This window comes from Pedobacter cryoconitis, from assembly GCF_003259615.1.
GTDB classification, from domain to species: Bacteria; Bacteroidota; Bacteroidia; order Sphingobacteriales; family Sphingobacteriaceae; genus Pedobacter; species Pedobacter cryoconitis.
Genome location: NZ_QLLR01000020.1, coordinates 57,672 through 105,356, shown reverse-complemented (window position 1 = coordinate 105,356; position 47,685 = coordinate 57,672). Strand labels below are relative to the sequence as shown.

42 protein-coding genes and 1 pseudogene (1 of these 43 cut by a window edge) are annotated in these 47,685 nt (G+C 38.8%); 22 read left to right on the top strand and 21 right to left on the bottom strand.

Annotation, left to right across the window (positions count from 1 at the left end; genetic code table 11):
• Together LY11_RS26530 and LY11_RS17860 are read right to left on the bottom strand one after the other, a co-directional pair.
• Positions 1-463, bottom strand: a pseudogene (locus LY11_RS26530) (transposase); the annotation flags it as partial.
• Positions 464-690: 227 nt separating this feature from the next.
• Positions 691-1,197, bottom strand: coding sequence for a helix-turn-helix domain-containing protein (locus tag LY11_RS17860; RefSeq protein WP_111635010.1), 507 nt, complete (start codon positions 1,195-1,197; stop codon positions 691-693).
• Between the two features lie 342 nt (positions 1,198-1,539).
• Between LY11_RS17860 and LY11_RS17855 the strand changes: the two genes are divergently transcribed.
• Both LY11_RS17855 and LY11_RS17850 read left to right on the top strand, forming a co-directional pair.
• The gene (locus LY11_RS17855; RefSeq protein WP_111635009.1) at positions 1,540-2,346 is read left to right on the top strand and encodes an RNA polymerase sigma factor; all 807 of its coding nucleotides are present in this window, start codon (positions 1,540-1,542) and stop codon (positions 2,344-2,346) included.
• Between the two features lie 4 nt (positions 2,347-2,350).
• A complete protein-coding gene (locus LY11_RS17850) occupies positions 2,351-3,448 on the top strand; it encodes a hypothetical protein (protein WP_111635008.1) in 1,098 nt (365 codons plus the stop codon).
• Positions 3,449-3,747: 299 nt separating this feature from the next.
• Here LY11_RS17850 and LY11_RS17845 read toward each other — a convergent pair whose 3' ends face one another.
• Positions 3,748-5,241, bottom strand: a complete 1,494-nt coding sequence (locus tag LY11_RS17845) for a serine hydrolase domain-containing protein (RefSeq protein WP_111635007.1) — start codon at positions 5,239-5,241, stop codon at positions 3,748-3,750.
• 466 nt (positions 5,242-5,707) lie between these two features.
• Between LY11_RS17845 and LY11_RS17840 the strand changes: the two genes are divergently transcribed.
• Positions 5,708-6,700 (top strand): hypothetical protein, encoded by a 993-nt coding sequence (locus LY11_RS17840; protein ID WP_111635006.1) that lies wholly within the window; start codon positions 5,708-5,710, stop codon positions 6,698-6,700.
• A gap of 203 nt (positions 6,701-6,903) precedes the next feature.
• Here LY11_RS17840 and LY11_RS17835 read toward each other — a convergent pair whose 3' ends face one another.
• On the bottom strand, positions 6,904-7,410 hold the full coding sequence (locus tag LY11_RS17835; protein WP_111635005.1) for a hypothetical protein: 507 nt from the start codon (positions 7,408-7,410) through the stop codon (positions 6,904-6,906).
• Positions 7,411-7,435: 25 nt separating this feature from the next.
• Complete coding sequence (locus LY11_RS17830) at positions 7,436-8,242, bottom strand: hypothetical protein (RefSeq protein ID WP_111635004.1); 807 nt, start codon at positions 8,240-8,242, stop codon at positions 7,436-7,438.
• 411 nt (positions 8,243-8,653) lie between these two features.
• Here LY11_RS17830 and LY11_RS17825 point away from each other — a divergent pair, with 411 nt between their 5' ends.
• From LY11_RS17825 to LY11_RS17765, 13 genes are all read left to right on the top strand, one after another.
• Positions 8,654-9,766: an acyltransferase family protein gene (locus LY11_RS17825; protein WP_111635003.1), complete on the top strand. Its 1,113-nt coding sequence runs from the start codon at positions 8,654-8,656 to the stop codon at positions 9,764-9,766.
• A gap of 90 nt (positions 9,767-9,856) precedes the next feature.
• Entirely contained in the window at positions 9,857-10,996 is a 1,140-nt protein-coding gene (locus LY11_RS17820; RefSeq protein WP_111635002.1) for a sialidase family protein, read from the top strand.
• Between the two features lie 72 nt (positions 10,997-11,068).
• Positions 11,069-11,764, top strand: coding sequence for a flavin reductase family protein (locus tag LY11_RS17815; RefSeq protein ID WP_111635001.1), 696 nt, complete (start codon positions 11,069-11,071; stop codon positions 11,762-11,764).
• A 176-nt stretch (positions 11,765-11,940) separates the two neighbouring features.
• A complete protein-coding gene (locus LY11_RS17810) occupies positions 11,941-12,660 on the top strand; it encodes a helix-turn-helix transcriptional regulator (RefSeq protein WP_111635000.1) in 720 nt (239 codons plus the stop codon).
• A gap of 54 nt (positions 12,661-12,714) precedes the next feature.
• Positions 12,715-13,110: a VOC family protein gene (locus LY11_RS17805; RefSeq protein ID WP_111634999.1), complete on the top strand. Its 396-nt coding sequence runs from the start codon at positions 12,715-12,717 to the stop codon at positions 13,108-13,110.
• A gap of 98 nt (positions 13,111-13,208) precedes the next feature.
• Positions 13,209-13,565: an HvfA family oxazolone/thioamide-modified RiPP metallophore gene (locus tag LY11_RS17800; protein WP_111634998.1), complete on the top strand. Its 357-nt coding sequence runs from the start codon at positions 13,209-13,211 to the stop codon at positions 13,563-13,565.
• 22 nt (positions 13,566-13,587) lie between these two features.
• Positions 13,588-14,487, top strand: a complete 900-nt coding sequence (locus tag LY11_RS17795) for an HvfB family MNIO-type RiPP peptide maturase (RefSeq protein WP_211321589.1) — start codon at positions 13,588-13,590, stop codon at positions 14,485-14,487.
• Complete coding sequence (locus LY11_RS17790) at positions 14,474-15,229, top strand: HvfC family RiPP maturation protein (RefSeq protein ID WP_111634997.1); 756 nt, start codon at positions 14,474-14,476, stop codon at positions 15,227-15,229. Before LY11_RS17795 ends, LY11_RS17790 begins: the two co-directional genes overlap by 14 nt.
• Before the next feature lies 1 nt (position 15,230).
• Complete coding sequence (locus LY11_RS17785) at positions 15,231-15,662, top strand: HvfX family Cu-binding RiPP maturation protein (protein ID WP_111634996.1); 432 nt, start codon at positions 15,231-15,233, stop codon at positions 15,660-15,662.
• A gap of 81 nt (positions 15,663-15,743) precedes the next feature.
• Complete coding sequence (locus LY11_RS17780) at positions 15,744-16,004, top strand: helix-turn-helix domain-containing protein (protein ID WP_111634995.1); 261 nt, start codon at positions 15,744-15,746, stop codon at positions 16,002-16,004.
• 69 nt (positions 16,005-16,073) lie between these two features.
• On the top strand, positions 16,074-16,658 hold the full coding sequence (locus LY11_RS17775) for a DUF4142 domain-containing protein (RefSeq protein WP_111634994.1): 585 nt from the start codon (positions 16,074-16,076) through the stop codon (positions 16,656-16,658).
• A 177-nt stretch (positions 16,659-16,835) separates the two neighbouring features.
• Complete coding sequence (locus tag LY11_RS17770) at positions 16,836-18,101, top strand: TolC family protein (protein ID WP_111634993.1); 1,266 nt, start codon at positions 16,836-16,838, stop codon at positions 18,099-18,101.
• A 78-nt stretch (positions 18,102-18,179) separates the two neighbouring features.
• Positions 18,180-18,926: an SRPBCC family protein gene (locus LY11_RS17765; RefSeq protein ID WP_111634992.1), complete on the top strand. Its 747-nt coding sequence runs from the start codon at positions 18,180-18,182 to the stop codon at positions 18,924-18,926.
• A gap of 110 nt (positions 18,927-19,036) precedes the next feature.
• Here the strand turns inward: LY11_RS17765 and treY are convergent, their stop codons facing one another.
• Complete coding sequence (gene treY / locus LY11_RS17760) at positions 19,037-22,999, bottom strand: malto-oligosyltrehalose synthase (protein WP_111634991.1); 3,963 nt, start codon at positions 22,997-22,999, stop codon at positions 19,037-19,039.
• Positions 22,992-24,818, bottom strand: a complete 1,827-nt coding sequence (gene treZ / locus LY11_RS17755) for a malto-oligosyltrehalose trehalohydrolase (protein ID WP_111634990.1) — start codon at positions 24,816-24,818, stop codon at positions 22,992-22,994. Before treZ ends, treY begins: the two co-directional genes overlap by 8 nt.
• Before the next feature lie 258 nt (positions 24,819-25,076).
• On the opposite strand from treZ, the gene LY11_RS17750 reads away from it, so the two are divergent.
• Positions 25,077-27,449, top strand: coding sequence for an ABC transporter permease (locus tag LY11_RS17750; RefSeq protein WP_111634989.1), 2,373 nt, complete (start codon positions 25,077-25,079; stop codon positions 27,447-27,449).
• Positions 27,450-27,466: 17 nt separating this feature from the next.
• On the opposite strand, the gene LY11_RS17745 is transcribed toward LY11_RS17750, so the two are convergent.
• The 5 genes from LY11_RS17745 to LY11_RS17725 all read right to left on the bottom strand — a co-directional run bounded on the left by LY11_RS17745 (position 27,467) and on the right by LY11_RS17725 (position 34,048).
• Positions 27,467-29,698 carry a B12-binding domain-containing radical SAM protein gene (locus LY11_RS17745; protein WP_211321588.1) on the bottom strand — a complete coding sequence of 744 codons (2,232 nt, stop codon included), beginning with the start codon at positions 29,696-29,698 and terminating at the stop codon, positions 27,467-27,469.
• A gap of 109 nt (positions 29,699-29,807) precedes the next feature.
• On the bottom strand, positions 29,808-30,056 hold the full coding sequence (locus LY11_RS17740; protein ID WP_111634988.1) for a hypothetical protein: 249 nt from the start codon (positions 30,054-30,056) through the stop codon (positions 29,808-29,810).
• Complete coding sequence (locus tag LY11_RS17735) at positions 30,057-31,352, bottom strand: TolC family protein (protein ID WP_111634987.1); 1,296 nt, start codon at positions 31,350-31,352, stop codon at positions 30,057-30,059.
• 32 nt (positions 31,353-31,384) lie between these two features.
• A complete protein-coding gene (locus LY11_RS17730) occupies positions 31,385-32,965 on the bottom strand; it encodes a DHA2 family efflux MFS transporter permease subunit (protein ID WP_111634986.1) in 1,581 nt (526 codons plus the stop codon).
• A 33-nt stretch (positions 32,966-32,998) separates the two neighbouring features.
• The gene (locus LY11_RS17725) at positions 32,999-34,048 is read right to left on the bottom strand and encodes an HlyD family secretion protein (RefSeq protein WP_111634985.1); all 1,050 of its coding nucleotides are present in this window, start codon (positions 34,046-34,048) and stop codon (positions 32,999-33,001) included.
• A 149-nt stretch (positions 34,049-34,197) separates the two neighbouring features.
• Between LY11_RS17725 and LY11_RS17720 the strand changes: the two genes are divergently transcribed.
• On the top strand, positions 34,198-34,653 hold the full coding sequence (locus tag LY11_RS17720) for a MarR family winged helix-turn-helix transcriptional regulator (RefSeq protein ID WP_111634984.1): 456 nt from the start codon (positions 34,198-34,200) through the stop codon (positions 34,651-34,653).
• Between the two features lie 15 nt (positions 34,654-34,668).
• Here the strand turns inward: LY11_RS17720 and LY11_RS17715 are convergent, their stop codons facing one another.
• A complete protein-coding gene (locus LY11_RS17715; protein ID WP_111634983.1) occupies positions 34,669-35,277 on the bottom strand; it encodes a hypothetical protein in 609 nt (202 codons plus the stop codon).
• Complete coding sequence (locus LY11_RS17710; RefSeq protein ID WP_245952820.1) at positions 35,274-36,215, bottom strand: helix-turn-helix domain-containing protein; 942 nt, start codon at positions 36,213-36,215, stop codon at positions 35,274-35,276. The genes LY11_RS17715 and LY11_RS17710 overlap by 4 nt, the downstream gene beginning before the upstream one ends.
• Before the next feature lie 153 nt (positions 36,216-36,368).
• Between LY11_RS17710 and LY11_RS17705 the strand changes: the two genes are divergently transcribed.
• Positions 36,369-37,757, top strand: coding sequence for an NAD-dependent succinate-semialdehyde dehydrogenase (locus LY11_RS17705; RefSeq protein ID WP_111634981.1), 1,389 nt, complete (start codon positions 36,369-36,371; stop codon positions 37,755-37,757).
• A 79-nt stretch (positions 37,758-37,836) separates the two neighbouring features.
• Here the strand turns inward: LY11_RS17705 and LY11_RS17700 are convergent, their stop codons facing one another.
• Entirely contained in the window at positions 37,837-38,193 is a 357-nt protein-coding gene (locus tag LY11_RS17700) for a winged helix-turn-helix transcriptional regulator (protein ID WP_111635013.1), read from the bottom strand.
• A gap of 109 nt (positions 38,194-38,302) precedes the next feature.
• On the opposite strand from LY11_RS17700, the gene LY11_RS17695 reads away from it, so the two are divergent.
• On the top strand, positions 38,303-39,439 hold the full coding sequence (locus LY11_RS17695) for an MFS transporter (RefSeq protein ID WP_111634980.1): 1,137 nt from the start codon (positions 38,303-38,305) through the stop codon (positions 39,437-39,439).
• Between the two features lie 118 nt (positions 39,440-39,557).
• Here LY11_RS17695 and LY11_RS17690 read toward each other — a convergent pair whose 3' ends face one another.
• Positions 39,558-40,004, bottom strand: a complete 447-nt coding sequence (locus LY11_RS17690; RefSeq protein ID WP_146610868.1) for a hypothetical protein — start codon at positions 40,002-40,004, stop codon at positions 39,558-39,560.
• 255 nt (positions 40,005-40,259) lie between these two features.
• Between LY11_RS17690 and LY11_RS17685 the strand changes: the two genes are divergently transcribed.
• Positions 40,260-41,546, top strand: a complete 1,287-nt coding sequence (locus tag LY11_RS17685; RefSeq protein WP_146610867.1) for an MgtC/SapB family protein — start codon at positions 40,260-40,262, stop codon at positions 41,544-41,546.
• 10 nt (positions 41,547-41,556) lie between these two features.
• On the opposite strand, the gene LY11_RS17680 is transcribed toward LY11_RS17685, so the two are convergent.
• Complete coding sequence (locus tag LY11_RS17680) at positions 41,557-42,528, bottom strand: tetratricopeptide repeat protein (RefSeq protein WP_111634977.1); 972 nt, start codon at positions 42,526-42,528, stop codon at positions 41,557-41,559.
• Positions 42,529-42,660: 132 nt separating this feature from the next.
• Between LY11_RS17680 and LY11_RS17675 the strand changes: the two genes are divergently transcribed.
• Complete coding sequence (locus LY11_RS17675) at positions 42,661-43,797, top strand: DEAD/DEAH box helicase (protein WP_111634976.1); 1,137 nt, start codon at positions 42,661-42,663, stop codon at positions 43,795-43,797.
• A gap of 72 nt (positions 43,798-43,869) precedes the next feature.
• Here LY11_RS17675 and LY11_RS17670 read toward each other — a convergent pair whose 3' ends face one another.
• The 4 genes from LY11_RS17670 to LY11_RS17655 form a co-directional block, all read right to left on the bottom strand.
• Positions 43,870-44,778: a helix-turn-helix domain-containing protein gene (locus LY11_RS17670; protein WP_111634975.1), complete on the bottom strand. Its 909-nt coding sequence runs from the start codon at positions 44,776-44,778 to the stop codon at positions 43,870-43,872.
• 54 nt (positions 44,779-44,832) lie between these two features.
• Positions 44,833-45,597 carry an SDR family NAD(P)-dependent oxidoreductase gene (locus LY11_RS17665; protein ID WP_111634974.1) on the bottom strand — a complete coding sequence of 255 codons (765 nt, stop codon included), beginning with the start codon at positions 45,595-45,597 and terminating at the stop codon, positions 44,833-44,835.
• A 92-nt stretch (positions 45,598-45,689) separates the two neighbouring features.
• Complete coding sequence (gene xylA, locus LY11_RS17660; RefSeq protein ID WP_111634973.1) at positions 45,690-47,021, bottom strand: xylose isomerase; 1,332 nt, start codon at positions 47,019-47,021, stop codon at positions 45,690-45,692.
• Between the two features lie 19 nt (positions 47,022-47,040).
• Positions 47,041-47,685: the 3' portion of a xylulokinase gene (locus tag LY11_RS17655; RefSeq protein WP_111634972.1), read on the bottom strand. 831 nt of this gene lie beyond the right edge of the window; only the last 645 of its 1,476 coding nucleotides appear in the window; its start codon lies beyond the right edge, outside the window — the gene reads right to left on this strand; the stop codon is at positions 47,041-47,043.

The window sequence follows — 47,685 nt, the reverse complement described above, 5'->3', positions numbered from 1 at the left end:
AATATCCTCTCACTGCCATATCTAACCCGAGTTTCAGCAATTTCTTTCATCCGCATTCTAATCACCTGATCATCTCGACCTAGCTTTTTATAGTACCACATGGAACGACAGAATTTAGTGACCTCACAAGCCCGATGCACAGAAACTTTGTAATTGACCACTAAAGCTTCGGCCAGCCCCTTCAATTGGGCTGGCCTTAAAGCTTTTTTTTAAGTACATCCTGCAACATATGTTTGTCCAGACTTAAATCAGCGACCAGTTGTTTGAGTTTGGTATTCTCATCCTCTAACTGACGTAAACGTCTAAGTTCAGTTACCCCCAGACCGCCAAATTTCTTCTTCCAATTGTAAAAAGTAGCCTGATGAATTCCCATCTTCCGGCATACTTCCTCTACTGAGACTCCTGTCTCTGCCTGCTGCAGCGCAAAGGCAATCTGCGCTTCTGTAAACTTGCTTTTTTTCATAACAATTACTGTATGTTTAAATTACGTAATTGCCCTGATTTTTTCGACTTTTCAGCAGTCCGGTTTTTCGGGGGGAGGTCAGAGGAACCTGATCAACCCCTACTGCAAGTTGATACAGGTAGTCAATTGCTATAAGCGATCATATAACAACCCCAGATTGTCGCAGCCTATTTTGATATGTGTGTAGGACAAGCCTGTTGACATTATTCCAAGATAACATAGCTATTCTAAACCTTGCGGTAGACATTAATACGTCCCCGTTTCTCTACGACGTATAAAACTCCGTCTTCAACCCAATTTAGTAATATTCTAGAAATGTCGGTACTTAGTTTGATAGTACGTGTGAGGTCGTTTTGTTTCTCAAAATGGATTATTATATCATCTACAGTTACACTGTTTTTAAAGAAATCATCTTTTATTAAAAGTCCTCTTAATTTCTTTGATAAGAAAATCCTGTTCTTTTTATCCTCCGAAAGCTCGTATTTTGGCTCATATATAACTGAAACGTCAAATAATTCTGGAATCTTAAGATCAATTGCTTTGGCATACCCAATATAATAATCCAGATTAGTAGCAATTCCTTTTTCCAAATTGATTATTGTGGATTTTGAAAAGTCGGTCATATCAGAAATATCACCTAATGAATATTCTAACAATAATCGTTTATTTTTCAATCTGTCACCAATTATTTGCTTTATCCCATCCGCTTCGTAAATTTTACCTCTCTTCGACATCGACCAAAAAGAATAATTATATAAATGTAATTATGAATTCATATAAGAACGATTTGCATATAGTATTTTTAATTTGTATGTTTGATTCATGATATAAGTTAAAAAAAATATATAATTAACAGGTATAAAAAGAGTCTCGAGTTCCCAAGTCTGACAATAAAATAAACTAGAGAGCGATAATTTATGCCCACGGACCACATTGTGCTATATATGCACGATAAGGGAGTGGTCACTATCGTTAAAAATCATGTTTATGGTAGACCCCGGGAACTGATTGGAGGTAGTGTCTCTCCCTTACTTTCTTGGGCGAACATTCCAAAAAGACTCGTATAAACTACGAGTATGAAAAGGAATCAAACATTAACAGAACAGCAGTATTATTTCAGTAAATTTCAAGAAGGTAACGAAAAAGGGTTTGAATTCTTTTACCAGCGTTTATATCCGTCTTTATACCATAAGGGCGTTAGATATATTAAAGACGATGTGAATGCGGACTGCATAGTTAATGAAGCTTTCCTTAGGCTCTGGCTCATCAGAAAAAGGATAAGCGCCCCCGAACATATCGAGACATTTGTCAGAAAGCTGACTGCAGATGGCTGCAAAGCCTATTTTAAAACCTCAAATAACAAATTTCAGCGTAATATGCTACGGATCGATGAAATTGAGGACTATCAGGAATTTATGTGCGGTCACAATCCGGAACTTGAAGATGAAACCGACATTCTTTGCCAACAGGAATTAGACGGAAAACTGAAAAAACAATTGATTCAAGTAGACGCTTTGATTCCCAATCTGACAGAAGATCAGCAATTATATATCCGGCTATGCTTAAAATATTCTTTCAACTATAACAGTATAGCATGGCATATTGGTGGCATATCAGACTATCAGGTAGCCAGGAAAGTTGAAAAGACGCTGGATTGCCTTAAAGCCATCCTAACAAATAGCCAAAAATTAAATGCAATTGGAAAACCCCGCAGGTTTAGGTTTGACGGGGATTTATGCAAAGAACAATCGTCTATTCTACACATGCGCTATGAATTACAGTACAGCTTTGAAGAAATTGCTAAAGCCTTAAACTTAGATCAAGGATACGTTCAAAAAGTATTTGTAAATGCTTGTTCTAAAATTAAAAAAGTAAAAATCTGAGGCAATGGAAAACAATAAGATGATTATCACCCGCAAAATCCAGTTACTCATTGACTCCGATGATAAAGAGGTTATAAAACAGGCAAAAGATCAGCTTTATAATTGGCAATGGATTTGCTTTCGTTCTGCTAATATGATTATGAGCCATCATTTTGTACAGGAACAAGTAAAGGATTTTTTTTACTTAACAGAAGAAATTAAGCTCAAAATTGCTAATGAAAAGAAAGTAGAAAATGGAATCTTAAAATTGTCACGTCAGAGCACCACCTATCGGGTACTTTCCAATCATTTTAAAGGACAAATTCCAACAAATATCCTAAACAATTTGAACCATACCCTTTTTTCCAATTTTAACAAAGAAAAGTCCGCTTATTGGAAAGGCGAAAAGTCATTAAGAAACTACAAGAAAAATATTCCTATGCCCTTTGGTTCAGAAGTCATTTTAAAATTAGCCCGTACGCCCGACAATAAGAATTTTTGTTTTACGCTATTTAAGATTCCGTTCAGAACCTACCTGGGAAAAGACAGGTCAGATAAAAAACTTATGCTGGACAGGATTCTGAACGGCACGTTAAAGCTTTGTGCGAGCACAATTCAACTAGATCAAGGTAAAGTGTTTTTACTTGCGGCTATACAAATTGAAAAAGAACAGCACCAATTAGATACCGCTGTTATTGCGGAAGCTTCACTATCCTTAGAACATCCGATAACTGTTAAAATTGGAGCATCTGAGCATAAGATTGGAAATAAGGAAGAGTTCCTGCACCGCAGATTAGCCATACAAGCAGTAATTCACCGGGTAAAAAAAGCAGTTACCTTTAATCGCGGCGGTCATGGAATTAAACGCAAAAAGAAATGCGTTGAAGATTATCAGCATCAGGAAAAAAGATATGTTGAATATAAGTTACATGTGTACAGTCGAAAGCTGATTGATCTCTGTGTAAAACATGGGGCCGCGACTTTAATCTTGGTTAATCAGGGACAGAAAGAGGAAATAGCGAAGCAAGACCCGTTACTATTGCGGAATTGGAGTTATTATAGTCTGAAAGATAAAATAAACTATAAGGCTGAAAAGGCAGGTATACAGCTTATTGTTGAATAGTTAAGGATAATAGAGGCTGCTTATACAGCCGTAGGGTGAGACAGGATTTGTACTCACTAAATATTTCATAAGGGATATACAATTATTTAAGCCACATAAAAACTTTGAATAAAGTTGTGGCTTGCTCCCATTTGAAAGGTATTTATAACAGGATTACATCAAGAATTTAAACTCTCAACGTTAGGATTTAGGGCAATTTGAAAAGTTATTTAAAAATTAGAGGTTGCTTGTACAGCCATTGTTTATACCAGTTAAATTATGTACCAGGATTTCGCCTGACTATGGTTTTTTGCAGTTTTTTACTCTTTTATTTTTTTTAATATATTTTCATTATTCCAGTTAACAGCCGTAATTTTGCCCAATGAATCTCTTATAAAAAGAAATTCACTATTTTTTTCGGTGACAAAAAAACTATTATCATTTGTAAAATGAATTTTCCACTTACAAGTACCCCAATATTGATTATCATTAATAGTAAGGTAAACATCGTTTTCTTTCTTAATTATTGACCATATAAAATCTCCACTTCCATATTTCCCTAAATAAGGCTTTAAATCTTTGCCTTTAATGTGAACTTCTTTTTTAACATCAGGCGTATAAGAATTTTTCCAATCGTATGTTAATGCAACACTTCTAATAATTTCATCAAATAAATCTGTGTTGTATGTATTCGTCATGACTACAATACCGTTACCACCTTCAAAAGTCCCTATATATTGGCTTACAAAACCTTCATCTACACCACCATGCTCGAAATTTTTAACTCCATTTTTATTAATTATGAATACTCCTAATGCTGATTTACTATCAATGAAAGGCGTAAGCCTTAATTTTGTCATATCTTTTGAGAGAACCTTTTGGGATTCTCCTTTTAAAGAAAGTTGAGTTTCGATTACATATTTCGCTAAGTCAGTCGGATTTGTCCAAAGACCAGCTGCAGCTTGTTCCGGATAAGTATGGTATTTTCCTTCTACGGCTTTTCCATCATTGTAATATCCTGTTGCTAATAAATTCTGTAAGTTTGCTGGTGGAGGTTGTGTGTAAGAACTATTAGTCATACCCATTGGCTTCAGCACATTTTCCCACATATATTCATCATACGGTTTTCCTGTAACATCCTGAATAATTAGTTGCGAAATGGTAGTTCCTCCGCCAGAATATTCATATTTGACAGATGGCTCATACATTGAACGAATAGCTTCTGAATTAGCAGGTTTTTGACCATTTAATATTTGTTTGATAGTGGGTATTTCCTCTCCTCTTTTGTATCCCACAAATCCATGTACGCTGATTCCACCAGTATGGCTCAATAGATTGGCAATTGTGATTTTTTTATCTTTGGATAAGGAATCGTAGGGAAATTTCCATGATTTCAAGTAGTTATTTATATCCGCATTAAGATTCAATTTTCCATCTTGGACCAATTTTAATACTCCAACTGCATTTAGAGATTTACTATTTGAACCTGCTTGAAATAAAGTTTTAGTTGTTACAGGTTTTTTCTCTAAACTGTCAGCCCATCCATAACCTTTTGCCCAATCAATTTTATAGTCTTTAATTACTGCAATGCTAACACCATTGGCCTTGTAAAATTTCATTCTTTCCTCTAATTTCCACATTTGGGGATTATTTTCAATTTGTACCCAACTTGAAAGATTGTTTTCAACTTGTTTAATTTTTGACTGAATTTCTGTGGAATATTTTTTTGAAGATTGTCCGTAGGAAGAACATACTTGAGCAAAGAAAAATAAAAGTATAAGTGTTGATGTATAGTTTTTAATGTCAATATTCATTTTTTATGTTTTAAGTTATTGATTATCGTACAAAATTATTTACAGTATTATACCGAATTTCTTAGTGTTTTTTTTGCTTCATATATTATTATTAATACTATCAAGATTTCTTTCAAACGTTTATTTTGACGGTTTAAAGCTTCGGTCAAATTGTAGATTAGCCGAATTTAATTTTTTAATGATGGATGCAACCTTTGCGTTAAAATCTTAATTAACCACATAAGAAAAGACACTAAAAAACAGGCAAAGTTGCACAGAAGAAAAAATCGCTCCTCGCATTCTTAATTATTATTTGTAAGCAGTGTAAAATATTTATGTTTATACAGACTTTACAGAAATTATTATTAAGAACAACTATTAGTTACCAATAATGGAAATAAGAGTGTTTTATTTATTTTAAAACTGTATTATAAATGGCGTTCAAAAGACTAACAGCAGAGAAATTACCTAGATTAGTATTTATTTTATGAAAAAATACCTATTTGCATTATGCCTTCTCGTTATTTTCATGAGTTGTATTAATGAAAAGCCTAACAAATTAGATGATAAAATCCCCTTAGCGCCTAAACCATATACTATGATCTTAATTCAAGAGCTGTACAAGGATATACTGGTAAAAGTGGATGATAAGATTAATAAGGGCAAATTAGAAATCTCTAAAATTAGCCTGGTTGGGGTGTTTAATCAAAAAGGAGATAGTATTCAGATTTTCAATTACCTAAATAATAATTTACTAAAAGATGGTAGTGAGCAGAAGATACTGTTTACGTGGGGAAAAGTGAGTAATAGTCAACAAAAGCTATTAATTTTTGTTGAGGATAATCTTACCGATAGCATTAATGTATCATTCATTGACAAAAATATAGTTAAGATTAATGATGACACTTACCAACTAAATGAACTCTACTACGATTATTTGAAGAAAAAAATTGTGGATGACCATTCTATAAAAGATTTATCAATTTTAATGAAAGATCAGTTAGGTGACTATTCTGATGATTTCATGTTATTAAACAAAAATTGGTTTCCAAATAAAGAAAATTTAGATTTTAAAATTCTTAGCGCAAAAGTTAAAACACATGACATGAACAGACCTGATGACTCTTTTGACAATTGGGATGTGTCTTTTGAATATGCTCAAAATCATAGACTAAGCCATATAAAAAGAGCCAAATTGAATAAAAACAAGGAAGAAATTAATTTAGAAAAATCGCTTAAACATGATGATCCAAATTATGTTTTATATGAGTTAACAACAAATACGGATAAGTCTGACTGTACGGACTTGATCTATCATTATAAAAAAACGCAACAAGACTCTATTAAAAGAAAAGCACTTCAAATTGGATTAAATCAAGAAACTACTTCACTTATTTATCAAATAAAAAGAAAAGAATATAAAGTTGACAATTTTATTTCCGATCCCTCAGAAATTAAAAAAATAATACTTCATAAATAATAGAACTTATGGCACTTAAAACCATTCATCAGACAAATGTTTCATGAGCTCGTTCAAAATAACCAATTCGTCATTAAATCGTGAAGATTTTACCTATCCCTTACCTTCATCTTCGGTCCTTATAAACAACGCCCAAACATTTCTCTCCTTTAAATCAGATTAGGGTCTGATAAACAATGATTTGTTTTTTTTAGTGAGTTAGTTTACTTTTCGAAAATATTGTAAATCCAATCTCCCCCATTTTCAAACACTATAGCTACGATCAAAAGCACAACAAAGTATAGTATCAATTGCTTGAGAAACAATATGATATTTGTTTGCCTGTCTACAGGAAGTTTTCTATTGCGAAAGAATATATAATATCTTAAAATAAAAAATATTAATGCTGTAATTATTCCACAAGGGATGCCTGCCCAAAATGCTATAAATTTCTGCAACCATCCCCCGGCACCGTAAATATACCAGCACGTTGCACTTACAATAGCACTCAATAATATGAATGCCAGGTATTTTATAAAATGACCACCTGTGAGTCCATATAGGATTGATACTATAGACAATGCGACACCTATATAGGAGAAAGTGAATTCCATTATAAAAGAAGATGTAGAACGCTCCAGCGGATAAATAACAAACAGGTTAACTAAACAAATAACAATCCCCGCGATGAGAATTATTTTTCTGGGTTTACTATAGTTACTTATTTCCATAGATTTAGTACACATTAGCAAGTAATCAGATAATTTCAAGATCTGTTTTACCTACTGGAATATAGAATGTAAATTCTAAGGCTAGTTCTTCATTATCTTTCTCACTTTTAAATATTAAAGCAGGCTCACCATCAGGCCTGACCAAGGTTGCAAGTTTCCCATTACCGAAGATCTTCAAAATGGCATTTGCAGGTATAGGTTCCAATTTATAACCGGATTTTAAGTTGCCAAGCATACCTGTAAGCCTTTCGTCCGATTCTTCTTTGCTCAGGTACATTGTAATAGCAGCAATACTTTCCCTGTTGGCTATCAATTTTTTGATTTGCTCCACGTCACCTTTCACAATCAAATCTGCAAGTTGCTGATAAGCACTCAGTAGTTTATCCTTTAGTCCTTTAACTGATACAAGATCCGTAGCGGCCTGGTAAGCGATCACAGTGTATGGTACCTCTGCATTAAAAGTAGCTGTATGTGTTAGGAAGCTCTTTTTCTCTGCAGGATCAACTTTCTGTACAGCATACTTTCCGGGAAGTTGTTCTTTGAAATGAAGATTATTAGCGGCATCAAAAACTTTGATATTATAGCTAAACTGTGCATTCGGGTGTAAAACCTTCTGACCAGCAATGGGCAGAACTTTAATCGTGACCTGCTGTTTTCCGCTCTGCAAAATACCTGAATTGATTGGAATACTCGTAGAGGTTTGGCCTTCCAAATTAAGTGTAAATACAAGCACATCATTAACCCTGATTTCAAACAGGCAAAATGCTGCGCTAAAATCTACTTGATAATAAGGCTGTACGGTTGCGTAGCTTGCTGTTTTTGTAATTTTCAATGGAGTTGAATTTAAAGAAACGCGATTTTGTGAATGGCATCCAAGGGATAGCAAGAGACATGTGAACAATAAGTAAATTTTATTTTTCATAAAAGTGAAACAATTAAAATAGTTGTTTATTATTAATAAAAATAGAATATATATTTTTCAATTCAAATATAAAGATCGAATGTAGAAACAACATAATAATTTACCCAGTATATAAGCAGCACTCTATCCTTTCTAAACGCAACATCCGGGTTAGTGAATTCTCGCCTCCAAAACCATTTCGAAAAAAGCGAAGGCCCCCTCCACGAGCCCCTTCCCTCTTATAAGCAAAAATGAGACGATTTGTCTGGATTTTGATACTATTTGGTCAGATTCAGATAAGTTATTTGTTTAGTTTTAAAAATCATCAATAACAAGTTATCAATGAATAATAGTAACCTTTCCGCAAAACCACATTACCCAATATTGGACGGATTACGTGGCATAGCAGCCATTATCGTTGTAACTTTTCACCTGACCGAGCCCTTAGGAACCGGGCACCTGGACATCCTGGTCAACCACGGTTACCTCGCAGTTGACTTTTTCTTTCTATTATCCGGCTTTGTGATCGGCTATGCTTATGACGACCGCTGGCAGAAAATGACCATCGGCACTTTCATGAAGCGACGTATCGAACGGCTTCAGCCGATGGTGATTTTAGGAATGAGTTTGGGGGCAATCGGGTTCTATTTTACAGATTCAACGATCTGGCCACTCATCCATACCATTCCCCTATGGAAAATGATGCTGGTGATGCTCATCGGTTATACTCTTCTGCCTGTTCCCTTATCGCTGGATATACGGGGCTGGGGAGAAATGCACCCACTCAATAGCGTAGGCTGGTCATTGTTCTTTGAATATATGGCCAATTTCCTGTACGCCATCGGCATCCGGAAGTTCTCAAAAACGGCGCTTGGTATTTTAGTATTAATCGCGGCTATAGCGCTCGCTCATCTGGCCATCACCAATCCCAACGGAGATGTCAGCGGCGGCTGGACACTAACCCCGGAACAGATATATATGGGTATTACCCGGACCATGTACCCCTTCTTTGCAGGTCTGCTGCTTTCAAGAATAGCTAAACCTACCCGCATTAAGTATGCCTTTTTATGGTGCAGCCTTATGATCGCCCTCATTTTATATATGCCACGCATAGGCGGCTCTGAGCATGTCTGGATGAATGGGCTCTATGAATCAATTTGTATAATCATTGTTTTTCCGCTTATTGTTTATCTGGGGGCCAGCGGCGTGATACACACTCAAACCGAACGCAGGATATGCAAATTCTTAGGTGATATATCCTATCCGCTTTACCTCGTTCATTTTCCGCTGGTATATTTTTACATTGCCTGGATCAGTAACCATAAAGGCGTGACCATCTTGCAGGCCTGGCCTTATGGACTGTTAACCTTGGTAGGTAGTATTATTCTGGCGTATGCCAGTTTGAAATGGTATGATGAGCCGGTCCGCAAATGGCTGAGAAAAAAACTTGGGTAAAATTTGATTCCGCAACCGCTATTAGTTATATTTATTACATATAAATTAAATACGGCTTTCTGTAAAAACACAGGTCATTAAATTATACCTATGAAACTGCTCCTTCTCCCCTTGTTAATATTGATTTCATGTTGTACAGAAAAGTTGTCCGCACAGGAAAATCAGGCCTTTAAAAATGCACCGAAGGTCATTAATGACCCAGGTAATTTTTATAAATATGCTGAGCATAGCCGTAAATTCTCAGGCATTCCAAGTATTACTGTTACCTCGAACGGAACCTTATGGGCAACCTGGTATGCTGGCATGACTTCAGGTGAAGATGCAAACAACTATGTGGTACTGGCCTCCAGTCAAGATCAGGGAGTTACATGGAAGGAAATAATTGTCGTGGACCCTGATGAAAAAGGGCCTGTCAGAGCTTACGACCCGGAAATCTGGATAGACCCCACAGGTAAACTCTGGCTGTTCTGGGCACAGACAATAGGTCTGGAAGGTTCTATAGCCGGAGTGTGGGCCATGACAGCTACTGATCCGGATTCCGAAAACCCGGTCTGGGCTCCGGCAAAAAGGCTTTCGGACGGAATAATGATGTGTAAACCCACAGTTTTATCGACAGGCGAATGGCTTTTGCCGGTTTCTACCTGGAGGTTAACAGATGAGAGTGCGAAAGTTATTGTATCTACAGATAAAGGAGCAAACTGGACTTTAAAAGGAGCCTGTAACGTACCTGTAGCTGACAGAGAATTTGATGAGCACATGCTGGTAGAACGTAAAGACGGATTGCTGTGGATGTTGCTTAGGACCAGGTATGGAATAGCAGAAAGTTTTTCCAAAGACAAAGGTAAAAGCTGGTCGGCCGCAAAGCCCTCAGCCCTCCTTCATACCAGTTCAAGATTTTTTATCCGCCGGCTGAATTCAGGAAATTTACTGCTGATCAAACATGGCCCGATAGCGGTAAAAACAGGCCGGTCACATTTAATGGCCTTCATTTCTAAAGATGAGGGTAAAACCTGGTCAAGAGGATTGTTAATTGATGAAAGGCCGGGTGTTTCCTATCCGGATGCTCAACAGGCTGCTGATGGCAGGATTTATCTGACCTATGATTACAACAGGATTTTAGATCAGCAGATTATCATGACTGTTTTCACAGAAAAGGATGTGTTATCAGAAGATTACGACGCTAGTATAGTGAAAGTATTTAATGAGAGAAAAATGATTAGTAAGAAATAAATCTTATACCGCAAGAATCGGGTTTTGCAGGGTGTAGCATTAGGGTAAGTTTGGTTCCAAATCAATATCTATATGCACCAATTAAGCGAACCCTCAATTCTTTATTTCGGCACTCCCGTAGTGCTGATAGCTACTACTAATCCCGATGGGACAAACAACTTAGCACCTATTTCATCTATTTTTTGGTTAGGCTGGCGTGCTATAATCGGCATTTCGGCTTTCTCGAAAACTACTGAAAATATCTTGCGTACGGGTGAATGTGTCCTGAACCTCCCTTCTGTTCATCAGGCTGCTGCCGTTAACCGTTTAGCACTTACCACAGGTACTTTTCCCGTTCCACCCGGCAAAGCACAGAAAGGCTACACCTATGAAACTGACAAATTTAACCTTGCTCAGCTTACACCTGTACAATCAGAAACAGTTAATCCACCCAGAGTGGCAGAATGTCCGGTACAAATGGAGGCTGTGATGGAAAACTCTCATGGAATTGCAGAAGACGATGAACAGCAACGTGGCCGTCTGCTGACTATTGAACTACGCATTCAACGTGTTTATCTTGATGAATTAATTCTAATGAAGGAAAATCCAAATCGGGTCGATCCGAATAAATGGAAACCGCTTATCATGAGCTTTCAACAATTTTATGGTCTTGGTGAACAGGTACATACCTCTGCGCTGTCGTCCATATCAGAAGATTTATACCGTAGTCCTGATGTTGAGCGGGCAAAAAGTTCCGCAAAAATTGCTAAGCCTTTGTCCAAAGTCTAAAATCCTCAATAAATTGTTCGACAATCGTACCACCGGGATAACGAAAGCCTCAATTTTATTGAGGCTTTTTGTATTAAAAGATATTTGGAAAATAATACCTGGTAGCTAAAACAGACGCAATAAAAGATGGTAGAAATTGGGGAAAGTCAACGATATTTGGACTTTTAGCTGTAGCAATGGACAATAACGATACAAAAAGAATTTCCAGGCTGACCGGAATTTTAATGCAATTGCAATCAAAGAGGATTTTGACATCAACTACACTTGCTAAAAAATTCGGCGTAAGTATCCGAACAATTTATAGAGATATAAAAGCTTTGGAACAAGCTGGTGTCCCCATACTCAGTGAAGAAGGAAAAGGATATTCGTTAATGGAGGGCTATAGAATCCCACCTGTGATGTTTACTGAAAATGAGGCTAATGCGCTGATTACAATAGAACAAATAGTACGCAATAACAGCGATAGTTCTCTGATCACGGCATACACTGATGCAATCAGTAAAATAAAATCTGTGTTATTGTATGCGGCACAAGATAAGGTCGAGTTGTTAGCTAACAGAATCGCTGTCAGTCCTGCGATGCAAAATAACCATACCAGTAGTTCTTTAACAGTTATTCAAAATGCGTTAACGGCTTTTAAAGTTTTAAATATTACTTATCTGTCAGAGAAAGCACAAGAGACAGCGCGGAGAATTGAACCCTTTGCTTTGTATTATACACTGCAGGAGAGCTGGGCACTCATCGCGTATTGCCATCTTAGAAAAGATTATAGAATGTTCCGTTTAGACAGGATTATAAAGGTTGAAGTACTTGAATTAAGTTTCAAACCTCATGAACTAACGCTTGCATCTTATTTAAAAAACAAAGAAAAAAATTTCAAGACCCCTGACACATAGCTGTCATCTGCCCATTTTATTTTTGTGGTATTATATTAATTAAATAATAGTATCATGAATTTAGCATCATTAAGAATCATCACTCCGGAAATTAAACGATCGGTTCAGTTTTTTGAAAAAATTACTGGTTTTTCTGCACATTGGTATACAGAAGACTTTGCAGAAATAACTACCGGTACTTGTAATTTAGCCATAGGAAGTACGAGCACGATGAGTTTGTTCGGAAAAGATTTGACCTCCCCGGGGAATAACAATAGTGTGATCATAGAATTTCTTGTGGAAAATGTTGACGAGCAGTACAATAATATTAAAGATTTATTGAGTGAAATTGTTCAGCAGCCCACTACAATGCCATGGGGAAATCGCTCATTATTGTTCCGCGATCCCGACGGCAATTTAATTAACTTCTTTACCCCTGTCACTCCAGAAGCCATAAAAAAACACATTTAAACAATTTCTGAAAAAAAAATAAAAAAGTTTGTAAGGATCAATTCTTTCCTGCGACCAATGTCAAAACGAAACAATAATAAATTCTAAAAATTGACACAATGGAAAAGAAAAAAAACATCCTGAGAAGTACTATTATCGCTAGTGCAATTATTGCAGTATCGGGTTTAAGTGCAAACGCTAACGGCCTGTTCCGTTACAGTAACCTGGGTTCGGCAGAAGTAGTAAGAACAAACCTGTCCAGACAAGCTGGTGGTGCAAACTCCCTGGAACTGAGCTGTGGCGCAAAGTCGAAAACAGATTCTGCCAAAACAGGTAAAGACGGAAAATGCGGTGAAGGAAAATGTGGCGCTTCTAAAACTAAAGCCGGTAAAGGTAAAGGCAAGGACGGTAAATGTGGTGAAGGTAAATGCGGTGCAGGAAAAGCAAAAACCACTGCTGCCCCTAAAAAAGGATAAATAAATCTTAAGCGTGTTGTTTATGAATATGGAAGCAATTTGTGACCGGATCATTGGACAACACGCTTTTCACCCCTTAAAAAATATTGTGATGGTAGGCATCGGTTTCAGAAAAGACTTTGCAGAAGAAATGCTGCAAAACAACATCGTTCAACCTGCATTTATAGAAGTTGCACCAGAAAACTGGATCGGTGTAGGCGGCTTCTGGAAAAAGCAGTTCAGGCAGGCCCTGGAAAAATACCCTTTATATACGCATGGTCTATCCCTTTCTATTGGCAGTCCGGACCCTCTTGATTTCCAGTTTCTGAAAAAAGTAAAAGCATTCCTTCTGGAAACCAATGCCCAGCTCTATTCTGAACACTTAAGTTACTCCAAATGTGACAATGCACACCTTTATGACCTGCTCCCTATCCCCTTTACACATGATGCTGTAAAACATGTGGCCGAAAGAATCCGGATAGTACAGGATGTTCTGGAAAGAAAAATATCAATTGAAATCGTCAGTTATTACAGCCCGGTAGCCCCGGAAATAACTGAAATTGAATTCATCAATAACATACTGGCTGAAGTCAATTGCGACCTGCTATTAGACGTAAACAATGTTTATGTCAATGCTTTTAACCACAATTACGATGCAAAACAATTTATTGATCTCCTGCCAATGGAACGTGTAAGTTATATCCATATGGCCGGTCATCACCAGGTATCAGAAAAACTGATTATAGACACCCACGGAGAAGCAATTATTGATCCTGTATTCGATCTTTTTGAGTATTCCATGCACCGTCTGAAAAGAGATGTACCCGTATTATTGGAACGGGATTTCAATATCCCCGAACTGGATGAATTACAGGAAGAAATGACCCGGCTAAATGAGATTAAAACGGCAGCACTAAAATTAACGCCCTATGTCACTGCTTGAACAAACACACCGCAATCAATTGGCATTGGCCAGTTATTGCCGGACAGGAATTCTGGAAGATATTCCGGGAATCAATACTGAAAATATCAGCCAATATCGTCGCCTGGTATTTAATGTCATTGATGACATGTTACAATCCGCATTCCCGCTAAGTTATGAGTTACTCAAAGCCAGGGAATGGCAAATGATTACCCACGATTTTTTCAGCAACCATGCTTGCCAGTCCCCGCAAGTTTGGTATATGCCCAGAGAGTTTTATGAATACCTGGAACAAACCCGCCCGGAAATATTGAATAATTATCCTGTCTTACTAGAGTTATTATGGTTCGAATGGCTGGAAGTAGAACTTTTTATGATGGAAGACCGGGGGATTGACTATAGGATAACAGGAGATCTTAAGCAGGATGCAATCGTACTGAACCCGGAAATACACTTTCAGCATTTTAAATTTCCGGTACATCTTAAAAAGGCAAAAAAAATTACAGCAACAGATCAGGGAGATTATTACCTGTGTATACATCGTCTGCCAGAAAGCGGGGACGTTAGTTTTACCGACCTTTCTGCCGCTTTTGTCCGCCTTTTAGAACTTTTATCAGAGAAACCTCAAACTGCGGCAACGCTTATTGACGATTTATGTGAAGAGCTTAAAATCGAACAAACTACGGAAATTACAGCGATGTGCCAGGATTTTATCTCTATAGCGATGGAATCACGACTGATTATAGGCTTTAAAAATAACTGAAATGAAAAAAATATATAGCTATCTGAGTGATCAGCTTAAAAAAGCAGACTTTTTGCCTCTTTTATTAATCAGGCTAACGCTGGCTTATGGCTTTTATAATCCGGCAAAGATGAAATGGAGCGATATTAATGCCATTGGAGAATGGTTTGGCACGATAGGAATTCCGGCCCCCTATTTCAACGCTTACCTTGCTGCAGGTACAGAGGCTTTAGGCGTAGTATTACTTATACTCGGCCTGGGCACCCGCCTCATTAGTATTCCTTTAATAATTACGATGGTGGTAGCCATTGTAACCGTACACTGGGCAAATGGCTTTGAAGCCGCAGAAAACGGCTATGAAATTCCCTTGTATTATCTTTTGATGTTATTTACGCTGCTAATTTTTGGTCCGGGGAAAGCAAGTCTTGATGAATTAATGCGCAAAAAAAATTAACAATAGAAGTAATATTATTAAATTTGCCGCCCGAATGAATAACGGTACGAAAGGCCTGGTATACTTTAAAAATTACGAGAGATGTCAATAGAAAAAAACGATTTTGCAGCTATCTGGCTGGAAGAAACCGGAAACCCTGCTATAGAAGAGCTAACGCAGCTTAACTTGGATGTTGCTGATAAAACTGCAAAAACATTAGCCGACAAAGGCCTTTCAGAAGATGAACTTGCCGTTTCCCTTGACATCAATCCTGACGAAATAAAAAGATGGTTATCTGGCAGGCATTCTTTTAGTATCAAGACAATAAAGGAAATCTCTGATATTCTGGCCGGGACAATCTAATAATTTTCATTCCATAAATGTTTAAACTATATCTGGTTTTCGGTGTTATAAAGCGATAAAACCAGCATAATGAGAAGAACAGTTTATATTTTTACTATCGGTGCAGTACTATTTACATTGGGAAGCTGTAAGAGCGATAAAAGTTCTACAGCCGCTGCCGACAGTGTAAACAGAGTGAAAGATATTACCCAAAATACTATGGCCAGAGGCACATTAGGTGTCAAAATATCGGATGCGGAATTTGCAACAAAGGCAGCATCCGATGGAATGGTAGAAGTTGAATGGAGTAAAATTGCATCGGAAAGTGCAGTAAATCCTCAATTAAAATATTTTGCCAGAATGATCATCAGAGATTATGGTAAAATAAATAAAGAACTGGCCTCCATTGCCGGAAAGAAAAACATTACCCTTCCGCTAACGCTGGATGATGAAAACGAGAAGAAATCAATTGAGCTTAATGAAAAATCAAGAGCAGACTTTGATAAGGCTTATACAGAGGCTATAGCAAAGAAAAACAAGAAAGTATTTGAACTGATGCAGCAAGAAGCAAAAGACGGTAAAGATGCCGATGTTAAAGCTTTTGCAGCTAAAAATGTTTCCGTTGTTCAATCCCACCTGAATATGATTAATGTAATTCATGACAGCCTGAAATAAACATGACTGCCTGGAATAAACACGATTGCCTGAAATAAACGATAGTCCGAAATAAACACAATAGCTTAGAATAAAATAGTATTGTAAACTTTTTTCAATGTATTAGTTTTTTTATAACGCTTCCCTAATGACAGCTGCAGCTGCCCACCACCCTATCTATTTTCTTTTTTTAAGACTATGAAAACGAACAAAACTATTTTAATCGCGCTTTTACTATTCATGGTAACATTCCGGGCCAGTGCACAGCTTGATACCTTAAGAATCACTTTTTCGGAAGCGGAAAAGACATTCTTACAAAATAACCTGAGCCTGATTGCACAGCAATATAATATCAAGGCATCAAAAGCACTGATACAACAGGCAAAGTTATGGGACAACCCTACCCTGGCGACAGATGAAAATCTTTACGATAATACCCGCAGTTTTTTTAACCATGCGAATGGAAATGGTGAAGTTTACCTGGTGGTGAGCCAGGTGATTAAAACAGCAGGTAAACGAAGTAAAGAAATCAAACTTGCTACTGATCAGGCTGATATTCAAGAAGCTGCTTTTACAGATCTGATGCGCAATTTACATTATAACCTGCAACTCGATTTTGCACAGCTTGCCAATCTGAATGATCAGGCCAAAGTCTATAAAAATGAACTTGCCGCGGGTGATGAGTTAATTACGAAAGTTGAACACTCCTTTAAAAAAGATAAAACCAAAGCCAAGGATGTGATCAGGCTCAGGGCATTACTTTTTGGTTTAGAAAACGACAGAGTAGAAAACAGCAGGCAGATTAACATTTTACAAACAGAGCTGAAAGTATTATTGAATACAAAATCTACTGCATTTATAGCTCCGGTAATTAAACCTTCAAAAACAGAATTAACGAAACTGGATATTCAAACATTAATTAGCCAGGCTAAATTAAACAGAGCCGATCTGCGTTCATCCGGCCTTGCTTTTCAATATGCTCAACATAACCTGGACTACCAGAAAGCACTGGCTATTCCTAATATAACTATGGGAATTGATTACGATCATACAAACAGCTATTCAAAAGATTATTTTGGCTTGCAAATTGGTTTTCAGTTGCCCTTTTTTAACCGTAACCAGGGAAATATTAAATATGCCCGTTACGATGTCCAAAATAAAGAAAATCTTCTCCGGGAAAACGATTTGAGGATAGAGAATGCAGTGATAGCTACTTTACAGCAATATGAATTGAGCAAACAGGTGTTATCAATGAAGCATACTTATTTTAATGAGGAATATGATCAGTTGTTCAAAAGTTTATTGAATGATTATGAAAATGGAAAAACAGGACTTGTTGAATTTGTAGATTTTTTTGATTCTTACAAAGACACCAAATTAAAGTTGCTGCAACAAGAATTCAATCTTCAAAAAGCTATTGCTGATATAAATTATACGGTGGGGAAAACGGTCGTAGAACCTTAAAATAAGTCAAAAGCCGGAAAATTAATAATTAACAAAACCAATGTGCGGGGACGTTGTTCTGTCTACAAAAAGAGACTTATGAAAAATGAACTGAGCAATCAAATCATCGACCGCATAACATCGCTGGGATTAGAGACTACCGGAAAAGAAAATATAGATCAGGGCGAAAGAATCGTTTCCCTTCTGGCGGGAACCTGGCTGGTTTATAAAAGTATAAAAAAAATAGGAAAACATCCATTTCTTGGTTTTCAGGGCGTGGCTGCAGGTGGGCTCATGCTTTACCGGGGCGCTACAGGGGTTTGCCCTATTTATAAACAACTTGGTAAAGACACCACCGATCCCCAGGCAATTAATATCACGGAAGATATTGTTGTGAATGCGCCAAGAGAAAATGTATATGCCTTCTGGAGAGAGCTTTCTAATCTTCCAAAATTCATGAAACACCTTAAAAGTGTAGAAGAAATTAATGAAGAAATCTCTTTATGGAGTGCCAATACTCCCGGAGGTTTGGTAGAGCTCAACTGGAATGCGCAGATCACCCGGGAAGAAACAAATGAATATCTGGGCTGGCAATCTCTTGAAGGTTCAATGATTGTCAATGCAGGGAAAATAGAGTTTAAAGATACCCTGAATGGTATCGGAACAGAACTGCATATTGAAATTGATTATTTCCCTCCGGCAGGAAGCGTAGGCAAGGGAATCGCCTCACTTTTCAGCGGATTATTTGAACGAATGATCCGTGAGGACATTCAAAACTTTAAAACTTATGCAGAGGCTGCAGATTTCAGACAATACGCCGGACTATCCGATTCATTAACCACATAATCAGTAAATAACCTTATAATCAGTAAAGCTGGCTAATTGTTTAGCCAGCTTTACTATTTTAATACTCTTACTTTACTATCCTGATATTCCCACCTTACTACTCAATACTCTTAAAAACGGCTATAACGCCTCACTAAATCATTAAGATAACTTCCTATAATATCATTTAATTCCTTTGGTTTAATTCTCCATACCCAATTTCGCTTAATAGATGCGGGAACGTTCATCCTTGCCTTTGCCCCTTTATTCAGAATATCCTGTATCGGAACAATGACAATATTTGCTGTTGAAGCATACGCTAACCTGATCAATGTTTCTGAGATATTTCTTTTAGAAACCTTTACCCCTGTATAACTCGCAATCATTAGCCTGGCATCCTTATCAATATCTTTCTCGTACCAGTTTCTGGTCGTATTATTATCATGGGTTCCGGTATAAACCAGGCAGTTTACAGTAGTAAAATTATGAGGCGCGTGAACAGACACCGGGCTATCTTCTCCAAAAGCAAATTGTAAGACTTTCATGCCAGGCAGCTGATATTGATCACGGAGCGCTACAACTTCAGCGTCAATTTCTCCCAGATCTTCGGCGATAACAGGAATAGTTCCGAACTTTGCGATCAAAGCATCAAAAAGAGGTTTGCCCGGCCCTTTTTTCCAACTGCCGAATTTTGCAGAACTGCTTCCTGCAGGAACTTCCCAATAAGACGAAAATGCGCGGAAGTGATCCAAACGAATTAAATCATATAAATCCATGTTTCTCTTTATTCGTTGAACCCACCAATCGTACTTCGACTTTTCCATCGCTTTCCAATTGTAAACAGGCATGCCCCAAAGCTGTCCGTCAGCATTAAAATAATCTGGCGGAACTCCTGCAACCGCTTTCATTTCTCCTGAAGAATTAACCTCAAATAAACTCTGGTTTGACCATACATCAGCAGAATCCAGCGCAGCATAAAATGGCAGGTCACCAATCAACTTAATATTTAAACTAATAGCATGCGCCTTCAATTGGTTCCACTGCTTGAAAAACACAAATTGGTACCATTTAATCTCATTTATTTTGTCCGCATTCCGCTCTTTAACTTCAGTTAAAGCGGCCAGGTCTCTGCCCTTCAGCTCCCTTGACCATTCAAACCAGGGCTGATCATCATTTAATGTTTTTATAACCTCATATAACGCATAATCTTCCAGCCAGTAAGCCTGGTTAGCAGAGAAGTCCGAAAACTCCTGATCTTCCCCATCAGATTTTTGTTTAAACCGCTGATAAGCTAAGCTTAATAATATCTTTTTCTTTTCAACGACTGAATAAAAATTGACCTTTTTTTTTGCTTTTTGCTGCATTCCTTTTAAATCACGCTTTTCCAGCAATCCATCCTTGAGCAGGAGCTCCGGACTAATTAAAATAGGGTTCACAGCCATTACCGAGCTGGATGCGTACGGAGAATAAGCCTGCGTAGCTAAAACAGGATTTAAAGGTAATATCTGCCAGTACTTTTGACCACCGGAAGCTAGAAAATCAAGGAAATTAATCGCCTCTGGTCCAATATCGCCAATACCAAATGCAGAAGGGATTGAGGTAATGTGCGCTAAGACCCCCGCTCCCCTTTCCTGGTGCTCAACTTTTTGATGGAACACCCCAAACGGTACTGATTTAAAAACATCTTGTAATACCAGAATACCATTTTCAACTTTACAAGGCTGATTATCAATTAAATCTATATAACAAGGGGGAGCATCAGCAGGTAAAACAACCTGAGTATCTCCTAATTCAAAATGCAAACTCTTCTGGTCGTCCAATAACGTCACCATATTTACAGGTACCACAAATATGGCCCAGTCTGTTTTATATCTTCGCGCAAAAGCAATAAAATCAGCAGCATTCACCCCTGTAACTTTTAAAGGAATATATAATCCAAACCTGAATAATTCAGCATATGCTGCTCTGAACTTCAGCAGTTTCTGTAAGATCAATAACTTAATTTCCCCAGCTGAACTTTCCTGCCACAATAATTTAATACTGAACGATTTCTTTGAAAAATCATCCAGGTATTGTTTGCGTAATTCATAATCAACCGGCCTTCGGTTATCAGGATCTACCATACTGAAGTCCCAAAGTTCAGTCCCTTGATAAGTATCAGGAATCCCCGGAACTCCATGTTTAAGAATTAAAGAAGATAATGATTTTATCACACCCAGATTAGTGAGCCTTCGGAAAAAATTACTAAAAACCGTCCAGAATTCACGTTTAGTATCCAATATTCTGATCACAAAAGCACTGGTTGCCGCTTCATAATCCACGTCTGGGTTTTCCCATCCTGATTTCTCTTTAGCCTCGCGTAAAGCCTTTTGAATATAGTCAAGAAATCTATTTTGATAAACTTCAGTGGCTTCCCGCTCATCATAAGTGGAAACTAAAGTCTGATAAATAAAATACTCATCATTTTCATCGGGTGCAGCTCCAGGTGTTAAATTCAGTGTTCTCCAATTCTTTACCTGCTGAAGCCATTCGCCTTTAAGATCGGTCAGGATACTCAATCTTGCCCTTGCATCTTCTCCGCGCTTGGTATCATGCGTAGCTGTCGCATTCATAGTCAATGGCCAGTTTTCAGCTCTGTCTAAAATAGCCTCATGAAAATCTGCAGCCCTTAGTCCGAAAACTGCCGGAGAATCTCCAACTTCGTTATTTCCAATATGCCTGTTGTAAGTATACATTAAAGTATCTTCCACCCCCTTCGCCATTAATGGCCCCGAAAATTGCATCAATCTTTGATAAAAAGAGATATGATCATAAAGCAGTGCCTTTTTAATCAATTGAACAGGTCTTGATAAATTCTTCTCTTTTTCCAGTGCTGCAAACAACTTTTCCATGCCTTCTATTTCCTGTTGGGGCAGCGGATAAGCATTTCCATAGAAACGGTAAACAGGACATTGAATCAGGAGCTCAGAAATGATGTATTTAAATGCCTCAAAATCTTCATTTGTCAGTCGTTCCGATCCCTCAGGCAAAATATTCAGCAGAAATTTGAAGAGATTCTCCAGCTCTCCCTGCATCGCAGTACTTAGAATTTTACGCTTCTTTTCACGGATCTGTTCTTCAATAGCCGTATCGTCATCGGTCAGGTTTTCATAGAAGTTGTTAAACTTTTTTTCCGCCTGCTCATTGGTATACAATTGATTAGCTAATCCGAGGTAATCATAACCTGTAGTTCCCTGAATTGGCCATGCTGAGGGTAAAATCTCGCCGGGTTCCAGAATTTTCTCCGCAACAATATAGACATCATCCCCGCAAAGGGCTCTTAAATTTTCAAGGTATTGCAGCGGGTCAAAAAGCCCATCGATATGATCAATTCTCAATCCCTGGAATATATTTTGCGTGATCAATTCTTTAATCAAAACATGAAAATCGTCAAATGTAGCTTTCAATTGCATATTCAGACAGATTAAACTGTTCACCGTAAAAAAGCGGCGATAATTTATCCGTTCATTAGTTTCCTGGTAAGAACACAACCGGTAAAACTGCTGATCAGCAATCTCCCGGACCGAACCCCTTAAGTTTGTCCCTGTTCTCAATGGCCAGTAACTTTCATGATATTTTAAAAACCATTCCTTTTTTTGCTGGATCAGTACCAGGTTTTCATTTGCAATTTCCTGCTCCAAACTCTCCCCTAAAAATGGAGCCATTAGTGGTTCTGTAGCTAAATTCGGGGAAATGATGTCAAAATGATTTCTATATTTTGAATCTTCTCCTTTTTTCAAAACATCCATTAACCACGGGTTCCTGTAATCATAAGCCATATGATTAGGGACAATATCTTGTATCCAGCCCATTTTCAAAGCGGCCAGTTCTTTAGCAATCAGCCTCAGTTCAGTTATTGAACCAATCTCCGGATTAATCTGCACTGGATTTATGCCATCATAACCGTGCATGCTTCCGGGAACAGCCGTAAAAATTGGTGAAGCGTAAATTGTCTTTACGCCAAGGTGATGGTAATAGGGAATTAATTTACGAAAATCATTAAAAGTAAAACCGGCATGAAATTGAATGCGGTAAGTGGAAATCGGATTAAACATATTTAGCGGAATAAGCAATGAAAGATTCTGAAGGCACAATAATTTGATGAGTAAGGTCTTCTGTAGCTGGTTCGCCGGGACCAAGCCACGTCGAGGAGGCCGAGTTAACCAGCTCTTTTAAAATAACGATATGATCGGGAATATCCAGTACGAACTGCTGCGTAGAAAAATTCAGCACACACCAGACAAGCTGCGTAGGGTCGGCACACTTTCTTTCCAATAACAAACAATTTTGTGCCGCTAAAACACGGACTTCCGGCGCTTTATGCGCAGCAGAACTCAGGTATTTTTTACGAAGGAAAATGAGTTGCTGATAATAACTGAAAATACAAGCATGCCGATGCTCGCCAATCAGTTCCCAATTTAACCTGGATTGATTAAAGGTAGCTTCATCTTGCGGATCAGGGGTTTCTCCTTGATCAAACATGGCTGCAAACTCTTCCTTTCTGCCTTTTCTGACCTGCGCTATTAACTTTGGGTCTGAATGGTCAACGAAGTAAAGAAACGGGTTGGTTTCCCCCCACTCCTCTCCCATAAATAATAAAGGTAAAAACGGCGAAAACAGTACAGCACCAGCCATGAGCTTATACATTTCAAAACTAAACAGTTTACTGGTACGCTCTCCCAGCATCCTGTTACCAGTCTGGTCATGATTTTGAGAAAAGACCACAAAATGATCTGCGGACTTCCCTATAGGCATACGCCCAAATGTTTTTTCACGTACAACCGAATACATGCCCGTATAAACATAAGCGTCTGTATAAGACTTGGCAAGATGTTGTATACCTGAAAAATCTTTATAATATCCTTTAGCAGGCTCCCCGGCAGTTACCCGCAAGGCATGGTGAAATTCATCTACCCATTGCGCATTCATTCCAAATCCATTCTCGTCAATCGGAGTAATATAGCGTGGATCGTTCAAATCACATTCCGCAATCAGGTAATGTTTGCGCCCGGTTTTCTCCAGCAAAAAGCTGGTATGGCACCTGATCTCTTCCAGAATATGCAGCGCACCGAAATCCTTAATGGCATGAACTGCGTCAAGTCTTAAGGCATCAATGTGAAAATCCCGAAACCACATCAGTACATTTTCTATGAAATAATTCCGGACCCCATCGCTTCCCTGATCGTCAAAATTGATTGCATTGCCCCAGGGTGTTTTATACTTATCAGTAAAATATGGCCCGAAAGCATCCAGATAGTTCCCTTCAGGCCCCACATGGTTATAGACCACATCCAGCACAACGGCAAGGCCCTTTTGATGACATAAATCAACGAGTTGCTGCAAACCCGCCGCGCCTCCATAAGACTCTTGCACTGAAAAAGGAAAAACACCATCATAACCCCAATTTCGCTTCCCCGGAAACGAGGCCACAGGCATCAGCTCAATTGCGGTAATGCCAAGGTTAACTAAATGATCAAGATGATCAGCTATCCCCTTAAAAGTTCCATCATGGCTAAAAGTACCTGTATGTATTTCATAAAAAATATAGTCTTGTAAAGGAATATTTTCCCAGTCAGCATCTGTCCAGTTGTAACGTGTATCAATGGCCAGCGAACTACCATGCACACCATCAGGTTGAGATAAAGATGCCGGATCGGCTAACCGCTGGTCATTATCCAGGATAAACTCGTAGCGATCACCAGGTTTGATCAGTGCTGTAGGAAGTGACCAGTAACCAAACAAATCCGGCGTTAGCTCCAGTAACAATTCTCCGGTTTGAATAGCTACCTGAGTTGCCTTTGGTGCCCAAACTTTAACCGCAGCTATATGATCCGAATTAAAATTTACGCCTATCTCTCTTTTCAATATATCCATATGATGAATTGTTATCTTTTTATAAAATTTAAGGCTTTGATTATTTCCAGAAAAACAGCGCAAAAAAAATAAAGTTTCGTATTCTTTAAGCTATTACTGTCCGGCAGTGTACGCCAACCGTCCGATAATGAACAGCTAGCTTAAAGTTTCAAAAATAAAACACTGTAAAACAGCACATTAAAACATTAACTACTCTTGGCACAAACTTGGTAAATTGCAAATCAATTGTATTTATTTTAATTGATAAACTACACTGACATGTTCAGACTCAATTTAAAAATCGCTTTGCGTAATCTCTGGAGGAATAAGACTTCTTCTGTGATTAATATTATTGGTCTGGCGATTGGTTTGTCTGCCTGCTTGCTGCTTTTATTATATGTGAATTATGAGCGGGATTTTGACCGTCATTTTAAGGACGCGGACAAAATATACCAGGTGATGACCAATTTTCAGGATGCTTCCGGAAAGATTACAAGTACAGGATTTTCACCTGGAAACGGGATTGCAATGGCTATTAAGGCTAAAATACCAGAGGTGGATGTGATTACCAGAATTGGTGGTGGTGACAGGTCACCTATTGCCAATGCGCAAAAAGTATTTAATAGAGTGGACCTTTTCGCTGATCCGGATATACTTAAAGTTTTTAATTACGAGTTCATAGCTGGTAATCCCAATACTGCATTAAATACGCCAAATTCGATTGTATTGACACAGGAGACGGCCATACTTTTATTTGGCACTACAGATGTGCTGAATAAAACTGTCAGGTATAAAAATGCAAATAATTTAAAGGTAACTGGTGTCATCAAAAATCTGCCTGCCAATACTTCACTCAGGTTTGATTATTTGATGCCCTGGTCTTTTTTTGAAAGTATAAACAGTTACGTTAAAAATCCTGGCTGGGGAGATTTTAGCTTTCTGGCCATGGCCCGGGTGAATAATCCGGCGACTATAGATGCGATTAATGCGAAGGTAAAAAAGCTGTTCAATGAAAATTATACCGCGCAAAAGAATGAGAATTTCCTGTTCCCTTTATCGGATAAACATTTACATGGTGAATTTCTGAACGGCAAAAGTGTTGGTGGAGAGATAGAGCGTATTTATCTTTTTATTGCACTGGCCTTTGGTATTTTGCTTGTCGCCTGCATCAATTTCATGAATATGGCTACCGCTAAATCAGAGCGCAGGGCAAAGGAAGTGGGTATCAAGAAAACCATTGGTGCAACACGGGGCTCTTTGATTACTCAATTCCTGACCGAAGCTATGGTACTGACTGCAGTGGCGGTGCTGATTGCTGCCGCCATTGTTGAAGTCAGTTTGCCCCTGTTCAATAACCTGCTGCAAATAGATATTACAATTGATTATGGCAATACTGGTTATTGGCTGGGTATTTTCTCTATAGCACTGGTGACTGGCTTGTTGTCCGGAGCCTATCCGGCGCTGTTTCTTTCTTCCTTTAATCCAATTCAGACTTTAAAAAAGAAAACAGCAAGGGCGAAGCTCATTCCTGTCAATCTGAGGCAGGTACTGGTAGTTACACAGTTTAGTTTTGCCATTATGCTGATCATCGCTACCCTGGTGATTTATAAACAGATGCAGTTCATCAAGAACAGACCGGTAGGCTATAATATCAATTTGCTTGCTGAGTTACCCCAGGATGGGGAACTGTTTGGTAAGTTTGAATTGTTCAAAGCGCAGGCGTTGAAAACCGGCGCAGTTACTTCCGTAAACCAGTCTTCTCAGAGCATGACCAGGGTCGGTAATTGGTTTTATGGATTGGAATGGCCGGGAATGGAACAAAGGGGAAAGGAAATTGTCTTCAACCGTTTGCAAACCTCTTATGATTTTGTAAAAACAACCGGGGTAGAGTTAATATCGGGCCGCGATTTCTCGAGGGATTTTGCCTCAGATACTGCCGCAATCCTGTTAAGCAGTACGGCAGTGAAGGTCATGAAGCTTAAAGATCCTGTGGGAACCACTGTAAAACTCTTTGGAAATCAATTGAAGGTGATTGGTGTTTTTAAAGATTTTAACTGGGATTCTCCTTATCGATCGGGCCGCCAGATGGTCATCAATTTCAGTAAAAATGAAGGCGGGATCATTAATATGCAGTTAAATCCTGCCAATAGTCTGAGTAAAAACATAGCACTGATCTCGGCAGTTGCCAAAAATATCAGTCCGGAATATCCTGTGGAAATCGGGTTCGTCAATGAATTGTATTCCAGAAAAATGCACTCAGAAAACATTCTCGGTATTCTGGTTAACTTGTTTGGAGGCATAGCCATACTAATCTCTTGTATGGGGCTTTATGGGCTGGTCACTTATAGCGCAGAACAACGTACCAAAGAGTTTGGGGTACGCCGCGTGCTGGGCGCTTCGGTAGGTAATATCATGCAAATACTCTCAGTTTCATTTCTGAAAATGGTATTTGTGGCTGCATGTATTGGCGTGCCTTTAGCTTATTACCTGATGAACAGGTGGCTGACTAGTTTTGAGTTCAGAACAACTATTTCATTTTTGGTACTATTGAGCTCCATAGGGGGAACAGCACTCATTGCCTTGCTGACGATTAGTTTTCAGGCTTACAAAGCTGCAAAAGCCAACCCTGTACAAGCGCTGAAATACGAATAAAGAATTGGAACTTTGGGTTATAAAACCAATAGCCCAAAGTCTCTTAAAGTATAAATTGGTTTTGAATACCAGAACAGTTCAAAATATTCCATGGTAGTTTCAAAATCAGCTTTAATTTCCTGAAAAGTATAAACCTTTGTATTGGAAACCGTTATTTTCTCTAAGATGGAGCTCAGCCATTCTCCTTCATTTTTATTGGTCTGAATAGTAAACGTTTCTTTTTTATCGTGAAAAGTCAAAATCATAGTTTCCAGAGCATTCCCCTTTTTACTCTTTGCGAAGCATTTTGTCTCCGGCTTCCCTCCTAACCAAACCACTTTAGCGGTCGGTTTAGTGTCGAACTTACTTTCTTCCTTCAAAGCTTTCTCAATAAAATCTGAAGGGACCATGACTTTGGGAATCTTAAAATCAAACCAGTCCTGCAATTTGTAATCCAGGCAAATGCCGTGCATAAAATTGAAAAGCGATTTCTTCAGACCAAAACTAAATTTACCATGATCTATTCCTGTTTTATCAATATAGTTGATGTCATTGTTGGCAAAGGTTCCGATCACTTCCGTCTCTTTAACTACCCCGAACCTTTCGGGAAACATACCAACAGAGCTATGTGCAGTCATCGCAAACTGATGCCAGAAGCCAGACTGTAAAACGCCAGCTTCAAACATTTGTCTCACCATTTCCAGACTGTCTACAGTTTCCTGAATAGTTTGTGTCGGATACCCATACATCAAATACGCATGCACCAGTACGCCCGCTTCTGTCAGATTTCGGGTAACCCGGGCTACTTGTTCAACGGATACTCCTTTATCAATGAGCTTTAATAACCTATCCGATGCCACCTCTAAACCTCCTGAAACGGCGATACAACCCGATGCCTTCAGCAAAATACACAAGTCTTTGGTAAAGCTTTTCTCAAACCGGATATTCGTCCACCAGCTTACAGAAATTTCTCTTCTTAAAATCTCAAGTGCGACTTCGCGCATCAGTGCCGGAGGTGCAGCCTCATCTACAAAGTGAAAGCCATTTTGTCCGGTTTTCTCACTTAATTCTACAATCCGGTCTACGATCAGTTTAGCTGCAACGGGTTCATAAACCTTAATGTAATCTAAAGAAATATCACAAAATGTACATTTCCCCCAATAACATCCATGTGCCATGGTCAATTTGTTCCAGCGGCCGTCACTCCACATCCTGTGCATTGGATTTACAATTTCTATAACAGAAATGTATTGATCGAGTTGCAAATCACTATAATCCGGCGTGCCTACATCGAACTGTTTATAATCGCTTCTTAAAGCATCATTTTTATAGGTAACTTCTCCATTTTCCAGTAGAAAAGTTCTTTTATATAGGTTAAAAGGCCCCGCTTTGACAATCGAATTGTAGATCAGTTCAATAGGTAATTCCCCGTCATCCAAAGAGATATAATCGAAAAATTCAAATACTCTCTTGTCAGAAACCGAACGTAATTCTGTATTGGGAAAACCACCACCCATCGAAATTTTAATCTCCGGATAATGCTTTTTCACATATTGTGCACAGCGGAAAGCGGCATATAAATTCCCCGGAAAAGGGACAGAAATTAAAAATAACTTAGGTTGAACAACGGCAATCTTCTTTTCTAAAATTTCAATCAAAAGTTTATCCATATAGGTATACTTTTGATTTAAAGCTTTATAAAGCTCATCAAAGGAATTTGCGCTTCTGCCTAATCTTTCGGCATAACGGCTAAACCCAAAATTCTGATCTATACATTCAATAATAAAATCTGAAATATCCTCCAGGTAGAGTGTCGCTAAATGTTTCCCTTTGTCCTGCGTTCCCATTGAACCAAATGCCCAGTCCAGCTCCTCTAATTGCGTAAACCTCGAGGCTTCCGGTAAAAAGTCTTCCTGGCAAATTTGCAAAGCCAGGGTTGGATTTTTGCCCTGCAGAAAAGCAATAACCGCATCAATGGTTCTGATATACTCTTTTTTTAAAGCAAGAATACGTTTTGCATTCGAACTTTTTGGCTGATCGGCCAGCTGCTCAGCATGAAAGAAAAGATCTTCCAGGCCTTTTCTGGAAAATAAAGCCAATATAACTTCAATACCCAAATCTGCCTGAGTGGAAGAAATATTTTTAGTATTTAAAAACCCTTTGATATAGGCAGTTGCAGGATACGGGGTATTCAGTTGGGTAAAGGGAGGCGTAATAAGGAAAAGATCTGTTTTCAAAATGGAATTGTATTTCCTGGCAAAAATATCCATAATTATTTTAGTATTGGGTTTTGCCGGACTTAATATTATCAGCGGGCTCCAAACATAAGGCTTCACAAAGCGTAAGATCTTATGTTTAGAGCCCTATTCTGCCGATTTCTTAGGTTATACTCTTCTTAAATACCTGCATGACTACTGCGCTCACTTTTGCTTTTTCCAAATTCAGCACCAGCTTTTCGCTAATATCTTCATCAGAAACTATACGAAGGATCTTGTCAACGTCATCAAGATCCTGACTCCATTCAATCACACTGTTGAAATTAGCGATTGTATATTTAATCCGGTTCAAATCAAATGGAGTCCTGATGACTGTTGACAGGATGAGTATAAATTGAGGCCCGTTTTTCATTTACCAGTATTTAAAACCAGTTAGTTTTGCAATGGTCAATTGTGCCACACATAACTGGTACTTGTATTGTAAATTGGTTAATTCCGCTTTTTGAACATTGGTACTGGCATTAGTCAGTTCCAGATTTGTCCCAATTCCATTTCTATAACGGCTATGCGCAAGTTTTTGTGCTTCTTTGGCCTCTGTAACCTGTCTTGCTGAATTGATAAGACTAGAAGTATTGCTGGTTATATCAATCATAGCTTGCTGAATATCCTTACGATAAGTATTGCTCAGGCTTTCTTCTGAATACTTAGTTTGTAAAAGCTGACTTTGCGATAACCTCACCTGTTTTCTAGCCCTTCCGCCCTGGTAAATTGGAATATTCAAGGTGACACCTGCAGAATAATTATACCTGAATTTATCAAGATCTGGTGTAAAGCCATTTTTATAACCTGTTCCGCCGCTCATGATCAAGGAAGGTTTACCGTTAGTCTGACTCACTTTAAGCTCTGCTTCTGCTTGTTGAATCCTGTCCTTGATTAACCTGAACTCAGGATGGTTATTTTGTGCTTCCGCCAATGCCTCATTCAGGTCATAATTGTTTGCTGCAGGGAAAACGAAATCTGAAGAATTCGCCTTAATGCTGGTTCCTGTGGCATATTCCATTAAGGCATATTGCTTATTCAGGTTATTTTGAAGCTCTATTTTACGATTTCCTTCCTGATCAATGCTGGATTGAATAGAAAGTACATCATATTTTAAAGCGTCTCCATTTTTGAACTTTATTTCGGTATCTTTTTTATTGACTTCCAGAAAGTTAATTACACTATCCTGGATCGAGATTGCATTTTTGAGGTAAGTTATCTGGTAATAAATATTCCCAACTTGAAATGCTACCTGGTTCCGGTTAAATTCCAGGTTATCTTTTGCGTATTCCAAACCTGCTTTAGCCCGGTCCACACCCGCTTTAACTACCCCAAAATCCCAAAGCATATAACTGCCATCCAGCGATGTATTGTAATTATTTTTAGGCATAATACTGAAGTCCAGCACATTGCCACCGGCAGGAATGCTAATTTGAGATACCGGGCTCGTATACCGGTAACTGCCTGTCGCCTGTACAGAAGGCAAGCCAGCAGACTTAGCAAGCGTTATGCGCTGCTGTTCAACATCTATAGCTTGCCCAAGCTCTTTAAACTGCGGAAAATAGCTAAATGATTGATTGATCAGTGTTTTGAGATCCCCTGTGTTTTCCTGTGCATGTAAAGCCAGGGACAGAGAAATCAGAGATATAATGAGGAATAACTTTTTCATGTTTTTTTGATTAATAAATTTGCAGCTTCATGTTAATGTGCTGCTGCAGCGACTTTTGCCCTTGTTTCTGCATCCATAGTTTCATTTTTCAGCAGGAGCATAAATGGGATCGTGCAAACAAAGAAAATCGCGATCAGCAGAAAACCATCTAAATAGGCCTGCATTTGTGCTTGATTGGATAAACTGTGGTCTAATGCTCCATAGGCAGCTTGTTTGGCTAATGCCGGATTCATTCCCTTAGCAACCAGACCTTGTGTTATTCCATTCAGCCGCTCGCCCAATAGCGGATTATTTCCCTGGAGATTAGAAACCAGGTCTGTGCGGTGGGTTGCAAAACGGTTAGTAGCATAAGTGTTCATGATTGCAATACCAAATGCTCCTCCGAGTTGCCTGAACATATTGTTGAGGGAAATACCATAAGGCATATCTTCTGGTTTTAAACCAACAACAGCCTGGCTTAACAAGGGCACGGTTAAACAACCTGTACCTATTCCACGACAAATCTGGGTCACAATAAACCACCATTTGTCAGCATCCGGTGCAGCTTGTGAAGAGGTATAACCATGTAAAATGAACAGTGCAAAACCCAGGGATACAAAATAAATTGGCTTTACCCCTTTTCCCAAACCTGCTCCGATAAATGGCATGGCAAATATGGTAACCAGTGCGCCTGGGATCATCGATATGCCAGATTCTGTTGGCGTATATCCCATTACCCTTTGCACCATCACCGGAAACAGGTAAACAGAACCGAACAGCCCGAAGCCACAGACAAAGGTCAGGATGTTACTCCCAATCAGGTTTCTGCTCTTCATGACCCTTAAATTGATAGCCGGGTTTTTAGTGGTGAGTTCCCACCAGATAAACAGCCCCAGGCCTAATATAGCAGCGGCAGTCAGATAACGGATGTTCTCATCCTCAAACCAATCATCGGATTGTCCCTTTTCCAGAATATACTGAAGCGCACCAACGCCTATGGTTAAAGATAGAATACCGATATAATCAATTGGTATTGATTTCTTATCAATGTTATATTCATCAGCTTTTTTGTCTACAAATTTCCAGGTAAGCAAGGCCGCAGCTATCCCGATAGGAATATTAATATCAAATATCAATGCCCAATGATAGTTGTCTACGATATATCCACCAAGAATGGGCCCAATGGTTGGCCCAATGACAATCCCCATTCCGAATATACCACCGGCAATACCTTTATCTTCAGGTTTAAACTGGTCAAACAGGATCCCCTGAGAAACAGAAAGTAACGCACCACCCCCTATTCCCTGTACAAATCTCCAAAGCACAAGCATCCATAAAGAAGAGGAATTACCACACATGTATGAAGCCAGGGTAAACAGGATAATTGAAGCGAGATAATAGTTCTTTCGTCCAAAATAACGGCTTAGAAAACCAGTTAAAGGGATTACAATCACGTTTGCAATCGCATAAGCAGTCACAACCCAGGAGGCATCTTCAAGCGTCGCCCCTAAGGTTCCGCTAATATTATTCAGTGCGACATTGACAATCGACATATCAATCAGCTCCATAATAGCAGCTGTGATACAGGTAATGACAATGAGTATTTTTATGAATTTGTTTCTTTCGCCTTCCATTTTAAAATTTGATAAAATTGAAATTATCCATGCCTATTTCACCTTTACATCGATAGTTGCACTAAGGCCGGCTTTCAGCATTCCTTTAAGTACTTCAGCTTTATTGATTTGAATAGTAACTGGCACACGCTGCGTAACTTTGACAAAGTTTCCTGTAGAATTATCTGGTGGCAGCAAAGAAAATTTCGCTCCTGTAGCATCGCTGAAGCCAGAAAGGGTACCTGTAATTTTATGATCAGGGTATCCGTCAATGGCAATATTTACCAGTTGCCCTACTCTCATATGTTCAATCTGGGTTTCTTTGAAATTGGCAACGATCCAGTAATTATCATTGCTCACCAGGTTGAACAGTTGCTGTCCTCCTTGAACGTATTGTCCGCTTTTAAGATTGGTTTTTCCCAATTTACCAGCTGCAGGGGCTATAATCCTGGTATAACTTAAGTTTAGCTTCGCTTTTTCGAGTGCGATTTCACGGGCGGAAATATTAGCTTTTGCACGCTGAATCATTGCATTGGCATTCCCTTTTTGCGTCCCTGCTTGTTTGAGTTTACTTTTACTGGAAGCCAGCATCTGAACAGCAGTCTGATAAGCTGACTGACTTCTTTCATATTGCCTTTGGGTAATTGATCCTTCTTTGAATAAGGTTTCATCGCGGGCTACATCGCGCTTTGCTTGTTTCAAAGTCACTTCTTCTACACTGATTCCTGCAGAAGCGACATCCTGATCGGAGCCAATAGTCGGGATTTGAGATTCCGCGCTGCTCAGATCGGCTTTTGCTGCTAAAAGATCAGCTTCAGCTTGTTTTACGGCAAGTACATACTCACTATCGTCAATAACCACAAGGGTATCCCCTTTTCGTACTTGCTGATAATCTAACAGTTTAAAATCATTAATATAACCGGAAACCCTGCTTAGCACAGGAACAGCATTTGATTCGAGCTGTGCATTATCAGTACTTTCATAGGTCAGCGCATGCGCAATTTTGTTAAAAGCGAAGTAGCAGATAAAAATAGCTACAAGGCCGATAATCAGTAGTTTTACCACTTTTTTAGCGGAGGATTGGGTTTGTTCTTCTGGTTCCATAATATATATTTAACGGAACAAATGTAAACTTAGTTGACTAATATCGTCAACCAAGTTTACTTATTTTATTAACAAAATTGTCAATATTAGATTTAAATGACATTTCAGTTATGAGTTAAATAAGTAATATTTATACTAAATTCGCAACCATGGAAGATGTGCACGACTATGAAAGGTTAATTTTCAAACAGATCTATATTTTAAAGCGGCATACTGATAAAGCGGCCGCCACCCACTTAGCTAATTTAATGCCCAGCGATTTCAATATGACCTTTATGCCCTATTTTATGAGTATTGGTCATGCTGGCATTTCTAACCATAACCTGGTCAGCAAGATCATGGTAACCAAGCAGGGAGTGAGTAAAACAGTCAAGGAACTGGAAAGACTAGGTTTGACTTATACCCAGAAAAGCGAAGCTGATGCCAGGTCAATCATGATCTTTTTAACGGAAGAAGGAAAGAAACTCCATGATACGATCTGTCAAATGGCTGATGACATGACTGCAGAATATAAGAAGTTAATTGGTGCCAAAAAATATGAACAATTCATAGATACGCTAATCAAAATTTCAAATTGGCATGAAGAACAGGAAAAATTGCTATAAATCCAATATTTGTTATCAATAAAATTGTTTTACAGTTTCCACAGCTCCTGTTCCGGTATCGATAAACAGGTAAATACGACCATCATCGTGAAATAAATTACAATTTTTGATTTCAAACTGACCTAAGAAAAACAATGGTTTATCATTTTTTATTAACCAATCCGGGTGCTGTATCCATTGAGGAGGTTTTGTCTGATATTTAAAAAGTTCCGCATAGCGTTGTTTAATAAACTGCTTTTTGTCAGCTTTAGCAATCATTTTATCCGTTGGCAAGATATATTTTTCAATAAAATCCGCATCGGCATCAATATATTTTGGAGTCGCGCTGATCAGCAATTCATGGTCTTGCGTATATTTTTTTGAAGCTATTACCTCAATGCCAATTTTCATTAAAAATAGTTCAGCAGTTCCGTGGGCTTCTATTTGCCCGGCAGAATTTCCATAGTTCAGTTCTGCCAAATATAAAAATGCAGTTGTACCTTCCAGATAGGTCCCATGCCAGCTTATCGCCGGGTCCGATAGTAATTCCTCTAATGCTGAATTTGTATAAATGTGTTGTTCAAAAGCTTTAGGAGATAATTTGCCTTCAACAAAGTCTTTTAAAATTTGTATTTCACTTGTCATATGTCTGTCCGGTAAGCAGTAGGATTCATTCCAGCTTGTGCTTTGAAAAATTTATTGAAATGTGCCTGATCATCAAAGCCAAGCGCATAACCTATTTCGGATATGTTCCATTGCGTATGTTTAAGCAATATTTTGGCCTCTGAGGCTATTCTGCTGTAAATATGTTCACTTGTAGTTTTACCAGTCGTTTTCTTTACAATCCGGTTTAGATAATTGATATGCACAGCAAGTTTGCCAGCAAAATCTTTAGGTGTCCGAAGTAATAACCGCTCTGTACTGAATTCAATCAAAAATTGTCTTTCCAGCATTTCAATAAACCGGGCCGTTATCCTGGTGCCCGCATCAGCGTGCTCTAAATGCGTATGCTCAGGATTTAGTTTCATAGCCATAAAAAGCAGCTGGTTCAGATAACTTCTGATCAATTCATATTTATAAATATAGGAGGTATCAATTTCCTGATACATTCTTTGAAAAATTGATTCTGCTTCTTTGTACTGCCCCTCGTTAAGCTTATAAACAGGTGGTACTCCAGGTGCAAATAAAGGAAGATCTCCTAGGTTCAACCTGAAATTTTCCTGATAAAATTCATCTTTAAATACACAAAAGAAACCTGTCGTCCCCTGTTCTACCCTCTCATAAGAGTAAGGGACCTGGGGATGAAAGAACAGAAGAGTTTTACCTTTAACTTTTATGCTTTCGTCTCCGTAATGAAACACATTTTCTCCTATATAAAGCATGACTTTATAGAAATTACGCCGCACATGTACCAGTGAAGGGGTGTCTCTACGTGCACGATCTTCAATACGAAAAACATTGAATTGTCCAATAGCCATATTGAGCTGGCCGGCAATCCCACCAAACTTATACTGGTAAAATTCTTCAAGAGATTCCATGATCTGAGGGAAATAAGAGACTAAAGCATGGCAAAAATAGTTCATTTTCTTCGAATTCTGCAAAATGAATTTTTCTGGTTAAATGAATAACTTCTTTAGCCAATGCCATATCATGGTTTGATTTATACAAGCATTGGTTTGATAGCGCCTAACTACAGCATTTTTGTCACGGTACATTTGTATCTAAATTACAAGAACATGGAAACTATCAAAGTATACAATCCTTCAACGGGAAATTTAATTGATGAATGTGCAAACCTTAGTGAACAAGAGGTGAAAATTGCAGTTGACCTTACAGTTAACGCATTTCCATCCTGGTCAAAAAAACTTGCTGCTGAACGCTCCGTCTTATTACGCCAATGGCATGACCTGATCAAAGCAGACAAAGAAGTATTTGCAGAATTATTGACCGCTGAAAATGGAAAATGCTTATCGGAATCCCGTGGAGAGATTGATTATGGTTTAGGATTTATTGAATGGTATGCAGAAGAAGCTAAGCGTTTATATGGAGATACTATCCCAACGCATGATCCAAATGGAGCGGTCATCGTAACCAAAAACCCTATTGGCCCAACCGCAGCAATCACACCCTGGAATTTTCCCTTCATGATGATTACAAGAAAAATTGCTACTGCTTTAGCGGCAGGTTGTACAATGATTATCAAACCAGCAGAAGATACACCACTAACTGCTATAAAATTGTTAGCCTATGCACGCAAAGCTGGAATTCCGGAGGGCGTGTTTGAACTGGTCACCGGTGATCCGAAAATGATTGGTCAGATTTTTACCGCTGATGCCCGTATCCGTAAAATCTCCTTCACCGGATCAACACAGATCGGTAAGCTGTTGGCAGAACAAAGTGCGGCAACTCTTAAGAAACTAACCATGGAGCTTGGTGGTAATGCGCCATTTATCATTTTTGACGATGCAAATATTGAAAATGCGGTAAAAGGTTTGGTGAGTGCAAAGCTGAGGAATTCCGGACAGGTGTGTATTTCGCCCAACCGTATATATGTTCAGCAAACTTGTTATGATCAGGTAATCGCGCTGCTGAAAGCTTCAGTTTCACAAATAAGAGTTGATGATGGTTTGCAGGAAGAATTTGTTGTTGGCCCGCTCATCAATCAAAAGGCAATTGATAAAGTGCAGGCATTGATTTCTACTACGGTTAAGCAAGGTGCTAAAGTAATATACGGTGGAAAAGTTCATGCAAAAGGCGGTCTTTTCTATGAACCGACTATTTTAACGGAGCTGACGGACGACATGGATATTAATCAAACTGAAATCTTCGGGCCTGTTTGCGCTGTATACAGTTTTGATAATGAAGAAGAAGTCATAGCGCGTGCAAACCATACGGAGTACGGGCTTGTTGCTTATGCTTATACTGAAAGCCTTGGCCGTGCATTTAGACTTTCACAACGCATCGAATCTGGTATGGTTATTTTAAATAGCGGTTCTGTGGGTACTGCATCAGTACCGTTTGGAGGCATTAAAGAATCCGGTTATGGACGTGAGGGCAGTTATTACGGGATAGAAGAATATGTAGAAGTTAAATATACCCTGTTTTCAGGACTGAAATTACAATAATTACCTGTACAACAAATCTTTTAAAAAAATACCGTTATTTGATTAATAACGGTATTTTCAGGAGGTGACCTATTGCAAATTAAATCTTTGGTGGATATTCGATACCTGCCTCCTGGATTAATTCATAACCGTACTTCATAATATGCTCAATTACCGGGATTGCTTTTAATCCTTTTGCAGTAATCTTATACTCAACTTTGGGTGGAACAACGGGATAAACAGTCCGTTCAATAAGTTGTTTATCTTCCAGCTCCCGCAACTGACTCGCCAGCATTTTGTGTGTAATATGCGGAATATCTTTTTTCAATTCTCCATATCTGAGAATATTAGCATGAAGCCTCCAGAGAATAGGCATTTTCCATGTCCCCCCAATATGTTTTAAGGCAAATTCAATTGGGGTATAGTATAGTTTTTTATCGTGAAAAAATTCTGGCATGATTAAGCTTCTAATTATCAGTATACTTTCCTTTTTGATAGTATCGCACATAAAAGTGCATATCATCTGATCAGGTTATTTATGTTTCAAATTTGCATAAAAAACAAATATGAAAAGAACACTTTATATACTGGCTTTAGGGATTTTCGGAATTACAACAACCGAATTTGGTGTGATCGGTATCTTACCACAAATAGCAAATGCGTATCATGTTACTATTGATAAGGCAGGATGGTTATTGAGTATTTTTGCGCTGATTATAGCTATCTCTGCCCCTTTTATAACATTAGCATTCACAAATGCCAATAGAAAAAAGACATTATTACTGGTATTAGCGATTTTTTCGATTTCCAACATACTCTGCGCTATCGCACCATCATTCCCATTTTTACTTTTTGCCCGTGCTTTGCCCGCAATTTTACATCCTGTTTTCTGGTCTATTGGTTTGGCTGTTGCAGCAGGCACTGTACATCCTGATGAGTCGCCTAAAGCTGTCAGCATTGTATTTGGTGGACTAACATTAGCCACAGTTTTTGGAATACCCATGGCAACATTCATAGCTGAAATGTTTAATTGGAGGGCATCTTTCCTATTGTCTGCCGTGATCAATATCATTTCATTTTTATCCCTCTGGGTTTTCCTTCCTTTTATTCCTGTTGCCAGGGTGAAAATCAAAACTTCTTATTGGAGAATATTAGGTAACCGTAAGCTGCTATTCAGTCTTTTATTAGCCTGTCTGGTGATTGCTGCCATGTTTTCTACATATGGATATATGGCCGGTTATTTGAAAAATGTTACGCATATGAATGGCTCAGCAATTGGCTTAATGTTATTGATATTTGGCATAACCGGCGTTGCAGGGAATTATTTTGCCGGTAAATTTTTAAGTAAAAACAGGGAAAGGACTACAATACTTTTCATAGTATCATTGCTGGGAATTCATGGTTTAACTTATTTTATGGGAGCTAGTTACAACCTTATGATATTCGTCATCATATTTTGGGGATTCATCCATGCGGGTGGTTTTCTGATTAGTAATGTAAATATCACTTCTTCAACTTCAGAAGCACCTGAATTCATCAATAGTATTTTCACTTCATGCGGAAATCTTGCCGTAACAATCGGATCAACGGTTGGCGGATTAGCAATCGTCAATATTGGGATTCATCAGCTACCCTGGACAAGTATTATTTTGCTTGCTTTAGCACTGCTGGTATTCACTTTAAAAAGCCTGACCAAAGGGTAAGACTCTTTAAAGTGAATACCAGGGTCTACTCTAAAAGGAAAGGATTTTAGTATAATCCTTTAAATTCCGATTAACACGCCCCCATTGGTACTCATTTAATCAGGAAATTCTTCTGACCCTATTCTTTGATCATTAATTCTTCATTAGTCAATGCAAAATAAAGATTCTGAATCTGGTGAACATATTGCAGTTTGTAGTCTAACATTGCGATTTCGCCATCCATAGGCTGTAAACTTTCATTGAGAACGAATTGATGGCCATTCTTTTTTTCCAGCACATAAGTTGTTTCATTTCCTTCTTCGTATTCGAATTCAAAACGTTCAAAACCAAATTTAACTACCCATTCTTCTGTTAAAAGAATTGGGTCCATCAATCCCGCAGAATCAATATCAGATCCATAAGGTATTTGCTCAGGATGACCATGATCCATTGTATAATTTCCAATTCTTAGTTCACTCGCTTCCATAATCTGTTCTTTGCGCGCAAAACTAGCAATAAAAGCTTGCTTTCCCGAGTTTAAAGGTACAGGAGTACAAGTTGCACTGGAAATCCTGACTGTTTTCACCAATATTTCAAGTTTCCGGAGCTTTTTAGTCAGCCAACTAAAGAGGACTATTCAGGGGCTTATATATGTTTAAGCGTACCTCCTCAGTTCCCCAATACGCACAAAACAGGGGGTTTAACTGTTGAACTAAAAGTACTAAACTGCAATGCCTCAAAAGCATTACACAAATAGATAGGAAGACTCTCCCTGTTTACGTAATTTACAGTGATTTTGAGCAGCAGAGGAAACTTATTGAAGGGAATAAAAATCAGCTATATGAACAACGATTTTATACATTATCCAGTCGGGCCAGTTGCTTTGAAAATGACTGTTGCAGTAGGCATTGGCATGCTGATAGGCATGGAGCGAAAGTGGTCACATAAAGAGGCTGGAATCAGGACATTCTCAATTGTCGCACTATTAGGCATGCTCTCTACTCTTGCAGGACACGATTTTATTATCGTTGCGATGGTAGGCGTCTTCTTATTGGCAATCGGTATGAATGCACGAAGCCTGATGGCTAACGAATCTGTAGAAATCACAACCTCAGCTGCCCTGATTGCCAATTATATGCTGGGCGTTCTGGTCGGTATGGGACATATATTTACGCCAGTTGCCGGTGCTATTGTAATCACTATGCTGCTGGCCTGGAAAACAGAATTGAACAAATTTGCCGGCGGGCTCCTTCCTTCAGAGATCAGGAGCGCCATTTTACTGGGTTTAATTGGTTTTGTGATTTTCCCGGTATTGCCCAACAGATACGTTGATCCTTGGCAATTATTCAATCCTAGTGATGCCTGGATAAGTGTGATTGCGATTGCGGGAATTGGATTTGTGAATTACGTATTCCTGCGCGTATTCAGTACACGAGGTTTATACCTTGGGGCGATATTTGGAGGTTTGGTTAATAGTACAGCAACCGTGGCCGAAGTCAGTTCCAGGGTCCAGAATGCTGGCACACCCTCAAAAATAACAACACTATCCAGCCTGATCAATATTTCCATGTTTGTAAGAAACATGCTATTGGCAGCTATATTTGTTCCACTGTCACTCACTGCTACACTTATACCGCTACTAGCCATGTCTTGTGTGGCAGCATTATGGATTTGGCGTGATTATTTGGTAGAGGAAGTAGATACCACCCCGCAGGCTACCATAAAACTGGCCTCTCCTATTTCTTTACCAAAAGTATTGTGGTTTGGCGTATTGTTTATCATCATTCAGGCAGCAGGTATTTTACTGACCCGCTATTTCGGAAGTCTTGGTATTTTAGGTACTGGTTTTTTCGGAGGACTGATCAGCAGCGCAAGTACAACTGTCGCCGCCGCTACAATGGCTGCACACGGCCAGATTAGTCCTGCAGTTGCGGGCAGCGCCGCCATTATATCCTCTATGGCAAGCGCTCTGATTGATTTGCCGATCGTTTGGAAAACAATACACGATAAAAAAATTGTCAGGACTTTTACCTATAAATTACTGAGTATTATCTTAGTAGGTATTGTGATGATCGTATTGGACCGGGTTTTCCAGCTTTCTGAAATATTCGTCAGCTATTTACAATAAATCCGGGGTCTTAACCGGGCGCATTGAGTTCAACATTTTGTTTTAAAAACACAAAATATTTCTCATTTTCTGTATCAAATATTTCCTGTCCTTCCAGCATATAAGCCCGAAGCAGGAATTCTTTGGCATCATTAAAATGATCACCTTCTAAAAACAATTCACCTAAACGCAGCATCACAAATGGATTTTCATAAGCGTTGGTTTCGATATTTCCTTTTGCATTTAAAAAATGTAAAAGTGACTGCTCAAAATCATTCAGCATAAAATAACAATCTCCGATAGAAGTTTCCAGCCAGAATGCTTCACCATGGGAGTTTTGGGGCTGAGGGACCAGGGCCAACGCCTCACTCCAAACCTGAATACATTCCTGATATTTTTCTTCCTCAAACAATTCGTTTCCTTGTTCACTTAATTCTTCGATACGTTCACTGACCTCATCAGAAAGCTCCACCAGCTCAGGCCTGAGTACAGTGAAAGGCCGGGATAAAACTTCTTTTTCAAAGCGTGCCAGAATCTCTTCAGGATCATTAAGTTTCTTTTTCGCCACCTCAAAATAGAAAGCTGGCTGATCACTAAAGTCCCTTTTTGTGGCCCCGTATTTTACGGCCTGCTCAAAAGATCCCTTTGCCGCATCTGCATCTTTTAGAAATAACATCGTCTCTCCATGTAAAATATATGGCATGGTATGGTAGATTTTGTAACCAGAGGTTTCCAGATCTGCTATCCATTCTTTGGTCAATTGTAAGGCTTCATCATATTTACCTGCAGTATTTAAAATAGGAATTAAAGCACATAAGATCATATGGGAGACAGAAGTATTGTACCTGGCCTGCGGCAATTTCTCCCAGGCAAGTTTTATTTTTGCTAATGCTTCTTCAACTTTACCCTCCTCCAGTAATTCACAAGCCATATCGCTTAATTCAAACACTTCATTTTCTAATTCATGAGGCAGGGAAACTGCCATACGTATCTCGTCTTTCATATTTAAGCCCTAAAATTTCTATTAAAATATGTAATGTTTTTTCTTTTCATCAATAATAATCAAAAACTCTATCTTCTTTCTCCAACGGCTAACAGCGATTTTTGTTTACTTTTACACCAAAAATTAAGTAATATGCCTTTTAAATCCCTCGGTTTATCTCCTGCTTTATTAATAGCGCTGATAGATCAGAAGTTCACAGTACCCACTCCTATTCAACAAACAGCTATACCAGCTATATTAAATAAAAAAGATGTCTTAGCCATTGCGAAAACAGGTTCCGGAAAAACTGCAAGTTATGTTTTACCACTTTTAATGAACCTGCAACAAACATTGGGCGTGAAAAACCGCCATGCGAATGTACTGGTTTTAGTACCCACACGTGAACTTGCTGAACAGGTTAAAGAGGTTTTTCAGATTTTCAGCAAAGCAATTCCTGAGCCTGTTAAAACACTGGCAGTGTACGGTGGCGTTTCTATTAATCCTCAAATGATGGCTATGCAGGGCGTAAATGTATTGGTTGCCACACCAGGCAGGTTATTGGAATTGGTAGATTCAAAGGCTGTACATTTATCAAGTATTGAAACCCTGGTACTGGATGAAGCAGATAAAATGCTTAACCTGGGATTTAAAGAAGAAGTAAACAAAATCATTGCGCTTTTACCTGAAAAGCGTCAAAATATATTATTATCCGCTACCTTAAATGATGATCTTCAGCATATTCACCAAATCTTACTGCATGATCCTGTGGTTATCAAGATAGCGGAAGAAGAGGAATCACTTGATTTGATCAACCAGGTAGCTTATATCGTTTCTGATGAAAAGAAAGGCCCGTTTTTACGTTACCTGATCAACCATCATGAAATGAAACAAGTACTGGTCTTTGCTTCTTCGGTTAAGCAGGCAGATGCTATTGTCAATAAGCTTCGTAAAAATAATATTGATGCAAAGGCTATTCACAGCAAAAAAAGCCAGGGTGCAAGAACCGATGCTTTAACACATTTCAAATCAGGCAAACTTAAAGTATTGGTTGCCACAGATTTAATGGCCAGAGGAATTGATATTAATTTCCTTCCTTTTGTGATCAATTATGAATTACCGAGGTCACCGAAAGATTATGTTCACCGTATCGGCAGAACTGGTCGTGCAGATAAACCAGGGGATGCGATTTCACTGGTTAGCCAGGATGAACTACATCATTTTGAGATCATTCAAAAGAAAATGGGTAAAAAAGTAGAATTAATTGATAGTGAAACTATCTCTTTATCTTAAAGAGTTATAATTAAAATCCCGGCAAAGGTATTATTTGCAGGGATTTTAATTTTTAAAGCGTTTCTCAATTCATTACGACCGAAACGCAATTGGCGTAATAGAAGTTTGCTTTTTGAAGAAGTTTGAAAAGTGAGCTAAATCATCAAAGCCCAGGCTATAACTGATGTCTGAAATACTCCAGTCCGTTTGCTTCAGCAAAATTTTCGCTTCTTGAATTACCCGGAGCGTAATAATACTGGTCGTCGTTTGCCCAGAGCTCTCCTTTAATACTTTATTCAGGTGATTTACATGTACGGCCAACCGGTCTGCATAGTCCTTAGCTGTACGAAGCATCAATCTTTGTCCCGAAGTTTCAATTGGAAATTGCCTTTCTAAAAGCTCTATAAATAATGAGGTGATCCTTTCCGCAGCATTTTGCACGACGTGAAATGGAGATATAGGCTGTAATTTTTGTCCGTAATGGATCACTTCCATCACGAAATTACGGATCAGATCATATTTATAAATATAACTGGAGTCCATTTCTGCGTGCATTTTCCTGAAAAGAACTTCAAGCTCAGCACTTTCTTGCGCTGTAAGCTGAAAAATCGGCAATTGACCCGGTTGAAAGATAGGCAGCTCATCTAAAGCCACTCCTACTTTATTCTTAGCCAGAAATTCTGCCGTAAAAATGCAGAAAAGTCCGGTCTGATTGTCATCATGGGCTACCCAATTATAAGGTATTCTCGGTGTGGCAAAAAGAAGGGCACTTTCTGGAATTTCAATAACTTTATCAGCATATTCTGCCCTGTTTTTTCCCCTGATCAAACTAATCTTATAATAAGCCCTTCTGCTATAAGGCATAATCCGGGTACCGGTTTTCTGATCAAATAGTTTATCAATTTCAAAAACATTGAAATGGCCAATCTCCCTGTTGATGTCTGCAGGAAGAGTGGCCGTAACTTTTTGATAAAATTCTTCTAATGATGTTTCTTTAGGCATATCATTTTGCGAAAATCAAATATAACACTCCTTATTGAAAAACAGATGGCAAGATTAAAGGCTCATTCCTCCTGAAACTTCGATACGTTGTGCGGTAATCCATTTAGCATCCGGCGTGCATAAGAAAGCAACTACACCACCAATATCCTCAGGTAATCCAACCCGTCCAAGCGCAGTAATACCACTGATATGTTTGTTAATCTGCTCATTGTCACGTACAGCACCACCTCCAAAATCGGTTTCTATAGCCCCGGGTGCTATGGAATTCACATTAATTCCTCTTGCGCCCAATTCAGCTGCCAGATACCTTGTGAAAACCTCGATCGCCCCTTTCATAGATGCGTAAGCGGAATATCCAAACATACTCATCCGGGTAAGACCAGTGGAAACATTGACAATCCCACCCTGGTCATTCATGAGTTCCAGTGCTTTTTGTGTCAAAAAGTAAACCCCTTTAAAATGTACATTCATCAGCTGATCAAACACGTCCTCACTCATATCCTTAATCAAAGTATTGTGTCCCACCCCTGCGTTATTGATTAAAAAATCAAATTTATCTGCATGGAACTTACCTTGAAGCACTCCTTTTAATTGCTCAAAAAACGAATCAAAGCTCTTCACATCACCTGTATCAAGGCGCAGCGCTACCGCATTTTGTCCAGCTTCTTTTATTTGCGCAACCACTTCGTTAGCTTCCTCTTCTTTACTCAAATAAGTAAGAATGACATCAATACCTCTTTCTGCAAGTTTAAGTGCCATATTTTTACCTAGTCCGCGGCTGCCGCCAGTGACTAATGCTATTTTACTTTTATGCTCCATAATCATATCTTTATTTTGATACCACAAAGATCAGTAACTACCACACCTCTTGTTTGGAGATTTCAATCGGATATTTGCGAATTTCAAATAACCTAGATATACCTGTTAATCAGATTTTCAAGGTATTCCTGTTTTCCGCTGCGCACTTCAGGTTCTCCGTTTTGTACCGCATAGTTCCTTAAATCTTCTAAGCTTAATTTCCCCTGCTCAAATTCGGCCCCCTGACCATTATCAAAAGAAGCATACCGGTCAGTCCTTATCTTTTTATAATCCGATTTTTGAAGTATCGCATCGGCAGTGATCAAAGCCCTTGCAAAAATATCCATACCGCCAACGTGGGCATAAAACAAATCAGCAGGATCAGTTGAATTTCTACGGATCTTGGCATCAAAGTTCACGCCTCCGCCTTGTAATCCACCATTTTCCAGAATAATCAGCATGGCTTCAGTCAGTTCATTAATATCTGTCGGGAACTGATCGGTATCCCAGCCATTCTGATAATCACCACGATTGGCATCTATGGAACCCAGCAACCCGCTATCTGCTGCAACCTGTAACTCATGCTGAAAAGTATGGCCGGCTAAAGTCGCATGGTTCACTTCAATATTCATTTTAAAATCTCCAAGCAAATCATACTCCTGCAAGAAACTCTTTACCGTAGCCGCATCATAATCATATTGATGTTTAGAGGGTTCACATGGCTTAGGTTCAATAAAAAATGTCCCTTTAAATCCTTGACTTCTTGCATAATCTTTAGCTGTATGAAGAAATTTAGCCAAATGCTCCTGCTCCCGCTTCATATTGGTATTCAGTAAGCTCATATATCCTTCTCTGCCACCCCAGAAAACATAGTTCTCTCCGCCAAGCGCAATTGTTGCATCTAAAGCAGACTTTACCTGGGCAGCACCATGTGCCAGTACATGAAAATCCGGATTGGTTGATGCGCCATTCATATAACGTTTATGGCTAAATAAATTGGCTGTTCCCCAGAGTAATTTCACTCCGCTGCTGGCTTGTTTTTCTTTAGCATACTCCACCAAAGTTTGCAATCTGTGCTCATTTTCAGCAATATCATTGCCATAATCCACTATATCCACATCGTGAAAACAGTAATAAGGCAATTGCATTTTAGTGATGAATTCAAAAGCGGCATCCATTTTATCTTTTGCCCTTTCTACCGCATCTTTCTTTTCATCCCATGGAAAAACATGTGTAGCGCCCCCAAAAGGATCGCTCCCATTCCCATTAAAGGAATGCCAATAAGCACAAGCGAACTTCAAATGTTCTTTCATGGGTTTACCAGCTACTATTTTATTTGCATCATACCATCTGAAAGCCAGCGGATTATCACTTTCCAGACCTTCAAACTGTATTTGTTTTATTTCTTTAAAATACTCTTTTGCTCCAATTACTATTCTTGTCATAATTTCTGTTTTATGCAGCTTATAAAGCCTTGTTTAATAGATACTTCCATTCAGTGTACAGCGGTTCGTAAGCTTCTGTATTTTTAGGTTCCAGGTACCTGATTGGTTCATGATGGCTAAATGCTTCTTCGGCACTTTCAAAAATACCTGCACCAATACCTGCACCTATTGCCGCGCCCACACTACCATCATTTTCGTAAAGCGCTATGGGAACCCCGGTCACATCGACAAAGGTCTGTGCAAAAACTTCGCTTAGAAACAAATTGGCGAGTCCCGCCCTGATTACCTTTGGCTGCATACCGTTCTCCCGCATAATATCCAGCCCATAACGAAACGCAAAGGCTATTCCTTCTTGTACCGCCCTGAAGATTTCCGGCTGCCCGTGCAGGTTAAGGTCAATTCCGATTAACTGTGCGCCGGTATATTTATTGTTCAGGATCCGCTCTGCACCATTGCCAAAAGGCAGAACTTTTAGCCCCTTGCTGCCTATAGGCGCAGTCGCTGCCAGTTTATTCAAGGTTTCATAAGACAGGTTTGGTGCAAAATTATGCTTTGCCCATCTATACATGCTTCCGGTTCCATTGATACACAGCAACACTCCGGTATGCTTTTGAGCCGGACTATAAGTAACATGGGCAAAAGTATTTACCCTGGACTGCGGGTC

Bases quoted from the DNA above. Each gene is read 5' to 3' on its own strand.
- LY11_RS17860 (WP_111635010.1), bottom strand. From the start codon at position 1,197: ATGTCGAAGAGAGGTAAAATTTACGAAGCGGATGGGATAAAGCAAATA.
- LY11_RS17855 (WP_111635009.1), top strand. From the start codon at position 1,540: ATGAAAAGGAATCAAACATTAACAGAACAGCAGTATTATTTCAGTAAA.
- LY11_RS17850 (WP_111635008.1), top strand. From the start codon at position 2,351: ATGGAAAACAATAAGATGATTATCACCCGCAAAATCCAGTTACTCATT.
- LY11_RS17845 (WP_111635007.1), bottom strand. From the start codon at position 5,241: ATGAATATTGACATTAAAAACTATACATCAACACTTATACTTTTATTT.
- LY11_RS17840 (WP_111635006.1), top strand. From the start codon at position 5,708: ATGAAAAAATACCTATTTGCATTATGCCTTCTCGTTATTTTCATGAGT.
- LY11_RS17835 (WP_111635005.1), bottom strand. From the start codon at position 7,410: ATGGAAATAAGTAACTATAGTAAACCCAGAAAAATAATTCTCATCGCG.
- LY11_RS17825 (WP_111635003.1), top strand. From the start codon at position 8,654: ATGAATAATAGTAACCTTTCCGCAAAACCACATTACCCAATATTGGAC.
- LY11_RS17820 (WP_111635002.1), top strand. From the start codon at position 9,857: ATGAAACTGCTCCTTCTCCCCTTGTTAATATTGATTTCATGTTGTACA.
- LY11_RS17815 (WP_111635001.1), top strand. From the start codon at position 11,069: ATGCACCAATTAAGCGAACCCTCAATTCTTTATTTCGGCACTCCCGTA.
- LY11_RS17810 (WP_111635000.1), top strand. From the start codon at position 11,941: ATGGACAATAACGATACAAAAAGAATTTCCAGGCTGACCGGAATTTTA.
- LY11_RS17805 (WP_111634999.1), top strand. From the start codon at position 12,715: ATGAATTTAGCATCATTAAGAATCATCACTCCGGAAATTAAACGATCG.
- LY11_RS17800 (WP_111634998.1), top strand. From the start codon at position 13,209: ATGGAAAAGAAAAAAAACATCCTGAGAAGTACTATTATCGCTAGTGCA.
- LY11_RS17795 (WP_211321589.1), top strand. From the start codon at position 13,588: ATGAATATGGAAGCAATTTGTGACCGGATCATTGGACAACACGCTTTT.
- LY11_RS17790 (WP_111634997.1), top strand. From the start codon at position 14,474: ATGTCACTGCTTGAACAAACACACCGCAATCAATTGGCATTGGCCAGT.
- LY11_RS17785 (WP_111634996.1), top strand. From the start codon at position 15,231: ATGAAAAAAATATATAGCTATCTGAGTGATCAGCTTAAAAAAGCAGAC.
- LY11_RS17780 (WP_111634995.1), top strand. From the start codon at position 15,744: ATGTCAATAGAAAAAAACGATTTTGCAGCTATCTGGCTGGAAGAAACC.
- LY11_RS17775 (WP_111634994.1), top strand. From the start codon at position 16,074: ATGAGAAGAACAGTTTATATTTTTACTATCGGTGCAGTACTATTTACA.
- LY11_RS17770 (WP_111634993.1), top strand. From the start codon at position 16,836: ATGAAAACGAACAAAACTATTTTAATCGCGCTTTTACTATTCATGGTA.
- LY11_RS17765 (WP_111634992.1), top strand. From the start codon at position 18,180: ATGAAAAATGAACTGAGCAATCAAATCATCGACCGCATAACATCGCTG.
- treY (WP_111634991.1), bottom strand. From the start codon at position 22,999: ATGTTTAATCCGATTTCCACTTACCGCATTCAATTTCATGCCGGTTTT.
- treZ (WP_111634990.1), bottom strand. From the start codon at position 24,818: ATGGATATATTGAAAAGAGAGATAGGCGTAAATTTTAATTCGGATCAT.
- LY11_RS17750 (WP_111634989.1), top strand. From the start codon at position 25,077: ATGTTCAGACTCAATTTAAAAATCGCTTTGCGTAATCTCTGGAGGAAT.
- LY11_RS17745 (WP_211321588.1), bottom strand. From the start codon at position 29,698: ATGGATATTTTTGCCAGGAAATACAATTCCATTTTGAAAACAGATCTT.
- LY11_RS17740 (WP_111634988.1), bottom strand. From the start codon at position 30,056: ATGAAAAACGGGCCTCAATTTATACTCATCCTGTCAACAGTCATCAGG.
- LY11_RS17735 (WP_111634987.1), bottom strand. From the start codon at position 31,352: ATGAAAAAGTTATTCCTCATTATATCTCTGATTTCTCTGTCCCTGGCT.
- LY11_RS17730 (WP_111634986.1), bottom strand. From the start codon at position 32,965: ATGGAAGGCGAAAGAAACAAATTCATAAAAATACTCATTGTCATTACC.
- LY11_RS17725 (WP_111634985.1), bottom strand. From the start codon at position 34,048: ATGGAACCAGAAGAACAAACCCAATCCTCCGCTAAAAAAGTGGTAAAA.
- LY11_RS17720 (WP_111634984.1), top strand. From the start codon at position 34,198: ATGGAAGATGTGCACGACTATGAAAGGTTAATTTTCAAACAGATCTAT.
- LY11_RS17715 (WP_111634983.1), bottom strand. From the start codon at position 35,277: ATGACAAGTGAAATACAAATTTTAAAAGACTTTGTTGAAGGCAAATTA.
- LY11_RS17710 (WP_245952820.1), bottom strand. From the start codon at position 36,215: ATGAACTATTTTTGCCATGCTTTAGTCTCTTATTTCCCTCAGATCATG.
- LY11_RS17705 (WP_111634981.1), top strand. From the start codon at position 36,369: ATGGAAACTATCAAAGTATACAATCCTTCAACGGGAAATTTAATTGAT.
- LY11_RS17700 (WP_111635013.1), bottom strand. From the start codon at position 38,193: ATGCCAGAATTTTTTCACGATAAAAAACTATACTATACCCCAATTGAA.
- LY11_RS17695 (WP_111634980.1), top strand. From the start codon at position 38,303: ATGAAAAGAACACTTTATATACTGGCTTTAGGGATTTTCGGAATTACA.
- LY11_RS17685 (WP_146610867.1), top strand. From the start codon at position 40,260: ATGAACAACGATTTTATACATTATCCAGTCGGGCCAGTTGCTTTGAAA.
- LY11_RS17680 (WP_111634977.1), bottom strand. From the start codon at position 42,528: ATGAAAGACGAGATACGTATGGCAGTTTCCCTGCCTCATGAATTAGAA.
- LY11_RS17675 (WP_111634976.1), top strand. From the start codon at position 42,661: ATGCCTTTTAAATCCCTCGGTTTATCTCCTGCTTTATTAATAGCGCTG.
- LY11_RS17670 (WP_111634975.1), bottom strand. From the start codon at position 44,778: ATGCCTAAAGAAACATCATTAGAAGAATTTTATCAAAAAGTTACGGCC.
- LY11_RS17665 (WP_111634974.1), bottom strand. From the start codon at position 45,597: ATGGAGCATAAAAGTAAAATAGCATTAGTCACTGGCGGCAGCCGCGGA.
- xylA (WP_111634973.1), bottom strand. From the start codon at position 47,021: ATGACAAGAATAGTAATTGGAGCAAAAGAGTATTTTAAAGAAATAAAA.